Raw genomic sequence first — 56760 nt, forward strand, 5'->3', positions numbered from 1 at the left:
TCAACGTGGTGATGCTGAATTTGGCCTATCTGGTGGTGGGCGTCGTCGTGGTTGAGGTGGTGTTTGTCTATCCCGGCATGGGGCAATATCTGGTCGATCACGTCACCAAGCGCGACCTGCCGGTGGTGCAGGCCTGTGGAATGATCTTTGCCGCCGTTTACATCGGGCTGAACATCCTGGCGGATGTGGTGTCTATTCTGGCCAACCCAAGATTGAGGCACCCGAAATGAGGCGTATTCCACTTTCCGCCCTGCTCGGTCTGATCCTGACCGGGGGCTTCTTCTTCATCGCCATCTTCGCGCAACTGATCGCACCCTATAAGATGGATGAGCTGGTCGGTGGCGTCTGGGACCCGATCTCGGCGGCACATTGGCTGGGCACCGATTCGATTGGCCGTGACCTGCTGACACGGATGATCTACGGCGCGCAGGTGACGATTTTTGTCGCCACGTGTTCGACAATCCTGTCGTTTGTGACCGGATCGGTGTTGGGCTTTCTGGCGGCGACGGCGGGCGGTTGGGTCGATCAAGCTTTGTCGCGGTTCATAGATTTGATCATGGCGATCCCGACGCTGATCCTGTCTTTGGTGATCCTGACGGCAGTCGATGTGACCACGCTGAACCTGATCCTGGTGATGGGCTTCTTGGATGCGACGCGGGTTTTCCGTTTGTCGCGTGCCGTGGCTGTCGATATTACCGTGATGGATTATGTCGAAGCGGCGCGCCTGCGCGGTGAAAAACAGGGCTGGATCATCTTCTCGGAAATTCTGCCCAACGCTCTGTCGCCCTTGGTGGCGGAATTGGGCCTGCGCTTCATCTTCGCGGTGCTGTTCATCTCGACCCTGTCGTTCCTCGGTTTGGGCGTGCAACCGCCTTTGGCCGACTGGGGCGGCTTGGTGAAGGAAAACTCGGCGGGTCTGGTTTATGGCATCCCTGCAGCACTGGCCCCGGCGATTGCGATTGCGGCGCTGGCGATCTCGGTGAACTTGGTGGCGGATTGGGTGCTGTCACGCACCACCAGCTTGAAAGGCGGTCGCGGTGCTTGATCAAGCGAAACCCAACCTTTTGGAAATCAAGAACCTGCGGATCGAAGCGACCTCGTATCCACCCGGCGAGGCACCCCGCAAAGTCGTGCTGGTCGATGATGTATCGGTGTCAGTAGAACAGGGCAAAGTGCTGGGGCTGATCGGCGAATCCGGTGCCGGCAAATCCACCATCGGGCTGTCGGCGATGGCTTTTGCGCGGGGCGGTGCGCGTCTGGCAGGCGGGCAAATTCTGCTGAACGGCCGCGATATTCGCAGTGCTGGCCCGAGTGATCTGCGGTCTTTGCGTGGTCGGGAAGTCACCTATGTTGCTCAGTCGGCTGCGGCGGCGTTCAATCCGGCCAAGCGGCTGATGGAGCAGGTGATTGAAACCTCGCTGCACCACAAGCTGATGACACGGGCCGAGGCAGAGGCCCGCGCGGTCGATCTGTTCCGCAAACTCGGCCTGCCCAACCCCGAGACATTCGGCACTCGCTATCCGCACCAAGTCTCGGGCGGGCAGCTGCAACGCGCGATGACGGCGATGGCTTTGTGCCCGAAGCCTGACCTGGTGGTGTTTGACGAGCCGACCACCGCGCTGGATGTGACGACGCAAATCGACGTGCTGGTGGCGATCAAAGCCGCGATCCGCGATACCGGGGTGGCGGCTTTGTATATCACCCACGATCTCGCGGTGGTGGCACAGGTCGCCGATGATATCCTCGTGCTGCGCGGCGGCAAGAAGGTCGAATACGGTACAACCGATCAGATTATCAACGCGCCCCAGCAGGCCTATACGCAGGCGTTGGTTTCGGTGCGCTCGATTGACCACGTTGAAAAAGCCGACACCGCCCCGGTGCTGTCGGTCGCCAATATCACCGCCCGCTACAGAGGCACCAATTTTGACGTGCTGAAGAATGTCACCGTCGATCTGTCGGCTGGCCAAACCCTCGCCGTGGTGGGGGAAAGCGGTTCGGGCAAATCCACCCTTGCCCGTGTGATCACTGGTCTTTTGCCAACAGCGCAAGGTCGCATCACCTTCGCAGGCCGCATTTTGTCGCCCGATCTGGCCAGCCGCTCAAAGGATGATCTGCGCGAATTGCAGATGATCTACCAAATGGCGGATACCGCAATGAACCCGCGCCAGACCGTTGGCACCATCATCGGGCGACCCCTAGAGTTTTACTTCGGCCTGAAAGGCGACGCCAAGCGCAAGCGCATCCAAGAACTGCTGGAAGAAATCGAAATGGGCGCGGGCTTTATTGATCGCTACCCCGCAGAACTTTCCGGCGGCCAAAAACAGCGCGTCTGCATCGCTCGCGCCTTGGCGGCCAAGCCCAAGTTGATCATTTGCGATGAGGTGACTTCGGCGCTGGACCCGCTGGTCGCCGATGGCATCCTGAAGCTGCTGCTGTCCTTACAAGCCCGCGAAGGCGTCGCCTATCTGTTCATCACCCACGACCTTGCAACGGTGAAAGCCATCGCCGACAAAATTGCGGTGATGTATCGCGGCCAAGTCGTGCGCTATGGCAGCAAAACCGACGTGCTTACGCCGCCGTTCGACGATTACACTGACCTCTTGCTGTCCTCGGTGCCCGAGATGAAACTCGGCTGGCTGGAAGAGGTGCTCGCCTCGCGCAAAATGGAAAGCGGCGGCAACTAAAGCCCGAACCAAGGCTTTCACATTGGCCCAAATATCCCCGCCGGAGGCTTCGACAGCTCCGTCGGGCCGGAGTTATAAATGCGTAAACTGCTGCTGATCATCCTCGACGGCGTCCCCTATCGCAACTGGCGCCGCTTGTTTGGCAATCTTGAGGGCTGGGTCGCGCAAGGCGAGGCGCGGGTGTGGCGGATGCGGTCGGTGCTGCCCTCCACCTCCGGCTCCTGCTATGCCTCGATCCACACTGGCACCCCGCCGCAGGTGCATGGCATCTGGGGCAACGGCTTGCGGCGTCGGTTGGAATTGCCGGATGTGTTCTCGGAAATCTCCAAGGCTGGCGGCAAAACCGGGGCGGTGACGCATAGCTTCTGGTCGGAATTCTTCAACCGCTATCCGTTCGATCTGGTCCGCGACATTGAATATGATGAACCCGATGGCCCGATCAGCCATGGTCGTTTCCACACCATGACCGGAGATACTAGCTACAACCAAATGACCCCTTCCGATGTCGATCTGTTCGCCACTTTGACCCGGCTGTGTCTGGTCAAAGGCATCGACTACGGCATTTTGCACACCTGCACACTCGACAGCCTCGGCCATCGGTTCTTTCACGATTGCGAGGAAATGGACGACGCCTGCTACCGGATGGATGAAATGCTGGCCACATTTCTGCATCAATGGCGCAGCGCGGGCTATGAGGTGATCGTCACCGCCGACCACGGCCAAGACGAACGTGGTCACCACGGCGGCACCGGCGCGTTGCAGCAGGAATTCGCGTTCTACTACTTCGGCGAGTCTGAAATGCCGGGGCCCGATACCGTGCTGGACCAGTTGGCGTTGGCGCCGTCGATCCTGACCCGGATGGGGGCGCCGGTTCCGCCCAGTATGAAGGCGAAACCGTTCTTCACCGCCTAGCCGATTTTCGCGCGAAAATCGTCACGGAATTCGCGCGAATTCCGGCCTTAGCTGGCGTAGCTCGCGCCGTCTTCATCCAGTAATGCCTTAACCTCCCGCAGATGTGCCTCGGCATAGCCGGGGTAGCTGTCCCATTCGCCAGCGGTTTTCTCGGCCACCGCATCAGACAGGATCCGCAACTCGCGCCCGGTTTGCAAAGCGCGAATATACGTCTCAGCCGCGCGCTCAAAATAGGTCAGGCGGTTGAACGCATCGGCGACCGATTGACCGATGATCAGCACGCCGTGGTTGCCCATGATCATCGTGGTGATCTTTGGGTCGGTCAAAAGCTGCACGCAGCGGGCGGCTTCTTCCTCAAACGCCATGCCGCCGTAATCAGCATCCACCACTTGCCGCCCGAAGAACATTGCCGAGTTTTGGTCGATCGGGGGCAGATAACTATCCGCCAAGCTGGCCAGAACGGTGGCATGGATCGAATGCACATGCATCACGCAGCGCGCATGGGGCAAAGCGCGATGGATGCTGCTGTGTAGGCCCCAAGCGGTGGGATCGAGTGCATCCGGGCGGTTCATCGTGGAGGGATCGTTGGCGTCGATTTCCAGCAGGCTCGACGCAGTGATCCGGCCAAAGTGCCGCATGTTTGGGTTCATCAGGAACTTGCTGCCTTCGGGGTTCACCGCCAAACTGAAGTGGTTTGATACCGCCTCATGCAGGTTCAGCTTGACGCTCCAGCGGAAGGCCGCCGCCATATCGACGCGCTCGGCCCAGTGGGTGATATTGGCATGTGCGTTCATTTGATCTCTCCATAGGGCCAGTTGCCTTGCGCCAAGGCGCTGATAGCGTTGCAAATTTCAGTGAAGGATGCCGCTGCCCGAGGCACCGTCACCCGTGCGCGCAGATAGCCATGCACCATCCCCGGCGCGGTAAATGATACGGCGCGCCCGCCAGCGGCCCGGATCGCCGTGGCATAGTCATGTGCATCATCGGCGAGGGGATCACATTCGGCGGCAATCGCGACGGTCGGCGGCAGTCCAGCAAAATCGGTATCCTGTAAGGGGGCGACGGTTGCATCGCCCAATACCTCAACCCCGCCATGTCGGATGCCCGCGTAGAATGCCACATCCGCCAGCGTCAGCATCGGCGCGAAGGCGTGGGTCTGATAGCTGCCCTTGCTGCGATCGCCACCCAACCCCGGATAGATCAACACCTGCCCCAGAATCCGCGCCTCGCGCCGCAGGGCATGGCTGACCGAAGCCGCGAGATTACCGCCTGAGGAATCCCCCACCAGCACCAGCGGCCCCGGCAAGGCTTGCACCACCGCGCGCGCGTCCTCAAACGCCGCCGGATGCAGATGTTCGGGCGACAAGCGGTAATCCACCGCCACCACTTGCAAGCCGGTTGCCGCGCGAATATCGGCGCAGACATCGTCATGGCTGTGCAAGCCGCCCACCACATAGCCGCCGCCATGCAGATAAACCACCGTGGGGGCTGCCCCCGGATAGACCCGACACGGCACGCCTGAGATCGCGCGATCTTGCGCCACCACTCCCGCCGGATAGCCGCGATGAAACTGCGCGCACATCGCATCATAAATCCGCCGTTGATCGGCAATCGTCAGGCTGGCGGTGTCCGGCGGATAGGACGCCTCGCTATCGCGAATAAAGGCCCAAGTGGCGGCGTCGATAAGGCTTTGGTAATCTGGCGCTGGCATGATGAGCGAAATCCCGGTGCATTTGGGCGGATCATGACGGGCAAAGCCTGCGGGTTCAACGCCCAATCTTCGCCACAATTCACCAAAGAACGTCTCATTGCCCGCCCAATTTCGCCGCAACTGTCGCCTAAAGTTAAACAATCAAGACGCAGACCGCCTACCATGTTTAGGGGAACAATCGTGCAAGTCATTCGGTCACTAGAACAGCACAGCGCCTCACCGGTCGGGCTTGGCATCCGGGTGATGTTGGTCAGCCAAGGTCAAGACGGCAACCCACTGCCACACCGCCTTGCCGGTCTTGGGGGCAAGGTGGAAATGACCGATGATCTGTTCGTCGGCCTAGAAGCGGTGATCGAAGATCCGGCAGGCTATGGGCTGTGCGTGATTGACTGTGATGCGTTTGGCGGGCTTGCGGCGGGTCGCCGTGCCCATGCGCTGCTGATCGACGTGGCGCGGCGGGTGCCGGTTATTCTGCTCTCAAAAGACTGCACCGCGCAGGAATTCCCAGAGGAACGCGGTGAGGCTGTGGTATTGCGCGCGCCCACCTCGGGCATCTCGCTGCGGGTGGGTTTTGAACATGCGCTGCGCGACCGGCTCGCCATGCGGCTGATGTGAGTTTTCGATCAAAAGAATTTTGATTGTCGATGGCGATCAGGGTCTGTGCTGCAATACAAAAGGGGCGCATCTGGGATGCGCCCCTTTCAAATCTCAATCAGCCCCTGACTTTAGGGTTAGAGGCTTTCGGTTCAGGCCAGCGCCAGATTGGTCGCCGATTCGCGGCCATCGCGACCCGCTTCGATGTCGAAGGTGACCGGCTGGCCATCTTTCAGCGAGCGCAGACCAGCACGCTCCAGCGCCGAGATGTGCACGAACACGTCCTTCTTGCCGCCTTCCGGGGCGATAAAGCCGAAGCCTTTTGTTTCATTGAACCATTTCACGGTGCCCTTAGCCATCGTGATGTCTCCCTTAGCAGTGCCGCCCGCGAGATTGCGGCGGCTTGGCGCAGTCAGCCTTTGTCGAATGCTGTGGCCGAAATCGGAGACAGAGATCGCAGAGAGTCAACGTCGCACTCTTTGATAGGGGCGACTCTGGCCACAGATCAAGAAAAAATTACGCGCTAGGCGTGTTCCGTCCGGTGCAACTCGACCGCTTTGCGGCGGGGCCACATCGCGCATCCGAGCAGCAAAGCGGCGACAGCGCAGCCAATACCGCTCCACAACCCTAGGGCCGTCATCCAGCTGACGTTCAATGCCACCAAGCTGAACAGAGCCGAGAAAAATCCCAGCATTCCGCCTGCAATCATTGAAACAATGGCCATAGCGCCCTCCGGTTTTCGGTTAACCCAGTTAAGAGCCGGAATATGGCGGGAATACGGCGAAAGCGCGGTATGGTTGTGAAGCAGGCTTAAGCTTGGGCGAGAAACGCCGTTAAAAGCTGCGGCGCGCCCGCAGCGCCGCGCCAATCGTACCATCGTCGAGATAGTTCAACTCGCCACCAATCGGCACGCCCTGCGCCAATGAGGTGATCTGCACGCCCAGCCCGGCCAGCGCATCGGCGATGTAATGCGCCGTCGTCTGGCCATCCACCGTGGCATTCAGCGCCAGAATAACCTCCGTCGCACCCGCCGCACGGTCCACCAAACGAGGGATGCCCAATTCTTCCGGCCCAATCGCATCCAGCGCCGAAAGCGTGCCGCCCAGCACATGATAGCGGCCCTTGAACGCCCCGCCGCGTTCCATCGCCCAAAGGTCCGAGACATCCTCGACCACACAAATCTCACCATTGGCGCGGGTCGCGTCGCTGCAAATCGGGCAGATTTCAGCCGTGCCGATATTGCCGCAAATGGTGCAATCCTTTGCCGTCAGCGCCACCGTCGCCATCGCCTGCGCCAAGGGGGCCATCAACGCTCCCCGCTTTTTCAGCAGCGCCAACACCGCCCGACGCGCCGACCGAGGTCCCAGCCCCGGCAGCCGCGCCATCAGTCCGATCAGCGTTTCAATGTCACGGGATTGCTCCATTCAGGCAGGGTCCTCTCAGATCGGCAGCTTGAAATCCGCAGGCAGGCCAAGCGCTTGCGTCATTTTCTGCATCTCAACCATGTTGCGAGCTTGACCCTTGTTCTGCGCATCTTTGATCGCCGCAAGGATCAGATCTTCGACCACTTCCTTTTCCGAAGCGACCAAAATCGACGGGTCAATATCCAGCCCCGTGACCTCGCCCTTGCAGGTGGCACGTGCCTTGACCAACCCCGCGCCGGCCTCACCGATCACCACGGTGCGCGCCATTTCTTCTTGCAGCTCGGCCATCTTGCCCTGCATTTCCTGCGCAGCTTTCATCATCTTGGCCATATCGCCAATGCCGCCCAAACCTTTTAGCATGTTCGCTCCCTAGTCGTCTTCAAACGGATCAAATTCATCTTCCACTTCCGGCAAAGCCTCGATCGCGGCACTCGCCGCCATCGCCTCTGCCGTCCTGATTTCGGTAATCTGCACCCCCGGAAACGCCAGCATCACCGCCTGTACCAAGGGGTTGCCCATCGCCTCGGCCTTGGCAGCATTAGAGGCCGCATCGCGCTCCTCGGCCAGCGTCGCAGCACCGCCGGTGTTGACCACCGACACACCCCAACGCGCGCCCGTCCAGCCTTGCAACCGCTGGCTAAGTCGTGCCGCGAGATCGGGCTTCGCCCCCGGAGCCGGTTCAAACTCGATCCGCCCCGGCGCGTATTTTGCCAGTTTGACGCCTTCCTCAACCTCAACCAACAACCGCATGTCGCGCTTTTCACGGATCAATTCAATGACTTGCGCGAAGCTGGCATAGACCACCAACTGGCTTTCCGCCACGGCCAAAGCCTGCCCGCCCTGCATGGTCGGCCCCCGCATCGGCGCAGAGGGCGCCATCCGCAGCGCGCCATGCACCATGCCACCGCCGCCACCAGCCGGAGCCCCCCCGGTCGGTCGCGCAGGCGCACTTTGCGACATCAGCTTTTTCACCAAAGTCTCGGGGTCGGGCAAATCCGCCACATGGGTCAGCCGGATCACCGCCATCTCGGCCGCCATCATTGCATTCGGCGCAAGGGTGACTTCCTCCAATGCTTTCAATAGCATCTGCCACATCCGCGTCAGCACCCGCATTGGCAACACGGCGGCCATCGCCAGCCCACGTTCGCGTTCATCCTGCGGCGTGGTCGGATCTTCGGCGGCTTCGGGCGTGATCTTGATCACCGAAACCCAATGGGTGATCTCGGCCAGATCGCGCAGAACCGCCATCGGGTCGGCCCCGTCGGCGTATTGCCCAGACAGTTCCGCCAAAGCTGCGGCAGCCTCACCTTTCATAATCAAATCAAACAGATCAAGCACCCGGCCGCGATCCGCCAGCCCGAGCATCGCCCGCACCTGATCGGCGGTGGTTTCGCCAGCCCCATTCGAAATCGCCTGATCCAGCAGCGAGGTCGCATCCCGCGCCGAGCCTTCCGCCGCCCGCGCAATCAGCGCCAAAGCGCCATCGGTAATCTGCGCGCCCTCCGCCGAAGCGATCTTGCGCATCAAAGCCATCTGCACCTCCGGCTCGATCCGCTTCAGATCAAACCGCTGGCACCGGCTAAGAACCGTCACCGGAACCTTGCGAATTTCCGTGGTGGCAAAGATGAATTTCACATGCGCCGGAGGCTCTTCCAACGTCTTCAACAGCGCGTTGAACGCCGCGTTGGACAGCATATGCACTTCGTCGATGATATAGATTTTATACCGCGCCGAAGCCGCCCGATAATGCACAGAATCAATGACTTCGCGCATGTCATTCACGCCGGTGCGTGAGGCCGCATCCATCTCCATCACATCCACATGACGGCCCTCGGCAATCGCCACGCAAGGCTCACACAGCCCACAAGGCTCAGTCGTAGGCCCGCCTTTGCCGTCTGGGCCGACGCAATTCAGCCCCTTGGCAATGATCCGCGCTGTGGTGGTTTTGCCGGTGCCCCTGATCCCGGTCATCATGAACGCATGCGCAATCCGGTCCGCCGCGAAGGCGTTCTTCAGCGTGCGCACCATCGCCTCTTGACCGACCAGATCGGCAAAGGTCGCGGGGCGGTATTTGCGGGCCAAAACCTGATAGGTTTGCGGCGTGGTTTCGGTCATCATACCTCAGAGAACATGCGGGCGGATTCGGGTCGCGCCAGACTACGGCGCGCGCGGCGAAACGTAAACCAAAGAGGAACAGATGCGGCTGACAATCGCAGAGCTGGCGGTGGGGCAGGGGGTCTTAGGCATCAGCCCATGCCCCGGACGGGCGGGGTTCTACGAGGCCGATTTGATCGCGATCCGGCATTGGCATCCGGCGCTCGTGGTCAGCTTCGTGAGCGCCGAGGAACTTTCGCGCACAGCCCTCGGCCTTGGCGCAAACCTGTCGCACTTCGGCATCCAATGGGCGCATTTGCCCACCGCAGATTATGACACCCCAAGCACAGGCTGGGCCGAAATTTCTGCGCTCGCCCATAGCAAACTGGCAAAAGGCCACAAAGTCCTGCTGCATTGCATGGGCGGCTGCGGCAGATCCGGCACCGCCGCGCTGCGCCTGATGGTCGAGGCCGGAGAAGCCGCCGATCCCGCGCTCAATCGCCTCCGTCAAGTCCGCCCCTGTGCGGTGGAAACGCCCGAGCAATTCCTGTGGGCCAGCCAAGCCGCTATAATTTAACTCAAATTTGCATTCATACTGGCAAAAATACTCCGGGGGCTTGGGGGCTGGCCCCCAATCAAAGCTAACCCCCAGGCCGCCGCTTTGCCGCTGATTTCTTGGTATATTTCCCCGCCGCCCGCACCTTAGACACCTGCATCGCCGAGGAATTAGCCTTCTCCTCCGCCCCCAGTTTACGCCAACTGTCCAACCTTCGCGCATCGACCACACCCGCTTTGATCGCCGCCTGCACCGCACAACCCGGCTCGACCGTATGTTTGCAATCACGGAACCGACAGCCCGCCGCCAGATCAATCAGATCGGAAAACAGCATATCAATACCATCGGCCACATCGGTCAGCTGCAACTCGCGCACCCCCGGTGTGTCGATCAGCCAGCCGCCTGCGGGCAGGGCCAAAAGATAGCGCGAGGTGGTGGTGTGCCGCCCCTTGGCATCGTCTTCCCGTACCGGGCCAACCTCCAAAGCCCCCCCGGTCAAGCTATTGGCGAGCGTGGATTTTCCCACCCCAGACGACCCCAGCAAAACCACCGTCTGTCCCGCCCGACACCATGGGTCCAGCACGCTCAAATCCCCCGATTTGGCATTCAACGCCACCACCGCCATCCCCGCCGACAGCCCTTCCGCCCGCGCGACATAAGGCGCAGCTTCGGCCATATCTGCCTTGGTCAGCACCACCACTGGCGTGATCCCGGCAGAATGCGCCAGCACCAGATAGCGCTCCAACCGCGCCTCGTTGAAATCGGCGTTGCACGAGGTGACCACGAACATCGTATCGACATTGGCGGCGATCAGTTGCGCCACCGTCCCGGTTCCCGCCGCGCGGCGTTGCAACAGGCTAATGCGGTCGAGCACCCGGCCCACCCGAGGGCCATCCGCCAGCACCCAATCCCCCACCGCCATCCCAGCCACCGACAGCGTTGGCGGGCAGAGCAATTCCACCGCTCCCGAAGCCGTCAAAGCCTGCACCCTTGCCCGATGCAGCGAGCTAAGCCGCGCAGGCACAAACCCCGCATCTTCCTCGGTCAGCTGTTCAGAGAAATGGTCAGACCAGCCCAAATCGGGCAGCGTAAAATCAGGCAAACGGCATCCTTTTCGGCCCCAATCGGGCAATCGACAGCTTACGCGCGCAAGGCCCATGCGGCAAGCAGGGGCTTGCACCCGCACCGCCAAACCCGCACCCTGCGGTCAAAAAGGAGCCGCCCCATGTCCGCCAAAGCCGCCGCCCGCATCGCCATCCTCACCGTGTCCGACCGGGCCTCAAAAGGCGAATACCAAGACCGTGGCGGCCCCGCCGCCGAGGATTGGCTGCGCCGCATCATCACCACGCCCGTCGAAATTCTCCGCCGCATCACCCCCGATGGTCGCGCTGAAGTGGCCGGCGAACTGCGCGATCTGGCGGATAACTGGTACGCCGATCTGATCCTCGCCACCGGCGGCACCGGCCCCAGCCCGCGCGATCAGACGCCCGAGGCGCTCGCAGATGTGATCAACATGGAACTTCCCGGCTTTGGTGAGGCGATGCGGGCGGCGAACGGCAAAGTCGTCGCCACCGCCATCCTGTCGCGGCAAACGGCAGGCATCCGCGGCAAAACCCTGATCATCACACTCCCCGGCAGCCCCAACGCCATCGCCACCAGCCTCGAATCCATCTTCGCCGCCGTGCCTTATTGCATGGACCTGATCGGCGCGGGCTGGGTTGAGACCGACCCCGCGATGATCAAAGCCCACCGCCCGAAAACATGATTCGGCTGATCGGCCCACTCAGGCCTCTGCACTGTCAAAGCCATGACAGCGGGCCGCTGGAAAAGCGCATCAGGCCCCCACGCCCTGCTGCGGCAACAGTTGCACGGCGTTGATCTGCCAGCCATCCGGCGTCTCAACCATCATATAATCCAGCAGATAGGTTCGCCCGCCAGCATCGGTGATCATCACCCGCTGCCACAGATTGCCCGCCACCGTGCGCAATTCCAGCATCCGCACCGCGTCATGCCGCCAGACCATCGGATAGACCTTTTCGACCATCTCGCCAAACTGATCCGGTGTGCCGAAAACGCCTTTGATATTGGGCGAGGCATAGGTCCAAGCCTTGCTGATATCGCGGGCATTGAAGGCGTCAAGCTGCTGTTGAATGGTTTGTTGAATAGGCCCTTCCTGCGCCAAAGCAGGCAACGCCAGCCCCGCTAAAGCGGCAACATAAAGGTAAAGTCGCATCGCAACACCTCTTACCACCGTCCCCATTGATAAATGGTAAAGCAGCGCGAGGTTTCGTCAAATAAAAACCCCCGACACACACGCTAGCGTTGAGTCGGGGGCGTATTTTTCAGCAGATCAGGCGATAAGCTCACCATTCAAGCCGCGATCCAGCAGGGCAATCGTTTCGTCCACGCCGTAAAGCGCGATGAAGCCGCCAAAGCGCGGTCCATCCGAGGCGCCCAAAAGCACCTCGTACAGTGCCTTGAACCAATCGCGCAGCGGCTCGAACGCGTGATCCTTGCCGACAGCGAAGACCATGCTTTGCAGCGCTTCGTCGTCCAAGCCACCGTCCCAAGCCACCAACCGCGCCCGCAGATCCAGCATCGCGGCACGTTCCTGATCGGAAGGCAGGCGGAACACCCGCGTCGGCGCAATCCGGTCGGCGAAATAGCGCAGGGCATAGCCCGCCGCCGCATCGAGATCGGGGTTGCCTTCGGGCGAAGCATCCGGCGCATAGCGCTTGATAAAGCCCCACAGTCCCTTGGCATCCTTCGCGCCGGACACCGAGGCAAGGTTCAACAGCATCGAGAACGGCACCACCATTTTCGACAGGGGCGGATTGCCCTTGTGGATGTGCCAGACCGGGTTGTTGACCTGCTGATCGACATCCTGCGTCGGATAGGCCCGCAACTGCTGATGATATTCGTCCATCGCCCGCGGGATCACGTCGAAATGCATCCGCTTCGCCGTCTTCGGCTTTTGATACATGAAATACGACAGGCTCTCCGACGAGGCATAAGACAGCCATTCGTCAATCGTCAGCCCATTGCCCTTCGATTTGGAAATCTTCTGGCCCTGATCGTCGAGGAACAATTCATAAGACATATGGTTCGGCTTGCGCCCGCCCAGCACCTCACAAATCCCGTCATAGATCGGGGTATTGGTGGAGTGATCCTTGCCATACATCTCGAAGTCCACATCCAGCGCCGCCCAGCGCGCGCCGAAATCCGGCTTCCATTGCAGCTTGACGTTGCCGCCGGTGACCGGAAGCGTCCATTCGCGGCCCGTCTCATCATCGAAGGTGATGGTGTGGTTGACGGCGTCGACGTTTTTCATCGGCACATACATCACCCGCCCGGTCTCGGGATGGATTGGCAGGAAGCAGGAATAGGTCTGCTGGCGTTCTTCGCGCAAGCTGGCCAGCATGATCTTCATAATCGCATCATAGCGCTCGGTCGCCAGCTTCAGCGTGTCGTCGAACTTGCCCGATTTATAGAACTCGGTGGCACTGATGAACTCGTATTCAAAGCCAAACGTATCTAGGAACCGCCGCAGCATGGCGTTGTTATGCGCGCCAAAGCTGTCAAACTCGCCATAGGGATCGGGCACCGAAGTCAAAGGCTTCTGCATATGCTCGCGCAGCATATCCTGTTGCGGCACGTTCTCGGGCACCTTGCGCATCCCGTCCACGTCGTCCGAGAAACAGATCAACCGCGTTGGAATATCGGAAATCGCCTCGAACGCGCGGCGGATCATCGTCGTGCGGGCGACCTCGCCAAAGGTGCCGATATGCGGCAGACCTGACGGGCCATAGCCGGTTTCAAACAGCACATAGCCCTTTTCCGGGGCCTTCTTCTCAAAGCGTTTCAGCAGCGCGCGGGCCTCTTCAAAGGGCCAAGCTTTCGATTTCATCCCAGCATCGCGCAAAGCGGACATCGCGGCATACTCCAACGCGTGATGACCCCATGTCATCACAAGCCCTTGTCCTCTATTGCCGCCAAGCCCTCAGGTCAATATTCTGCACTGCAACAATAGGAGAGCAGACGTGCCCGATACCCACCCCTCGCTGTCGCCCCAAGACGCACTGCTTGCCGTGATGATCGCGGTTTCCGCCTCGGATGAGAACATGCGCACCGCCGAATTGGTGGCGATTCAGCGCACCGTCAACCACATGCCGGTGTTCGCCAGCTATGACGCCGACCGCATCCGCGTCGTGGCACAAACCGTTTTTGATCTGTTTGAGGAGGAAGACGGCCTTGAAGCTTTGTTCGGCCTGATCCGCGATGCTTTGCCCGAACGGCTGAACGAAACCGCCTATGCCCTCGCCTGCGACGTCGCCACCGCCGATGGCAGCCTGCGTGAGGTCGAGTTGCGGATGCTGGAGGAGGTACGCGAGGAGTTGAATATCGACCGCCTGCACGCCGCCGCCATCGAATGGGGCGCAAGGGTGCGGCATTTGCGGCCCTGAAGCCGCGCCCCGGTTTTGCCGATGCCTGCGCCGCTTGACCTAACGTCATCGGTAAATCGAATCTAAAATTAAGCGCTGATTGCGATCTGCTTTGTGTCGCTGATTGACCGATAGCCGCGAGTTGACCAAACTCAACCGCAACGGAGGGCCATCATGTTGATATTATCGCGCTTTATAGATCGAAGCACCGAGATGATCGGCAAGGCGGTCGGCTGGTTCATTCTGGCCGCCATCCTGCTCAGTGCCGGCAATGCGGTGGTGCGCAAGCTGTTCAACAGCTCATCCAACGCACTACTGGAAGCGCAATGGTATCTCTATGGCGCGGCGTTTCTGCTGGCGGCGGCCTACACTCTGCGGCAGAACGAACATATCCGCATCGACATTGTCTATGGTGCGCTGTCCCGGCGCGCGCAGCACTGGATTGATCTGCTGGGCCATCTGTTCTTCCTGATGCCGTTCGCAATCCTGATGGATGTATATTTCACCTCTTATGTGCTGCAATCCTATCATTCCGGCGAAACCTCAAACAACGCGGGCGGTCTGACCCTGTGGCCCGCCAAGGCCTTGCTGCTGATCGGGATGCTGCTGCTGACCCTGCAAGGCATCTCGGAAATCATCAAGAAAATCGCGGTGATGCGCGGCATCATCCCCGATCCGACCCCCTTCGTGTCCAGCCACGAAGCCGCAGCCAATGAGGGCGCGGAACTGGCCGAAAAACTCGCCGCCATCCAAGCCGAAGCCGATAAAACCGCCAAAGGGGACCGCACATGATGGAACTGATCGCGCAGAACATGGCGCCGATCATGTTCGTCTCGCTGGTGGTGTTTCTGCTGGCGGGCTACCCGGTGGCGTTCTCGCTCGCCGCCAATGGTCTTTTGTTCTTCGTCTTTGGCGTGTTTCTAGCTCCGATGTCGGAAGGCACCATCACGCTGGATTGGCCGCTGCTTTACGCGCTGCCCGAGCGATTTTGGGGGGTGATGCAGAATGAAACCCTGCTCGCCATCCCGTTCTTTACCTTCATGGGCATCGTGCTGGAACGCTCCGGCATGGCCGAGGATCTCTTGGAAACCATCGGCCAGTTGTTCGGCCCGGTGCGCGGCGGGCTTGCCTATGCGGTGATTATCGTCGGTGCATTGCTGGCCGCAACCACGGGCGTTGTCGCGGCATCCGTCATTGCTATGGGCTTGATTTCGCTGCCGATCATGCTGCGCTATGGCTATGATCGTCGGATGGCCAGTGGCGTGATTGCGGCCTCTGGCACCTTGGCACAGATCATTCCGCCCTCGCTGGTGCTGATCATTCTGGCCGACCAGCTCGGTCGCTCGGTCGGCGATATGTACAAGGGCGCGATGGTGCCGGGTCTGGTGCTGACCGGGCTGTATATGTCCTATGTGTTCCTCGTCAGCATGTTCCGCCCCAACTGGGTTCCGGCGCTGCCGAAAGAGGCCCGCACTTTGGGCAACGGTGTCATCTCACTGGTGGTGTCGCTGCTGATCGCGGGGGTGATGGGCTATCTGATCATCAAAGCCCTGCTGCCACTCTACGGCGAAGGCGCTGATATCATTGGGGCTTCCGTCGCTATCATCGCGATCTATGTCGCGGCCTTGCTGGATCGGGCGCTGAAGCTGAACCTGATGTCCAAACTGTGCTCGCAGGTGATCATCGTGCTGATCCCGCCGCTTGCGCTGATCTTTCTGGTGCTGGGCACGATCTATCTCGGCATCGCCACCCCGACCGAGGGCGGCGCTATGGGCGCGGTTGGCTCATTGTTCCTTGCAGGCATCAAAGGCCGCCTGAACCTGTCTGTCATCCAGCAGGCCCTTGCTTCCACCACCCGGTTGTCGTCTTTCGTGATGTTTATCCTGCTGGGCGCGCGGGTGTTCTCGCTGACCTTCTACGGCGTGCAAGGCCATCTCTGGGTGGAACATCTGCTGACGGCCATGCCCGGCGGCCAGTTGGGCTTCCTGATCGGCGTGTCTATCCTGGTGTTCCTGCTGGCGTTCTTCCTCGATTTCTTCGAGCTGGCCTTCATCCTTGTGCCGCTGCTGGCCCCGGTGGCCGAGAAGTTGGGGATTGATCTGATCTGGTTCGGTGTCATCCTCGGCGTCAACATGCAGACCTCGTTCATGCACCCGCCATTCGGTTTCTCGCTGTTCTACCTGCGATCCGTGGCGCCAAAAGAGCCGTTTATCGACAAAGTGACCGGCAAGTTGACCGCTCCCGTCAAAACCAGCCAGATCTATTGGGGGGCGGTGCCGTTCGTGATCATCCAAGTGGTGATGATCGGGCTGGTGATCAGCTTCCCGCAGATGGTGATGCATTACAAAGGTGCCGTGGTGGACACTTCGCATGTCACCTTCACCGCGCCAAACTCGGGTCTTGGTGGGTTGGGGGGCCTGGGCGGCCTAGATGGCGGCTTAGGCGGTGGTTTGGGTGGCACCGCCACACCACCTGCACCGGCAACGCCCGCGCCAACAACGCCAGCACCTTTGGGCAATGATCTGTTGTCGCAGCCACCCAGCTTCGGCACCACGAAACCCGCGCCCCCCGCGCCGTGATACCCAGTTGAGCGCATGAAAAAGCCCCCGCCGATCACTCGGCGGGGGCTTTCGTTTGGCGTCTGACTTACAGCTTGCCGTCGCGCTGCTGGATCATCATGAAGGTGTCGTAGTTATACTCCGCAACCTGCGTCCACTGATAATAGTCATTGCGGAACGCCTTGATCGACTCCCAGATCTTCTTGAACGGCGCGTTGGTGGCTTCCATCTCGGCATAAACCTCATTCGCAGCGGTGAACGAGGCTTGCAGGATTTCCGGGCTGAACGGCCGCAACTGCACGCCCTGACCGACCAGAGATTTGATCGCCGTCGGGTTCTTGTAGTCGTACTTCTGCAACATATCGGCGTCGGCCGCACGGCAAGCGGTGCGCAGCAGCGATTGATAGGTCGGGGTCAGCGCTTCGTATTGCGCCTTGTTGAAGAAGAAGTGAACCGTCGGCCCACCTTCCCACCAGCCCGGATAGTAATAGAACGGCGCGACCTTGAAGAAGCCAAGCTTTTCGTCGTCATAGGGGCCAACCCATTCCGCCGCATCAATCGTGCCCTTTTCCAGCGCCGGATAAATATCACCGCCCGGAATTTGCTGCGGCACGACGCCGAGCTTGGTCAGCACCTTGCCGGCAAAGCCCCCGACGCGGAATTTCAAGCCCTGAAGATCGGCCAGAGTGTTGATTTCCTTGCGGAACCAACCGCCCATCTGCACCCCAGTATTGCCGCCCGGCAGGCCGAAAATGCCCTTGGTGGCGAGGAATTCGTTATACAGATCAATGCCGCCGCCGTGATAATGCCACGCATTGATCCCGCGTGCCGACAGCGAGAACGGCACCGCCGCCGCCAGCGCAAAGGTCGGGTCCTGCCCGAAATTATAATAGCCAACGGTATGACAAGCCTCGACGGTCCCCGCGCTCACCGCATCCGCCGCAGGCGCGCCACCGGGCACCAGCTCCCCCGCCGCAAACACCTGAATCTGGAAATTGCCATCGGTGGCTTCCGACAGCATCTTTGCGAGAACCTCAGCCCCGCCATAAATCGTGTCCAGCGATTTCGGGAACGACGAGGTCATCCGCCACGTCACCTTCGGGGACGACTGCGCAATCATCGGCGAGGCCAGCATCGCGGCCCCCGCAGCACCGACACCCCCGATAGAAGCTTTTGTCAAAAACGAACGACGATCCATGCAATCCTCCTGTTGATGCAATAGCGAACTCCGGCGCGGCCGTTCTGCCCGTGCCGACACATCGAAAGACTACACGCTCCGGTGGTTCTGTCTATGCGGTTAGAACGTGTTCTGCGCATTCAAGTGGGAAATCTCCGCGTGTTTTCCGCGTGATGCGGCTTAACGTAACGGCAAGTCGCGATCCGGGTCGCTGGCTGTATATGGGCTTTAGGGAAGCCCGCACGCTTGCGCAAAGTCATCGGTCAGTCTGGCCTGCTGCACCCAACTTAAAGATAAACCTGCCCCCAGCGGTTCAACAACTGCCCTTGTAAACGATGCGCCCGCTTGACCCAAGCCTTATCCCCCTCGGGCGATTCGCGGTTCCATACCGGCACCGCCGCGCGACGCGGCAGATCGGCGGTGAAGATCGCAAAGGCCAGCGACCGCCCCCCCGGCGCATCGACATAGCCCGACAGGTTTGAGACGAAATTCATCGTGCCACTTTTCGCCGAAACCCGCGCCAGCTTGCCGGGCTTGCCAGCTTTCGCCGCAGGCTTGCCATCCGCACTAGGCAGATCGGCAGTTTTCAGCAGATCATGCAGCAGCGACAACCGCTTATCCTGCCGCGTCTTGATCATCACCTGCACCATCTCCGCCGGGCTGATCCGGGTTTTGGGCCCCAGCCCGGAGTGATCGCCAAACACCGCTTGCACGCCAAACCGCCGCCGCGCCCAAGCGGTCATAACCGCCGCCGACCCCTCCAGAGTGCCCGCGCCCGAGGCCGCCAGTCCCACCGCCTCTGCCGTCAGATTGGTCGAGAATTTCAGCATCTTGCGCAGCAGATCCGGCAAAGCCTCGGACTCGTGCCGCACTATCTCTGCTGCCGCAGGCAAAGCGTACACCACCTCGGCCTCAGGCAGCTTGATCCCCTGCGCCGCACACAGGGTCTGGAACACCTCAGCCACATAGGTCGCCGCATGGCGCACCGGCAGCCAGCGCGAGCCCTCGCGCCCCAAAGCCCCGCGCGCCACTGACCAGTTGTCGCGCGCCGCCCCCGCTTCATAGGCAAACACCGGGACGTCCCGATCCACGACTTGCACGCTTGCCATCGTAACGGCTGGCACAAACCGCGCGCCCTCCGCGTTCATCGCCAGAGAATACCCGTCATTCACCGCTTTCCAGACGAAATTCACCCGATTGAAATTCAGCATCAGCCCCGAAATCGCTGGATTATAGCCGACGAAATCCGGCTGATCCGGCGCAATCTCGGCCCTTTCCGGCAAAGCTCCCGCGTAGGCCACGAACTTCCCCGTCACCTCGCGCAGCCCCGAGGCCGCCAGCGCCGCCACCAGATCGCCCATCTTGTCGGTGTCAAAGGTCGGATCACCGCCGCCTGCCAAGATCAGATCGCCGTCGAGCCGACCGTTCACCACCGCCCCCACCCGCATCACCCGCGTCACGAAGCGATGCTCGACCCCCAGTTTTTCCAGCGCAAAGGCGGTGGTCACGGTTTTGGTGACACTGGCAGGCGGCATTTCCACCGCCTCACCCGCAGCCTCCAACACCCGACCCGAGGTCATATCAACCACGCAATACCCCACCGCCCCGGTCAGCTTGGCCGCCGCCACCAATGCCGCAGCGCCTTGATCCGCAGGCTTGACCAACGCGCTCGGACTTGGCCGCGCGCGGGGCCGCAGCGACAGGGCAGGCGCTTCCGCCCACGCAGGCAGCGCAGCCCCCGCCAGCAGCCCGCCCAACACCCATCTGCGCCCAACCTGCATCACGATTCCTTTGGTCATCCCGTCGTACAAATATCCCGCGCGCAGGCCGTGATGCAATCGTGAGCAGGGCCAGATAGCCTCCGCCCGCCGCAGATCACGGCAAATTCACCGCTTCCACTCGCCCCGCGCCCGGATCGCACTGGAAGACGCGCCATTCATCGGGATGTTCACAAAACACCATGCCGGAGCCCTGCGCCCGCGCAAATTCTCGCCCCGATCGACCTGATTGACCCGAAACGCCCGCGCGGCAACAGAGGTCCGCGCCGCCACTCCAGACCCCGGCCGCGCCAAAACTCCAACAGGCACGCTGCGCAGAATATCCCGCCAGCGGTTCCAGCGGTGAAATTGCACCAGATTATCCGCTCCCATCAGCCAGACGAAATGCACGCCGGGATAGATCGCCCGCAACTTGCGCAAAGTGTCCGCCGTGGCCCGCGTGCCCAACCGCGCCTCCAGATCGGTAATCACCACGCGCGGATCGGGCATCACCGCCCGCGCCCGCGCCAGCCGTTCCACCATCGGTGCAGGCTGGCGCGCCTTCAGCGGATTGCCGGGGCTGACCAGCCACCACACCCGATCTAAGCTCATCCGCTTGATCGCTTCCCGCGTGATATGCACATGCCCCTCATGCGCCGGATCAAACGATCCGCCCAAAAGGCCGATGACCATGCCTTTGGTCGCAATGGGAAACCCTGTTCTCATGCCGCCATGTTTCTCTGAAGCCTTGCAGCTTTACAATCGCTTCCCGCATGCCAAGCCCAGACTGTGCCCGATCTGCGCCAGCCCCTCTTGACCGCATAAACTACTTGACTAAAGTCAGGCAAAATATCTGACCGGAGCCAAACATGCTCGACGCCATCGCCCGCCTGCGCCGCTTTAACCGCGCCGTCACCCGTGAGGTCGGCGCGCTTGACCATTCCTACCTAGGCCGGGGTCGCCCGCTTGGTGCCGCCCGCGTGCTGCAACTGATCACCCCGCAAGGCACTGACATCGCCGACATTCGCACCAAACTGGCGCTCGACTCCGGTCTGCTCAGCCGCCTGCTGCGCGCGCTCGAAGCCGAAGCCCTGATCCAGCTTGCTACCGATCCCATTGATCGCCGCCGCCGCACTGCGCAACTCACCCCGGCAGGCCAAACCGAAATGGCTGCCTATGAGGCCATCGGTTACGCCCGCGCCGCCGAAACCCTTGCACGCGCAGGCAAGCACCCCCAAGCCCTGATCGACGCGATGGACCTGATCGCCACCACCCTGCTGGGCGACCAGATCGAGATCCGCGACACCGACGCCAGTGATCCTGCTGCCATCGCCTGCCTCGACGCCTATTACCAGCTGCTGACCGAGAAAATCCCCAGCCTCAGCCGCGATATGCTGACCCTGCCGCTGACCGATCCCGAGGCTTACCGCCCACCCCACGGCGGCTTCCTGATCGCATGGAGTGACGATCTGCCGATCGGCACCGTCTCGCTCCGCCCTCTCGACAAAACCACTGCCGAGGTCAAACGCCTCTGGGTCGACCCTTCCGCCCGTGGCCAAGGCCTCGCCCGTCGCCTGATGCACACCGTTGAGTCCCGCGCGAAAACGCTTGGCTACAGCCAGTTGAAGCTCGACACCAACACGGCATTGACAGAGGCCATAGCGCTCTACCGCCGCGACGGCTGGCAAGATATTCCGGCCTATACCAGCTTTCCCGCCACACTCTGGCTGGGCAAAACCCTGTAGGCACCTCAGCGGGACGGCGCGCCCAGTTTGCGTTGCGCCCAGTCTGCGTTGCGCCCAGTCTGCGTTGCGGCCGATGGGTGCACGCCCGATCAGAGCGCCTGCCACAGAACATCACGCTGCGGGTTGGTGAGCAGACCGCCCAACGCGCGCTGCTGCGCCAGAAACCGCGCGACCACCAGCGCCGCACGCAGGTCGGCAGCGCTGTCTTGCGTCAACATGCGCTTGGCCCAAGCCCGCAGGTTTGGCAGTCCGGTCAGAAAATGCGTGTCACACCGCGCATCAAAAACCTGCAACCGCCAGAGCAACACTGCGCCATCGCGATCCCCCAGCGGCAACTCTGCGGTGGGCAGGCGCTCGATCTCTTGCAGCAACCCGCGCAACCGGAACGCCGCCATGTCGTAATGGCTTTGCAAGGTGATCAGCGCCAACCCAGCCAACGCGGCTGCGGCTTGGCGCGCCAGCACGCCCAAATCCGCTTCTGGCGGTGGAGATGGCGCACTGGGCAGGGGGAAGCTGAAAACCGGATAGGTCATTGGGCTCATCTCTGTGAAACAGCCGCTTTTACACGACTCACGCTATCGTGTTTATTCTGCATCTTTGCCGCCCAAAGCGGAATTCCAAACTGAGTAGGTTTGAGAGAACAGCCATCCCGCAATCCGCCCGCAACAGAGAAGATATCCATCGCCGCACAGCAATCGGGTCAAATTAACCACAGGGCAGGGGCATACGCCCACCAAGCATAAACGCTGGTCCACCATGCCGGGCCGCGTCACCATCGGTCGCGAAGACGTCCGCGCCCATGCCGAGATCGCGCAAGCCAAGCCCAACACGAGGCCAATCTGGCCCATTGAAGCAGGTGTAGGGTCGCAAATGCTCTTGGCTTTGATAAAATCACGCTTTTTTCGCAGGGCAAGCATCGCCGAATAAGTCGCAGATGTCACTTATGACACCTTGTGCGCCCAAGCCTTGCCCTGTTTCATCCCACAACCGCTTGCCTCCCCGTTAGCTGTTGGAGTGAAGATGAAACTGTTCCCAGAAGATCCCGTGTTTGAGATTGGCGAGGTTGGCTTTGACGACACAGACGCGCAGGGCAGAAAGTTTGATTTTCTTGACAGAAAGCCACTGGGGCAAAAACTCACGAATCTTGTGGACCGGATCAACCAACCTTTAGTGATCGCCTTGGATGGCGGCTGGGGCAGCGGCAAATCACATTTTCTAAAACTGTGGACAGGCGCACATTCCAAGGAACTCGAGGGCAAAGCCGAAGTCATCTACTTCGATGCCTTCGAGCATGATTTTTTAGACGACCCTTTGGTCAGTCTCGTCAGTCGCTTAACTTCGGACAATGCCGAGAAAACTTGGGGGGCAAAGGCTGTTGGCGCGGTCAAGAAAGCAGCCTTCCCATTGGCGAAACTAGCCTCTCGCGTGGCACTGGCCGCCGTCACTTATGGCGCTACAGAAGCTGCGAGTGCGATTGGCGACGCTATGATTTCAAAGGTTGGTGACGCTGGCGATGGCGCCATTGAGCGGTTCTGGAAGGCAGAAGCTGGGCGCATAGATGCGATGCAGGGCTTTAGAGATGCGCTTACTGCTCTGACCGAACGCGCAAAGGAAGGCGACAACCCGCGAAAGATCGTCTTCATCGTCGATGAGTTAGACCGCTGCCGCCCCGACTATGCCCTGTCACTTCTGGAGATCATCAAACACTTCTTCGCGGTACCGAACGTGCATTTTGTACTTGGGGTCAACCTTGAAGCTTTGGAAAACTCGGTGAAGGCCCGCTACGTGGTGGGTATCAATGCCGCCGTGTATTTGCAAAAATTCATCCGTGTTCGCCTATCCCTGCCACGGGCGATAGGAACCAACATTGCCGCCCGAAATGAGCTGGTTTGCTTTGACTTCTACGCGCATGACATGGGTTTGGCGCAAGATTTCCAACAGACTTTCAAGTCTGTGTTATGGCCGATCAGTCTTTCAAGAAATGTCAGCATTCGCGATGTTCAGCAAATGCTGACACATCTTGCTTTGCTCGCGTCCAGTTTTGGTGGCATTTACGCTCCCGTTCAGACCGTGATTTATACAAGTCTGATCTGTAAAGTTCTCGCACCAGACTTCTATCCCCACCTGCGTGATGGCACGGCAACCTTTGACCAGTTTTGTCGGTTTTTTCACCTCGCAACGCCACTTTTGGGAAATCAGGCGCGCGAACAGAGCAACGTGCGACAGGCTTGGGAGTACTTATTGGGCGCACCTCCATCAATAAGTGCCGATAAATTTGGTGAAGATTGGTTCGGCCCCCTTAACATTCGTGACCGACGCGACTGGCTGTGCAGTACGATCCGCGATCATCTGGAAACCTTTTCTGTGCCAGCAATAGGTCCCTCATAACCCCCACGTTGCTCTTGCCCCCAACAATCGCTACATACCGCGCCAACAGCGCAGAGCGACTTTGTCCAGGAGCACCCCAATGGCCTCGTATCAATATGTCTACCACATGGAAGGCGTCTCCAAGACCTATCCCGGTGGCAAGAAGTGCTTTGAGAATATCCACCTGAACTTCCTGCCCGGCGTGAAAATCGGTGTGGTTGGCGTCAACGGCTCGGGTAAATCGACCCTATTGAAGATCATGGCCGGCATGGACACCGACTTTAAGGGTGAGGCTTGGGCCGCCAAGGGCGCAAAAGTCGGCTATCTGGCGCAGGAACCCTATCTCGATCCGTCCTTGGACGTGAAAGGCAACGTCATGCTCGGCGTGGCGAAACAAACCGCCATTCTGGAACGTTACAACGAACTGGCGATGAACTACTCGGACGAGACCGCCGACGAGATGGCCGCCCTGCAAGACGAGATCGACGCGGGCAACCTGTGGGAGCTGGAAGCGTCCGTCGGTGTCGCGATGGACGCCCTGCGCTGCCCGCCCGATGACGCCGATGTGGAATCGCTGTCTGGCGGGGAACGCCGCCGCGTGGCTCTGTGCAAACTGCTGCTTGAAGCCCCCGACATGCTTCTGCTCGACGAGCCGACCAACCACTTGGACGCTGAATCCATCGCGTGGCTGCAAAAACACCTGATCGCCTACCGCGGCACCATCTTGATCGTCACCCATGACCGTTACTTCCTCGACGACATCACCTCTTGGATCCTCGAACTCGATCGTGGCCGCGGCATCCCCTACGAGGGCAACTACTCGGCTTGGCTCGATCAAAAAGCCAAACGGATGAGCCAAGAGGCGCGCGAGGATAAATCCAAGCAGAAAGCCTTGGAAAAAGAACTCGAATGGATCCGCTCGGGTGCCAAAGCCCGTCAATCCAAAGGCAAAGCCCGTTTGGCCCGCTATAACGAGATGGCAGGCCAAACCGTGCTGGAACGCGCGTCGTCGGCGCAGATCATCATCCCGAACGGCGAACGTCTGGGCAGCAAGGTGATCGAAGTCACCGGCCTGAAGAAACACATGGGCGACAAGCTGCTGATCGAGGATCTGACCTTCACCGTGCCACCGGGTGCCATCGTCGGCGTGATCGGCCCGAACGGTGCCGGTAAATCGACGCTGTTCCGCATGCTGTCGGGCCAAGAACAGCCCGATGAAGGCAGCATCGTTCTGGGTAACACCGTGCAACTCAGCTACGTCGACCAATCCCGCGACGCGTTGGACCCCAACAAAAACGTCTGGGAAGAAATCTCCGGCGGCTCGGAGGTCATCCAACTCGGCGATATGTCGATGAATTCCCGCGTCTACACCGGCGCTTTCAACTTCAAAGGCACCGACCAGCAGAAGAAGGTTGGCCTGCTGTCGGGCGGTGAGCGGAACCGCGTCCACATGGCGAAACTCTTGCGCTCGGGCGGTAACGTGCTGCTGCTCGACGAGCCGACCAACGATTTGGACGTCGAAACCCTGCAAGCCCTTGAATCCGCGATTGAAGACTTCGCCGGCTGCGCCATCATCATCAGCCACGACCGCTTCTTTCTCGACCGCCTCTGCACCCATATGCTGGCGTTTGAGGGCGACGCCCATGTCGAATGGTTCGAGGGCAACTTCCAAGCCTACGAAGAAGACAAAGTGCGGCGTCTGGGGCCAGATGCGCTGGAGCCGAAACGCGCGAAGTACAAGCGGTTCAGCCGTTAATCGGTAGGGTGGGTGGTTCCGCGCCGCTTTGTGCGGGTTCACCCACCGTACCCCGACGGTCATAAGGGTGAGTGAACCCAAAGATTTGGCGCGCCAAATCCATGGAATCACCCACCCTACGCCGTCCTCTACATCCGCCCGGTCAGAACCAAGATCAGCACGATAATTGCCACCACGCCAATCACGCCGACGCCGCCGTGGCCATAGCCATAGCCGTAACCGCCGAAACGGCCGCTAAAGCCGCCGAGCAGGAAGATCACCAGAATGATCAGCAGAATGGTTCCAAGCGACATCGGATAACTCCATGATAAAGGGCCAGATCGGGCACAATCGCCAGATCGGGTGCGGGTCAGCCGGAACGGCAAACCCGCGAAATTCTTTGGCTTACTTGCCCTTGATCACATCGCGCACGGTGTCTTTGGCGCTGCCGACGGCGTTCTGCACCCGGCCTTCCACTTGATCGGCCTTACCTTCGGCCTGCATCTTGGCATCGCCGATCACCGAGCCAACCGCCGCTTTCGCCTTGCCCTTAACCACTTTGGCCGAGCCTACAATCCGGTCTTTGTCCATGATAATCTCCATTTACGCTTTGGGTTTGCACAAACGTCACCTTAGCCTGACCATCAGATCTCCCCTGATAAATCAAAGACTTCGGCACCGCTGTCCTGTGCAAGCTCAACGCGTGAAACCGCAAACGGTTCCCAAGGCCGCGCTCGCCGCAGCAAACCGCCCAATTCTGCAAACTTATCTCAAAGCCGCGCGACGACGGGAACCAAACCGCGCCCTCCGGGTTTCCCCAGCAGGTTCGACACCAAATATAAGGAGAACACCATGAAAGGCATCGTCGCTTATTTCCTCGGGATCCCGATTGTGATCATCATTCTGCTGTATCTGACGGGTGTTTTCTGATCGCCCCAAAGCGCAGAAACCGCTGCTCAAACAAGCGCGTTAAATCAAAGAGGCGAGGGATTTCCCTCGCCTCTTTGTCATTCAGAGCAAGGCTCAGATCATTCCTTGATCACATGCCATTTGCCGCCCATGCCGTCGCCCTTGGCATCGCCTTTGGCTTTATCCTCCACGAAATAATACACGGGCTTGCCGTCATAGGCCCATTGCTTGGTGCCATCGGTACGATCCACCAGCGTCCAGCCCTCGGTCATTTTGTCGGTCGCCGCACCCAGATAGGGCGGCCATTTCACAGCGCAATCGTCGTAGCAGGCTGAAACCCCGCCCGCATCCTTGTCGAAAGTATACAGAGTCATGCCCTTGGCATCGGCCAGCATCCCCGCCGCTTGTGCGGCAAGGCTGGAAGCCAAAATGAAAGCCGCACTCAACGCGGTCAGGTGTTTGCTATATTGCATCACAGATCTCCTTGCGGTCGGACGTTCCGCAGCAACGTCGCAGGATCAACCAAAGCCGCAGCGGCCCGGTCCTGCGAGACTGCAGGGGTGGCGCACCACGACCCTGCAGGGCCACCATAGCACAAGGCAGGTGCCGCATGATCAGCCTTTGGTCTGATGATCGGCCCTGCTCGCGCAAGCGTGAAGGCTGGGCTATTCTGCCGGAAGCACCCGTGGCTTGCCGTCCTCATCAATGGCGACAAAGGTGAACAGCCCATGCGTGACCTTCTCACGCCGCTCTTGCCGGTTGCGCAGCACCCAAGCCTCAATCTGCAAGCCCATCGAGGTCCGCCCGACCCGCGCAATGCTGACATAGATGCAGAGCACGTCGCCGACCTTCACCGGACGGATGAACTGCATCGCATCAATCGCCACCGTCGCCACCCGGCCCTGTGCGCGGGCCGAAGCCACAATCCCTGCCGCCATATCCATCTGTGACAGCACCCAGCCGCCGAAAATATCGCCGTTGTTGTTGACATCGCGCGGCATGGTCAGCGTGCGCAGGGTCAACGCTCCGGTGGGTTGCTCGGGGTCTGGCGATTGCGGCATGTCCTATCCTGTGTGGGAGGTGAAGGATTAAAAAACGGTTAACGCAGCAGGGTCAACATATTGTTTTTAAAGGGTTCTAAAAGGTCCCGGGTTGGGACCTCAGTTCAACATCCCACCATCGGAATCGTCTCCTGTTTCTTCCAGCAAACGATCCAGATTGGGCACGACCACATGCCGTTTCCCCTCCAGCACGATCACCCCCTCGCGTTTCAAGGTCGAGATCTGGCGGCTGACCGTCTCCAATGTCAGCCCTAGATAATCCGCCATCTCCTCACGGGTCAGCGGCAAATCAAACCGCACGCCACCCTTCGTCGCCTGCTTCAAAGACGCATTCCGTCGCGCAATGATCGTGAGCAGCGAGGCAATCTTCTCCCGCGCCGTCTTGCGGCCCAACAGCAGCATCCATTCCCGGGCTGCATCCAACTCATCCAGCGTCATTTCCAGCAACCGCTGCGCGATATGTGGGGTCGAGCCCATCAATTCCTCAAACGGCTTCTTGCGAAAACAACACATCACCAGATCGGTGGTCGCGGTCACATCATAAGCCGCCGTCGCCCGACCGGGCCGCCCGACGAAATCCGACGGCAGCAACAAGCCCACCATCTGCCGCCGCCCATCCTCCATCGTCTGGGTGAGGGTGGCGATGCCCGTGACCACAGAGGCCACAAACTCCATCCGATCCCCCGACCAGATCACCGGTTGCCCAGCCTGAAAGCTGCGATAATATTTGATCGCTTCCAACTGATGCAGTTCATCCGTCTCACAGCGCGCGCAAACCGCCCGGTGTCGGATCGGACAGTCGCCGCAATTCAGATCGGCGATTTTTGGGTCGTGATGCGACATATCCGGCCTTTCGGTTGATGGGTTCGGGTCGATTGATCTGGGTCAAGGCATCCGAGCGCCCTCGCTGCCAAACTACCCGCATGACAGTCCATTCGCAACTGATGCAGCTCGGTCTCTTTGACGCGCGCGTGCCCCGCTATACCAGCTACCCGACAGCACCGCAGTTTAGCGGCGCGGTAGGAACTGCCGATTTTGCAGCATGGATTCGCGCCATCCCAGACCATACAGAGATTTCGCTGTATGTACACGTGCCATTCTGCCGTCGGTTGTGCTGGTTCTGCGCCTGCCGCACCCAAGGCACGGTGTCGGATGATCCCGTGCGCGCCTACGCCAAAGTGCTGAAAGCCGAGATTGAGCTGCTGCGCAGCCATCTCGCCCCCGGCATCCGGCTGGCGAAACTACACTGGGGCGGCGGCACCCCCACCATGCTGGCCCCCGATCTGATCCACGAGCTCGCCGCGCAGATTTTCGACGTGGTGCCAATGGCCGAGGGCGGCACCTTCTCGGTTGAGATTGATCCGACAGAGATCGACGCCCCGCGTCTTGACGCTCTGGTTGCCGCAGGCATGAACCGCGCCTCGATCGGGGTGCAAGATTTTGATCCGCAAATCCAAACCGCGATTGGTCGCATGCAGCCCTATGAGACAACGCTCGCTGTCGCCGAGATGATCCGCACCCGTGGCGTGACCAGCCTCAACGCCGATATCCTCTACGGCCTGCCGCATCAAACCCCGGCCCGCATCGCCGATTCCGTGCAAAAACTGCTGGCTTTGTCGCCCGACCGTGTGGCGCTATACGGCTACGCGCATGTGCCGTGGGTGAGCCGCCGCCAGCAGATGATTCCCACTGATGCTCTGCCGACCCCCGAAGAACGGCTGGAGCTGTTTGAAACCGCGCGGCGGTTGTTTCTGGCGGATGGTTACGCCGAAATCGGCATCGACCATTTCGCCAAACCCAGCGACAGCATGGCGCAGGCGGCCAAAGCGGGAAAACTGCGGCGGAATTTCCAAGGCTATACCGATGATACCTCGCCGATCCTGATCGGGCTTGGGGCCTCGTCAATTTCCCGCTTCCCGCAAGGCTACGCGCAAAACGCCCCCGCCACCGCCGCCCATACCAAAGCCATCCGCGCAGGGCAGTTCTCAACCGAGCGCGGCCATGCTTTTGCCGGAGAAGACATCCTGCGCGGGCGGCTGATTGAGGCGCTGATGTGCGATTTCCACATCAACCGCGCCGAGATTCTGCGCGATTTTTCAGTGACGCCTGAGCGGTTGGACACGCTGCTGACCAATGCCGCGCAGGCCTTCCCGCAGATGCTGGAGTTGGATGCAACCGGCCTTTCGATCCCAGAGCCCAGCCGCCCTTTGACCCGCATGGTGGCGCGGATGTTCGACGCTTACGACCAAAGCAAGGCGAAGCACTCGGCGGCGGTGTGAGTTGTCCCATTCACCACGCCGCCCCGGCCTTGAGCCGGGGCCTCGGAGTTTGATCAAGAGGCGTCGGCTCAAGGCCGGGGCGGCGTGGGATAGAGGGAGCGCGTCATCACCGTTAACCCTTCGGCGCAAAACTCTCGACAAACGCTACCATACGCGGCAGGCAATTCCCGCGCAGATCATAGCGCTCCAGCGCCACTTTGCGCACCGCCGCCCGCATCTCGGTAAAGCGCTCCGGGTGCGCCAGCCCTTCAATCATCGCCGCCGACCAACCCGGCACATCGAAGAAATCCACCAAGGTTCCAGTCTTGCCATGCTCCAAAGCCTCCATCACCGGACGGGTGGCCGAGCCGATGATATGGCAGCCCGCCGCCATCGCCTCGATCATCGACCAAGACAAAACGAACGGATAGGTCAGATAGGCATGGGCGCGGCTGACCTTCATTAGGGCCACGAAATCGGGGTAGGGCACTTTGCCCATGAAATGCACACGGGACATATCCAAGCGGTCGCGCACTTCGGATAGGAAGCGTTCTTTCCAGCCCTTCTCGCCCTTTGGCGCGGCACCATAAGACACCTCGTCGCCGCCGACGATCACCACTTGCGCCTGCGGTCGTGCCGTCATGACCGCAGGCAGCGCGCGCATGAAGGTGTGATAGCCGCGATAGGGCTCTAGGTTGCGGTTCACAAAGGTCAAAACCTCATCCCCCGGCGTCACCACCCGGCCATTTGGCAAGCTAAACCGCGCCTGCGGATCGGGGGCCATACCAGAGGTATCGACGCCGTCATGGATCACGGTGATCATCTTGCGCAACGGATCGGGGTAGGTCGAGGCCTGCCATTCCGTCGGCGACAGCCCCGCATCGGCATGCGCCAATGCCTGCCCCAGATAGGTGGCGCGGCCTTGCGCGATCATCACCTGATCGAAATTCGCCTCGCCAAACTCGGGGTCAAAGCCGACATCCGCGCCGCGCCCGCGATAGTAGAACTCGGCATAGACGATCAGCTTGGCTTCGGGCCAGACCTCTTTCAGAAACAACGTCTCGCCCCAGCCGGAGTGGCCGAAGATCACATCCGGCACATAACCCTTGGCCCGCATCGCCTGCGCCGCCCGCGCCACCGTCACGCCGCGATCACTCATCGTAGTGTAGTTGCGCCCCAGACGAGTCGCGGCAGGGTCAACTGGCTCTGGAGTGTGCTTATACTTTGCCAGCGGGATCGGTGAGGCGCGGTTGTTCGCGGCATCGGTCAGCGCCATGCAAATATGGCCGCGCGCCGCGAGCTCGGGGGCCAGATGCAGAAACTGGCCGGGGAAATTCTGATGCACAAACAAGATCTTCATGGCCGCAGATTGTCTCCGAAAGCCGCTGCCATCAGCGCGCGGGTATAGTCGGTTTTCGGGTTGGCGAACAGATCAGCGCCGGTGCCCGCCTCCACCACATCGCCGTCTTTCATCACCATCACCTTATGCGCAAGCGCGCGGATCACCCGCAGATCATGGCTGATGAAGATATAGGCCAGCCCCCATTTGCGCTGCAAATCGCGCAGAAGATCGACAATCTGTACCTGCACCGTCATATCCAACGCGCTCGTCGGCTCGTCCAGCACCACCAGTTTCGGCCGCAAAATCATTGCCCGCGCAATCGCAATGCGCTGCCGCTGCCCACCGGAAAACTCATGCGGATAGCGCGCGGCCATGCTTGGGTTCAGCCCGACCTCGGCCATGATTTCCGCCACCGTCTCGGCGCGATTGCGTCCCGGCTCGAGCCCATGCACGCCCAGACCTTCGGCGATGATCTCTGCCGCCGTCATGCGCGGGGAAAGGCTTCCGAAAGGGTCTTGAAACACGATCTGCATGTCGCGGCGGTGTTCCCGCATCGCCCGGGTTTGCAGGCCCTGAATATCCCGCCCCAGCACGGTGATCCGCCCCGTGCTGTCAATCAGCCGTAAAATCGCCAGCGCCATCGTGGTTTTGCCCGAGCCGCTTTCGCCCACAATCCCCAACGTCTCCCCCGCGCGCACCGATAGACTGGCCTCATTCACCGCCTTTACATGGCCCACGACCTTGCGCATAAACCCCTGTTGGATCGGAAACCACACCCGCAGCTTGTCGACCTCGACCACCACAGGCGCATCCACCGCCACCGGATCAGGCCGCCCCTGCGGTTCCGCCGCCAGCAGCTTTTGCGTATAGGGGTGCTGCGGATTGGCAAAGATTTCCGCCGTCAGCCCCTGTTCAACAATCTCGCCTCCCTGCATCACACACACCCGGTCGGCGATGCGCCGCACGATGCCGAGATCATGCGTGATGAACAGTAAAGAAAGTCCTTCGGTCTGCTTCAGATCCGCCAACAGCGCCAAAATCTGCGCCTGGATCGTCACGTCCAGCGCCGTGGTCGGCTCATCCGCTACCAGCAATTCCGGCCCATTCGCCAAAGCCATCGCGATCATCACCCGCTGCCTTTGCCCGCCGGAAAGCTGATGCGGATAGGCGGTCAGGCGGCTTTCGGCGTCACGGATGCCCACCTTATCCAGCAATTCCAAACTGCGCGCCCGTGCAGCTGCCCCGGTAAGCCCTTGATGCAGACCCAGACTTTCCGCCAACTGCCGCTCAATCGTGTGCAAGGGGTTCAGCGAGGTCATCGGTTCTTGGAAAATAAAGCTGATGTCATTGCCGCGCACCCGCCGCAACTGCGCTTGGCTGGCCCCGACCATCTCCTGCCCAAGATACTTCACCGAACCTGTCACCTTGGCGCTATCTGGCAGCAACCCCACGGTCGACAACGCCGTCACCGACTTGCCCGAGCCAGACTCGCCGACCAAAGCCACCGTCTCGCCCTTATTCACGGTGAAATTGACGCCCCGCACGGCGGAAAAATCACGACCATCCTGCCGGAAACCGATATTCAGGTTCGAGACCTCCAACACAGCGCTCATTGGAAGGTCTTTCTGGGGTCAAACGCATCGCGCACGCCTTCAAAGATGAAGACCAGCAGCGACAGCATGATGGCAAAGGTGAAAAACGCGGTGAAGGCCAGCGAGGGCATCTGCAAATTCTGCTGCGCTTGCCGCGAAAGCTGGCCCAGCGACGGCAAAGATGCAGGCAGACCAAAGCCCAGATAATCCAGTGCCGCCAGCGATCCTATCGCGCCCGAAACCACAAACGGCAGCATGGTCAGCGTCGCCACCATCGCATTCGGCAACACATGCCGCAAGATGATCACCAAATCCGACACGCCTAACGCTTTGGCCGCACGCACATATTCAAAGTTCCGCGCCCGCAGGAATTCGGCCCGCACGATGCCGATCAACCGGGTCCAGCCAAAGGCGATCATCAGGAAAATCAGGATCCAGAAGCTGCGCTGCCAGACCGAGAACACGATGATGATGACATACAAATCCGGCGTGCCGCCCCAAATCTCCAGCAGGCGCTGGAAAATCAGATCAACCTTACCGCCGAAATACCCCTGCACCGCCCCCGCGGCGATGCCCAACACCGAGGTCAAAACCGTCACGATCAGCGCAAAGGCCACCGACAGCCGGAAGCCATAAATCACTCGCGCCAGCACATCGCGACTGGTGTCATCGGTGCCCAGCCAATGCGTCGCATCGGGGACGGAGGGTGCTGCTTTGCCGCCCAAATCATTGATTGTGTTGTATGAAAATGGAATCAGGGGCCAGACAATGCGGCCTTTCTCAAACCCCTCCGCCTTATAGGAACCCGCGTTCACCGCTGCCATAATATCCTCGGGCGTATCAAAGCAATCGACCACACCGCCGGTGACGATCAGACATTGCACCTCGGGCGCTTTGTAATTCGCCTCGGTTTTAAAATCGCCGCCATAATCAGTCTCAGTATAAAACTTCAGAAACGGCGTCCGCCATTCGCCGCGATATTCCACCAACAAAGGTCGATCATTCGCCAAAACCTCGGCAAACAAAGAAATTCCGAACAGCGCCGCGAACAGAATCAAAGACCAATAAGCCCGCTTGTTGGCCTTGAAATTCCGCCACCGCCGTTGGTTCAAAGGGGACAATGCCATCAGCCCCTCCGCTCAAAATCAATCCGGGGATCGACCCAGACATACATCAGATCCGAGATAATCCCGACGATCAGCCCCATCAGGCCAAAGGCAAACAAGGTGCCAAAGATCACCGGATAATCCCGCTCGACCGCCGACTTAAAGCCCAACTGCCCCAGACCGTCCAACGAAAAGATGTTCTCGATGATCAGACTGCCGCCGAAAAACACCCCGATGAACAAAGCCGGAAATCCCGCGATCACGATCAGCATCGCATTGCGGAACACATGGCCATAAAGCACCCGCCGCTCTGACAACCCCTTGGCCCGCGCCGTCATCACATATTGCTTTTTGATCTCATCCAGAAAGCTGTTCTTGGTCAGCAAGGTCAGCGTCGCAAACGACGAAATCGTGCTGGCCACCACCGGCAAAGTGATGTGCCACAGATAATCGCCCGCTTTCCCCAGCAACGACAACTGATCAAAATTCTCAGAGGTCAGGCCCCGCAGCGGGAAAATCTTCCAATACGACCCGCCCGCGAACAGCACCAGCAGCATCACCGCCACCAATAGGCCGGGAATGGCATAGGCAGCGATGATCACGCCAGAGGTCCAACTGTCAAAGCGCGAGCCATCCGTCACCGCCTTGCGGATGCCCAATGGGATTGAAATCAGATAGGCCAGCAGCGTTGACCACAGCCCCAAAGTGATCGAAACTGGCAGCTTTTCCGCCACCAACCCCATCACGCTTTCAGAACGGAAATAGCTTTGGCCAAAGTCAAAGCGGATGAATTTTCCCATCATAATGAAGAACCGCTCATAAGCCGGGATCATTTCCTTCTGGCAATCCTTGGCCTGTTGCAGCAGTGTGCCTTCATAGCCTGCCGGGCAAATGAAGCGGGCAAAGCCAAACTCGACCTCTAACTTGGCGCGAAATTCGGGCGGCAAACCGCGCGCGCCGACATAGCCCTTGCCGCCTTCAGCATCGGTGCCCGCATCTGCACCCGCAGCCCCGCTGACCGCGCCGATGGAATCACCCGAGCCCTGCATCCGCGCCTCAATCTGATCGAACGGTCCACCGGGCACGAATTGTGTCAGGGCAAAGTTGATCACCATGATGCCGAGCAGCGTCGGGATCACCAAAATCAGCCGCCGAAGGATATAGGCCAGCATCTATTTCAACACGCCCGCAGCTTTAAGCTTGTCGGCCTTGGCCTGATCAAACCACCAGAACGAAAGCTCGCCCAAGGCATAGGGCGGCAGCGTGGCGGGGTGGTCGTATTGGTCATAATAAGCGACGAAGTAGTTGTCGTTGAACCAACCCGGAATCCAGAACCGTTGTGCGCGCAGCACCCGGTCCAAGGCGCTGACCACGGTGTCCAATTCTTCACGGGTTTTCGCGCCTTCCACCAAATCCAGCAGCTTATCCACCGCCGGATTGGCAAAGCCCGCCCGGTTGCGGGTTGAATTGTTCGCCGTCACCGAGGAATAGGCCTGCTTCAACTCACCCCCCGGCTCGTATCCGCCATTCACCGCATTGCCCGAGATGATGTCGAAATCGAAGTTCGGCGGATCGGTGCGCTGGCTCATCTGCGCGGGGTCGATCATGTTCAGCGACGCATCTATGCCCACAGCCCGCAGGTTTTCAACATAGGGGCTGATCACGCGTTCAAAGGCAGGGGTATCTTCCAGAAAATCGACCTTCAGCGTCTCCCCCTTGGCATTGCGGCGGATACCGTCGGCGCCGACTTCCCAGCCAGCCTCATCCAGAAGCTTAGACGCCTTACGCAAATTCCCCCGGTCCATGCCCTTTTCCGAGGTCGACACCGACCCCATCACCGCATCATCGGTCAAGATCGACGCGGGCAGCAGGCCTTCATCGACCAAGGGTTGCAACAGCGCCACCTCAGCGGGGCTGGGCGCGCCCTTGGCGGCCATTTGCGTATTCTCCCAGATCGAATTGATCCGGCTGTACAGCCCATAGAACAGCGTCTGGTTCGACCATTCAAAGTTGAACATCAAGCCAATCGCCTCGCGCACCTTCGGATCTTGGAACTTTTCCCGCCGCAGGTTCAGCAGAAACCCCTGACCCGAGGCGATATTGCCGTTCGGCAGTTCGGTCTTGATCACCGATCCGTTGCTGAGATTGCTGAACTGATACCCCGTCGCCCATTGCTTGGATGAATTCTCTTGCCGGAACGTGTAAATCCCGGTCTTGAACGCCTCAAACGCGGCGGTGTCGTCGCCGAAATATTCATAGCGGATGCGGTCAAAGTTGTTCTGGCCCACCGAAAGCGGATGGTTCGCCCCCCAATACTCCGGGTTACGCTTGTAAATAATCTGCTGACCGGGCTTCAGGCTGTCCAGCACATAGGGGCTGGTGCCCAGAAACGGCTTTAACGTGCTGTCTTCCAGATCGCGCTTGTTGGCCTCGTAATCTGCCTTTGACATGATGGTCAGGCTGCCCGCAATCGCCGGCATATCGCGGAACGGCGTGCCGGGAGTGAAGACAAACTTCACCGTATAATCGTCCAGTGCCTCAACCGACTGGAACTTCTGGTTAAACACCGAGCGGTATTCCGCAATGCCCTTGTCGCGGAACATCTCATAGCTGAATACCACATCGGCGGCGGTCATCGGGCTGCCATCCGAGAATTTCACATCATGGCGCAGATGGAAAATCACCCAAGAGCGGTCATCGGGGTATTCCATCGTCTCGCACATCAAACAATAGGCCGCCCCAATCTCATCAGCGGGGCTGACAAGGATGCTTTCGTAAAAGATTGACGAGGCAACCGCCGCGACACCTTTCACCGAATAGGGGTTCACGCTGTCAAAGGTGCCGGGATACCATTCCGAAATCTCGCCACCCTTCGGGGCATCAGGGTTCACATAATCCAGATGCTTGAAGTCGGCAGGGTATTTCAGCGTGCCAAAGGTCGAGATGCCATGCGCGGTGATCACCTTGGCTTCATCGGCAAACGCGGACCCTGCGCCAAAAACCAGCACCGCCACCAAGCCCGCTCTGATCTGCCGCATCCCCGACCTCCTGCCATCCGCCGCTATGCTGCGGCCATTGCTGCACATGCTAAATCGGAACCCGCGCACGCCACAAGGCGCGAATGTGTGATCGCAGCCGCGTCCCGGCTCCCAACCCCGTGAAAATGGAAAAGCCGCCCGAAAGAGCGGCCTTTCCCGGCAATCTGCCGTATATTTACTTCAGCGTCGCCAGATAGGCGATCACATTGGCGCGGTCTTCGATTTTCGGCAGACCGGCAAAACCCATCTTGGTGCCTTTGACATCGGCCTTCGGGTTCAGCAGGAACACTTCGATCAGCTCTGGCGTCCACGGCTCATGCACCGAGGCCATGCCGTCGGAATAGGCAAAGCCCTCAACCGAGCCGCGTGCCCGGCCAACCACACCGTTCAGATGCGGACCGGTGCCGTTGCTGCCATCCACCTTGTGGCAAGCCGCACATTTCTTGAACACTTTCTCGCCAGCTGCCGGATCAGCCGCCGCGAACACTTCCGCCCAAGGCGGGCCTTCGGCGGCTGCACCATCGGCAGGGGCGGCATCATCGACCGCAATCGAATAGGCCTGCGCCACTTCTTCGCCGCCATGGCTTTCAGCGCCACCGCCGTAAACCGCTTCACCGGCCCAGGAAATGAACAGATACACCAGCAGCGAGCCACAGACCGCACCGGTCACCTTGGTCAAAGTCATCGTGTCGAACATGTCGCGCCTTCCTTCGGGTCGTGTTTGGGTGGGCTGCAAAGCCGGAACCTGATTTGGGGTTATCTACCCGCTTCCCCCGCCTTCTTTCAAGGTGTAGTAGCGCGACCAATAGCCCCAATGCGGGGCTTTTTACGGCGGAGTGTTCGAAATGTCAGGGCGTATCGCGTTTCAGGGTGAATTGGGGGCCTATTCGCATCAGGCGTGCCAGCAGGCACGGCCCGATATGGAAGCATTTCCCTGCACCACTTTTGAAGATGTGGTCGAACTGACTCGCTCGGGCGAGGTCGAGTTGGGCATGTTGGCGGTCGAAAACTCCACCTATGGCCGGGTTGCCGATGTCCATTCGCTTTTGCCGCGCGCAGGCCTGCATATCGTCGATGAAGCCTTCGTGCGGGTGCATGTGAACCTGCTCGGCGTACCGGGGGCGAAACTGGCCGATGTGAAAGAAGCCCATGGCCATGTGGTGATCCTGCCGCAATGCGCAGGGTTTCTGAAAGCCCACGGCATCAAGGGCAAGGTCAGTTCCGACAACGCCCGCGCCGCGCGCGAAGTGGCTGAAGGCCGTGATGTGACCAAAGCCGCCTTGGCCAGCGAACTCGCAGCTTCAATCTATGGCCTTGATGTGCTGGCTCCGCATATCGAGGATCACGCCAACAACACGACCCGCTTTCTGGTGATGAGCCGCACCCCGGATGACACCCGCCGCGCCAAGGAGATGATCACCACCTTCACCTTCCGGGTGCGCAACATCCCGGCGGCTTTGTACAAGGCCATGGGCGGCTTTGCCACCAACGGCATCAACATGACCAAGCTGGAAAGCTATATGGTCGGAGGCTCCTTCACCGCGACCGAGTTTTACGCTGACATCGAAGGCCATCCCGAAGACGCCCCGGTCAAACGCGCGCTGGAAGAACTGCGCTACTTCTCAACACAGGTCGATATCTTGGGCGTCTACCCCGCCGATCGTCGTAGGGACTGACCTCCCCTGCGCCTGCCAAGCACACCAGCCTAGCCCGGAATCAAGGCGCTTTTGCGCCGCCGGGCAGCGCCTGACCGCCCCCTCGGGCGGGCGCTATTGCAGTGTCTCGCCTAGAACATCTGGGGGATTGCTGAGACATAAACCGCCTAGAACCAACGTGGCTCGCTCACCCGGCGGTCAGGCGCAGCCCTGTGCCAGCATTGGGAAAACGCTTCGCCCTCGGGCGCCCCGCCTCAATACTTCTTCACCGCCCGATACCGTGCCTCAACCTCAGCCGCCAACTGTGCCGCCCGCTGATCAAACTTGCGATCAATCCGCGCCCGCGCCAGCCGCAAAGATTGCAGGAACAACCGCGCGGTCAGGCTGCGCGGTGAGATTTCTAAGACCACATGCATCCGGGTGCGTTTGCCACCCAGCTCCATCAGATCAATCGAGGCAACCCCCTCAATCGCCTGCGAAATCCCGGCAAAGCGCAATAATGTTGAGGGTTCAATCTGGGTCAGCTCCAGCTCCATATTGCGCGGCTTGCTGCGATAGGAAAACCGCGCCGCCCAACGCATCCCCGCTGCCACCGCCCGCAGCTTGTCGATACGCGATACTTCCGCGCCGCGCCGCATCGCCGCCCGCTCCCAAGCCTCGAAATCCGAGATGATCCGAAACACATCTGCGATCGGCGCTTCAATATCCTGCTTTGTCGCAAACCGCATCGCCTGTCCCCCAGCCTTGCTTGTTCTTGTTTTTATCTGCCAACAGGCGCAGCCAAATCGTTAACGCGCTAGGAATAACGATCAATCCAGCCGTTCTGCAAGGAAATTACCCATCAAAAACTGCGCAATCGCACCTTTGCGCCCCGGATTAATCTTTGGATGCTGCCCCGCCATCACCTCAACCAATTCCTCGCGGTTCACCCACAGCGCATCTTCCAACTCGGCAGGGTCCAGCGTGATCTCATCCGAGGTCGCCTCCGCAATGCAGCCGAACATCAACGAGGCCGGAAACGGCCAAGGCTGTGAGGCCAAATACCGCACCGCCCCAGTGGTGATCCCGGTCTCCTCAAACACCTCACGCCGCACCGCCGCCTCCAGCGTCTCGCCGGGCTCGACAAACCCCGCCAACAGCGAATACATCCCTTCCGGCCAAGGCGCAGACCGCCCGAGCAACAGCTTATTGCCACGCGTGACCAGCATGATCACCACCGGATCGGTGCGCGGAAAATGCTGGGCATGGCAAGCGGGGCAAGACCGCTGCCAACCGGCATGGCTCATCACCGATGCCACACCACAGCTAGAGCAAAACCGATGCGTGCTGTGCCATTGCAGCACCGCCTTCGCCGTTGCCGCCAATTCCGCCTCACGCGGGGTCAACAGCGCCATCACGCCGCGCAAATCCTCAAACGCGTGATCTTCCGGCAGGGCAGGGTGGCCTTGCCGATTGGCATCGACAAATCCGGCAGGTTGACTGGCCTCCAGCACCTCCGGCTCCCAGCCCGAAATATCCTGCGCAAACCGCGCCACGCCATCGTCCAGCCCCAGAAACACCGGCGCGCCCGTGCCCAAAACCACGCTATCCGCCGCCACCCACCCCAAGCCATTCTGCGCCACAATCAACGGCTTACCGCGCCAAATCGGCAACACCCGCCCGTCCGCCAACAGCTCTGCCATCCGCACCGGATCGCTGCGCAAAGCCGCCGCCCGATCCAGACCCGAGCCGCCAAATGTCACCGTTTCCGCCAATCGCATCGCCGCACTCCCGCTTTGCGCCGTTCATCGCATGGAACACCGGATAGGGCAATTCGCCGCACCCCGTGTCAAATCCAACCCAGCCGATCAAATATGCAACTTGAAGGTGAAACTTTTCGGCTAGCCGCGAATTTCACCTTCCTTTCGGCAGTTTAGGATGAGACGCTAAACCAAGGGGAGAAAATCCTGACACAGATCAGGCCTCTCGCTGCGTCGGGGAATGGGATTTACGGTGCAATACAGCTTTGCGAACGATCGTGGTGCGGTATCGGGCACCATTGGCGGCCCGGTGATTGATCTGCGCATCCTTGCGACCTCGGATCTGCATGCCAATCTGCTGGCGTGGGATTATCACACCAGCCGTCCCTGCCCGCAGCGCGGCCTTGCCCGCATCGCGACACTGATCCACAAAGCCCGCTTTGAGCGCCCGCAGAGCCTGCTGTTTGACAATGGCGACTTTCTGCACGGCACCGTGCTGGGCGATTTCATTGCCGAAACCACGCCGCTGCTACGCTCGGGCCGCCCGCTGCATGCGCATCCGATGATCGCGGCGATGAATGCGCTGGATTACGATGCGGTGGCGCTGGGCAATCACGAATTCGGCCATGGTTTGGGCTTTTTGCGCCGCTCGCTGGCCGCCACCCGCTTTCCCATCGTCTGCTCGAACCTCTACTTCAAACCCACCCGAGGTGCGCCGCTGGCCGCGCCCTATCTGCTGCTGCACCGTGATCTGCGCGACCGCCACGGCAAGCTGCACCGCCTCAAAATCGCCATACTGGGCTTCATTCCACCGCAAACCACGGTCTGGGAAAAGCGCTACCTGAAAAGCCGTGCCTCGGTGGATGACATCACAGCTTCCGCTCGCCATCTGGTGCCCGAGCTGCGCGCGCGTGGCGCCGATCTGATCATAGCGCTGTCACATTCCGGCATCGGCGAAGCAGAGGCCGAGCCGGGGGCCGAGAACGCGAGCTCAGCTTTGGCCGAAATTGACGGCATCGACGTGGTGATTGCGGGCCACACCCATCTGACCTTTCCCACCGCCAGCCGTCCCGATCTGGCCGGGAAACCCGCCGTGATGCCGGGGTTTTTCGGCTCGCATCTGGGGGTGATTGATCTCACCCTGCGCCACAGCAGCAAAGGCTGGCGGATTGCTGGCTTCGGGGCCGAAATCCGGCCGGTCTCAAGGCGCGATCCGGTGACCGGGCAGGTCGAAGCGCTGGTCAGCGACGACGCCGCGATTGTCGAAATCGCCCGTCCGGCGCATGAGGCCCTGCTGGCACGTACCGATATCGAAATCGGCCACAGCCCAATCGCACTGAACAGCCATTTCGCCCTGCTGACGCAAAGTCCGCCGCTGGCGCTGGTGGCGGCGGCGCAGGCGGATCATCTGAGGCGGGTGCTGGTGGGCACAGCGCTGGCCAACTTGCCGCTCCTCTCCGCTGTCGCTCCGTTCAAGGCGGGCGGGCGCGGTGGGCCTGAAAACTACACCGACATCCCGGCAGGCCCGCTGCTGACTCGCCATGTCAGTGATCTCTACATCCATCCCAACAGCCTGTCCTGCCTGCGGGTCAGCGGCCAAGACCTCTACGATTGGCTGGAACGCTCGGTCAGCCTGTATCATCAGATCGCGCCCGGTGCCGTTGACGCCGCGCTGATCGACGAAGATTTCCCCAGCTTCAATTTCGACACCATCCACGGTCTCAGCTATCAGATCGACCTGACCGAGCCGCCGCGCTTCAATACCTTTGGCCGGGTGATTGCCCCCGAGGCCCGCCGCATCCGCGATCTGCGCTATCAGGGCCAACCCGTGCGCCCCGCGCAGGTTTTCGCTTTGGCGACCAACAACTACCGCGCTGCGGGCGGCGTGGGCTTTCCCGGCACAGGCACCGCGCAAGTGGTCTATGAAGGTGCCGAGAGCAACCGCGAGATGCTTGCAAACTATCTGCGCAGCGGGGCCATTCCCGCGCCCGCCTCCGCCGATTGGCGCTTTGTACCAATGCCCGGCAGTTCGGTTACCGTCGATCTTAACCCCAGTGCCGCCGCTCATCTGGCCGAGGTGCCGCATTTGCGGCTGGAACCGCTCATGCAGCTTGCCACCGGCTTTCGCCGCTTTCGCCTGCATCTGTGATCGGCTATGAGGGCGGCAGATACGCGGTCGGCAGATACCAAAGGCCGAAAACCGGGGCTTGCGATGTTTGACGCGATTTTCTTCGATCTTGACGGCACGTTGATTGATACCGAAAGCCTTGCCATGGCCTCCGGCCTCGCCGCCTTTGCCGAATTGGGCCATCCGGTGACCGAGGCGTTTTTGCACCAACTCGTCGGCGTCGATCTGCCGACAGGCGGCAAAATCATCAGCGCCGCGATGCCGCGGGTTGATCCCGAGGCGCTGCATCCGCTGTGGCAAGGCGGCTTTCGTGCCGCGATGGATCTTAACGGCCTTAACCTCAAAGCCGGTGCTATGGATCTGCTGCAAGCCCGCCTGCTGCCGATGGCGCTTGTCACCTCCTCTGGCCGCCAAGAAGCGCATCATAAGCTGGAAATCGCGGGCATCGCCGAGATGTTCGATCTGATCATCACCGTCGATGACGTGACCGCCCCCAAACCCAACCCCGCGCCTTACCTTCTGGCCGCCGAAAAACTCGGTGTTTCGCCTGCGCGCTGCCTGGTGTTTGAAGACAGTGAAACCGGCGCAGAAGCCGGCCACCGCGCCGGCTGTTTCGTGGTGCAAGTCCCCGACGTGGTCCCCAGCCAAGGCCGCTGGGCGCATCATCTCGCCGACAACCTGCTGGCAGGCGCAAGGCACGCGGGCCTGCTGATCTAAGCCTGCCAAACCCCCTAAAACTTATCTAAAATTGTCATCCTCTGCGCGCAAATATCCCCGCCGGAGGCTTCTGAGGCCTGCGCACGGAGCCTCCGGCGGGAGTATTTCAAAAAGAGCAAATCCTGCGCGGAAATCCTTAACAAATCGTTGATGCCCACTTGTAACTCATTGAAATCATATCAGAGCAACCTCTGTCCACGCGCGGACACACGCCCAAACGAAAACGGCGCACCTTTCAGCGCGCCGCCTTGATCCGTGAAATCCGTTCAGTTCGTCATCAAATAATAGCTGTTCCGCGACGCGCCATTATTCTGCACCGTCACATAAAAATACCCGTTCCAGCTGGGCACGAAGTCGCAGTAAATCTTGTCCGACCAGCTCACATCATAGCAAATCGTGTTGCCATTCTCATCGGTGACCAGCACGTCGAGGTTGGAATCGCCATCCCCCACCACCGCGAGCTCGGCATAGCTGTCACCATAAAACGGCACCTCCCAGGTATCGGTCTGCCCGGCAGGCAGCCGCGACGGGGTCGATGACGCCCCGCCAACCCGGCCGCGCCCAGCCTCCACCATCGCATCCTCAACCAGCCCCGCCAGCACCTCATCCTCGCCCGCGAGTTCCTTCGCCGAGGCCATCATCACCGCCGCATCCACCGGCAAATCCTTGCCCTCGGCCTCACCCGCAAGCTCGGTCCCCTTGGTCTCTTTTTTGCGCTCGACCTCTTTCACCTCCACCGATCCTGCCAGCTTCGCCGCCGTCAAAACCGTTAACGCATCCTTGTTGGCCATGCCCAAGGTGTACAAATCCTGCGCCATCGCGAAGGTCGCCACCGCCCCCTTGCTGCCCGTCGCCGAGGATTTCACATTCGGCCCCTTCGCCGCAGCCGGGGCTTCCGTCGTGGTGGTCTGCGCGAAGGCAGGCAGGCTCAAAGCCACCAAAGCACTGGTCGCAAGGGCGGGGAAAAACGCTTTCAATGTCATGTTCTGTCCAATCGGTTGTGACCCTCGCGGGCGATATGCACTGAATTTGGCAGGAAGACCGCCGTTTGGGAAGTGGGTTCCGCGTGACAAATCGTGTCACATCCGTCGTTCCCAGCCTTCCCCCTCTCGCGGCTTCGCGCTAGCTTGCGCGCAACAAAAGGAGACTCTGATGCGCGCGATTTTGGAACGGTTGCTGAGTTTTGACACGGTCAGCTCCAAGCCCAACATCGCTTTGATGGGTTATGTGCAAGACCTGCTGGCCGAGGCTGGTATAGACTCCACGCTGATCCCCGACCCATCCGGCGGCAAAGCCAATCTCTACGCCACAGTCGGGCCGCAGGGTGTGCCGGGGATGATGCTGTCGGGTCACACTGATGTGGTCCCGGTCGAAGGTCAGGCTTGGACTGTGTCGCCTTTCGCGCTGACCGAAAAAGACGCGCGCTATTATGGTCGGGGCGCTGCCGATATGAAGGGCTTCGCCGCCTGCGCGATTGAGGCGGTGTTGGCCGCCGCCAAACGCCCGCTGAAAGTGCCGCTGCATCTGGCGTTGTCCTATGACGAGGAAATCGGCTGCATGGGGGTACGCAGTTTGATTGACATGCTGGAGGCTGCCTCGATCCGACCCCGGATGTGTATTGTGGGGGAACCCACGGCGATGCAGGTCGCCACCGGCCACAAGGGTAAGATCGCGCTGCGGGCAACTTGCGTGGGCAGGGAAGGTCATTCGGCGCTGGCTCCGCTCGCCCTCAATGCGCTGCATTTGGCGGCGGATTTTGTCGGGGTGGTGCGGGGGTTGCAGGCGCGGGTGGCGGCGACCGGGTTGCGGGATGGCGATTATGATGTGCCCTATTCGACGCTGCATGTGGGGAAGTTGAACGGGGGGGTGCAGGTGAATATCGTGCCGAACTCTGCCGTGATCGACTTTGAAATTCGCAGTTTGGCGGGCGAGGATACCGAGGCATTGATCGCGGATTTGCGGGCGGGGGCGGAGGCGATTGTGGCGCCGCTCCGGGCAGAGTTTCCTGAGGCGGAGATCAGGATTGAACGGCTGTGGGATTATCCGGGGTTGGGCACGCCTTCGGATGCGGGGGTGGTGAACTTTGTGAAATCGCTGACCGGGGCGAATGGCACGATCAAGGTGGCGTTTGGCACCGAGGGCGGGTTGTTTGATGCCCGGCTGGGCATCCCTACGGTGATCTGCGGGCCGGGGTCGATGGCGCAGGGGCACAAGCCGGATGAGTTCGTTTCGGTCGAACAGATTGAACGGTGCCGCACGATGCTGGCGGAATTGGTGGATCGCTGCGTAGCGGGATTTTAAGGGTGGTCCCAACTCGGGACCTTTTTTAGATGATTTAGAATCAATGAGTTAACATACCCGTTTTAAGGGTCTGTTAACTTCTCATCCGCAGTCCCGCGCCCGAACAGGCCCGCCAAGGCGCGGCTGGTGGTGGCACTCGTCCCCGGTCGCGGCAATGCCACGAAGGGCATCGGGCGCGACAATTCCATCGCGGCAAGGCCGACGCGGGCGGTCAAAGCGCCGTTGACCACGCCTTCGCCAAAGCGCCGGGAAATCTTGGCAAGTAGTCCCCCCGATGCCACTGAGCCTACCAGATCATCGGCCAAGGCGATCGCGCCCGCGCCCAGCAGCGCCGAAAACACCCGGCGCATCAGGCGGAAACTGCCCATGCTGCCGGACCGCCCGCCATAAATCTCGGACAGGCGGCGGATCAGTTTCAAATTGGCATAAAGTGCTGTCGCCACATCCGCCAAAGCCAGCGGCACAAAAGCGGTGATGGTGGCGACGAGGCGGGCGGCGGCTTCAACCTCGGCCAGTGCGGCACGGTCCAAGGGGGCGATCAGTTCGACCTCTGCCAGCGACAACAAAGCGTCGGCATCGAATACATCGGCCTCACGCTCGGCCAGACGGGCACGGCCCCAAGCCGTATCGGCGCGGTCGGAATACAGACTGACAAGGCTCGCCACCGCGGCGCGGGCGGCTTTCAGATCGCCAGCGAGGCGGGCTTCGGCGGCGGCGGCGCGCAGCTTATCCAGCCGCGCCATGCGGGAGAACGCCATCAGTTCGCGGCCCGCCAGCACCAGCACCACAAACAACGCCAGCACGAACAGCACAAAGGCCAGCCAGCCCAATACGCTGTTTTCACCAAACAATCCGATAACGAAATTCCATGCCGACACCGACAGCACCAGCGTGAACAGGCTGCCGAACACCCAAAGCGCAAAGCGGGCAAAGCCGGACCCCCGGCGCTGGGCGAGAAAAGCGGCGGTGTGCAGTGCGCGCGCGGCCCCCGCATCTGGCACCGCTTCAGCCATACCGGGATCGGCGGCATCGCCATCATACTCTTGCATCAACGGGCCGTGCAGGCGGGCCCGTTCGTTTTGAGACGGGTCATTCAGATGCAGGCTCACAAGCGATCTCCGATCAGGAATTCGGCGGCGCGGTCGAGGCGGATATGCGGCGGGCCTTCGCCGGGGCGCAAGGTGACGCGGGCCGGGGCGAAGGCCATCAGCGCATAATCGGCGTCGAGCCATTGCTCGGCGCCTTCGCGGGCGGGCGAGAGCAGGCGGCTGGGGTCGGCGGGCAACTGGCCCGGATACATCACGGCCTGTTTGCCATTGGTCAGCAAGCGACCGCGCACGGCATCAAGGCTAACACCTTCGCGTGACACGGTTTCTTCCACGGTGCAGCGCAGGCTTGCCATTGAAATGGCTGCGGTCTGTGCGCCCGCGAAATCGGCGCGGCTGACGGCTTCGCGCAGCATCGCCCGCATGATCCCGGTTAAGGCGGGGTGCTGGTGGTGGTGGAGATGGTCGGCCTTGGTGGCGGCGAACAGGATTTTCTCCACCCGTTTGCCGCCCAGGATACCCGTCAGCCAGCCGTTGCGACCGGGGCGGAAGGCCGCCAGCACATCGGCCATGGTGCGGCGCAGGTCTTCCACGGCTTGCGGGCCTTGGTGCAGGGCGGAAAGGACATCGACCAGCACGATCTGGCGGTCAATCTTGGCGAAATGCTCGCGGAAGAACGGCTGGATGACGCGGGATTTATAGACGTCATAGCGGCGCTGCATCTCGCGCCAAAGACTGTTGCGCGGGGTTTGCGCAGGCGCAGGCAGTGGGGCGAAGGTCAGCACCGGAGAGCCTGCCAGATCACCGGGCAGCAGGAAGCGACCGGGGGTGCAATCAGACCAACCTGCGGCGCGGGCGGCTTTCAGGTAGTCGGTGAAGTGTTGGCTGAGGGCTTGGGCTTTGGGTTCTTCCAAGCGAAGCGAGCCGTCCTCGGCCCGGGCATGGGCCATGAAATCGGCAGCTTCGGGGCGTTTGGCGATGCGGTGCAGGGTGTCTTCTGACCATTCGGTGTAGGATTTATCCAGCAAGGACAGGTCCAGCAGCCATTCGCCGGGGTAATCGACGATATCGACATGCAGGGTGCGCGGGCCGGCAAAGCTGTTGATGAAACCGCTGGGCCGGGTGCGGAACGACAGACGCAGCTCGGAAATCGCGCGGGTCGATTGCGGCCAACGCGGATCGTCGCCTGTCATCGCGGCGAGGTGATCCTCGAAGGCAAAGCGTGGCAGGGTGTCGTCGGGTTGCGGCTGCAAATAGACCGCCTCGATGCGGTTCTGCGCCTGGGCGGTCAGTTGCGGCATCCGGGCGCGGTCGAGCAGGTTGGCGACCAGACTGGTGATGAACACGGTTTTGCCCGCGCGCGACAGCCCGGTGACGCCGATGCGCAACACCGGTTCATAGCCGGTCAGGGCCGAAGCCGCGGCCTCTATTTGCCGGGCAATGCCGTGGGTTAGGCTGGAAAACACGCGCGATCATCCTGTTGCTTGGCGTCAACATAGGGGTGAGGCGGGCGTTTTGGAAGGCATGGACAGGAAGGTGCGTATTGGGTAAGCGCGGGAGATGCCCAGATATGCCATGCTCATCGACTATGACGGAGGTCCGTTCAACGGCTGGCAGCGCCAGGCGGGCGGGCAGTTGACGGTGCAGGGTGCGATTGAGGCGGCATTGGCGCGGTTGGAGCCGGGGCCGCATACAATTGCCGCCGCAGGGCGGACGGATTCCGGGGTGCATGCCACGGGGCAGGTGGCGCATTGCGATCTGGCGAAGGATTGGGACTGTTTTCGGCTGGCCTCGGCGCTGAACGCGCATCTGCGCCCCGCTCCGGTGTCGGTGCTGGCGGTGGTGAGGGTGGCGGACGATTTCCACGCGCGGTTTTCGGCGCGGGAGCGGCGCTATCTGTTCCGGCTGGTGGCCCGGCGCGCGCCAGCAACGCATGACCGGGGGCGGGTGTGGCGGGTGCATTCTCCCTTGGATATTGAAGCGATGCGGGCGGGGGCGGCGTATCTGATTGGCAAGCATGATTTCACCACGTTCCGCTCGACCTATTGTCAGGCGGCTAGCCCGGTGAAGACGCTGGACGAGGTGTCGATTGTCACGGTGCCCTATGCGGCGGGGGTGGAATACCGCTTTACCCTGCGGGCGCGGAGTTTCCTGCACAACCAAGTGCGCTCGATTGTTGGCACGCTGGAGCGGGTCGGGGCGGGGGCTTGGGCACCCAGTCAGGTGAAAGCGGCGCTAGAGGCGGCGGATCGCGCGGCTTGCGGGCCAGTCTCGCCGCCGGATGGGCTGTATATGACCGGGGTGGGCTATCCGGTAGACCCGTTCGGTTCGCTTTGACGCCAAGCCGGGGGCTCGCCCCCGGACCCCGAGGATATTTAAGCGCAGAGGATGATCAGAGCGGTCAAGCACCCCGACGGGAGAACGGATCTTGCCGCGGGGTGCCATCCACTGCGTCGGTCATCGGCGTCCCCGCCTGTACCGCTCTTTGAGTTTGAGCGATTCGGATTAAAGCCTTCTTAACGGACATCCTCTGCGCTCAAATATCCCGGGGGTCCGGGGGCTGGCCCCCGGCTTGGCCAATGCAGCGCGCAGCGGCTGCTAGACCTACCCCGCCCCATCGCTTATCAAGGTCAAAAGCATTGGAGCCTGCATGACCCTTCCCGATCTGCTGTTGTCACAACTGTCCGATCCGTTTCGCATCGGTCTGTTGATCGCGTTGTTCCTCACCATGCTGCGCACGCGGGCGGCTTCTGGAACCATCATCCCGCTCGCCATCGGGGCGGTGTTTGTGGCGGTGTTGTTGCCGCTGACGGCGCAGGCGCAACTGGCGGTGCCGATGGCTGTGGCCATCGGAGTGGGAATTCTGGCCAATGTGATTTGGCTGGCGGTTATTCTGGGGGTTTGGACGTTGTATCAGCGCCTGCGCGCCCGCTGACCCCCGCAAGGTCAAGTACCCGGTGCCTCAGCAAACGGGCGGCATAGCAAAAGGGCCGGGAGTTTCCTCCCGGCCCTTTGCCCGTTTCAGACGTCAAACGCTTATTGGTTGTTCGCGTCCGAGAAGATGTCTTTCTTATGCGTACCACCCGGCACCAGCAGCGTACCGATCACCACCGTCGCCAGAGCCACCACGATGGCATACCAGAGCCCCGAGTAGATGTTGCCGGATTGTGCCGAGATCGCCAGCGCGGTTGCCGGAAGCAAGCCACCGAACCAGCCGTTGCCGATGTGGTAGGGCAGCGACATGCCGGAGTAGCGGATCCGGGTCGGGAACAGTTCGACCAGCATCGCAGCAATCGGGCCGTAGACCATCGTCACCAGAATGATCAGATAGGTCAGGATCGCGACCACGCTGATGTTTTGCTTGGTGAAGATGTCAAAGAAGCCACCGACTTTCGCCACCGTGGTATTGTCGGCGGCCACCAGCGGATAGCCCGCTGCGGTCAGAGCATCGTTGATCGACTTCTCAAAGCCGGCTTTCACTCCATTGGCTGCGTCCAGTGCGGCTTGCGCTGCATCCGTTGCGGCTTGGTCGGTGCCGGCTTTGGCGGTTTCAAGCGCTGCCTTGGCATCGGCAATCGCTTTGCCGTTCACGCTGCCGTCATAGGCAGGGATCACAGTTTCGCCGATTTTCACCGAAGCAATCGTGCCAGCCGCCGCATCGACGGTCGTCGAGTTGACCGAGCCTTTCAGCAGCAGGGCTTTGGCAATGTCGCAAGATTTGGTGAACTTGGCGGTGCCGACCGGGTTGAACTGGAACGAGCAATCCGCCGGGTTCGCCGTGACCACTACCGGGGTGGTTTGTGCTGCGTGGAGGGCCGGGTTGGCGGTTGCGGTCAGCGCGTTGAACACTGGGAAATAGGTCAGTGCCGCAATCAGACAGCCTGCCAGAATGATCGGCTTGCGGCCGATACGGTCAGACAGCGAGCCGAAGAACAGGAAACCACCGGTGCCGAGGATCAGCGACCATGCCACAAAGACGTTGGCCGAATAGCTGTCGACCTTCACCACGTTTTGCAAGAAGAACAACGCGTAGAACTGGCCGGAATACCACACCACGGCTTGGCCAGCGGTCAGGCCGAACAAAGCGATCAGTGCGATTTTGGCGTTTTTCCACTGACCAAAAGCTTCGCGCAGCGGGGCTTTCGAGGCAGCGCCTTCTTCCTTCATTTTCTTGAAGGCCGGGCTTTCATGCATGGTCAGGCGGATATACAGCGACACCGCCAACAGGAGGAGCGATCCGATGAAGGGCAAGCGCCAGCCCCAAGCCTTCCAAGGCTCCAGCATGACTTGCACGCCTTTGGCGTCCAAAAGCGGCGCACCGTCCAGGCCGACTTGCGCCACTGTCGGATAATGGCCGTTGACGTAGCCCGTCAGCACCAAGATCACCACCAGGGACAACAGCAAGCCAAGCGTCGCCGTGGTCTGGATGAATGAGGTGTAATAGCCACGACGGTGTTGTGGCGCGTGTTCGGCGACATAAACCGCAGCGCCGCCGTATTCACCGCCCAAGGCCAGCCCTTGCAGCATCCGCAGGCCGATCAGGGTGATTGGGGCCGCGATCCCCCAGCTTTGATATCCCGGCAGGATGCCGACGAAGAAGGTCGACAGACCCATGATCAGGATCGTCATCAGGAAGGTGTATTTCCGCCCGATCAAGTCACCCATGCTGCCGAATACCAATGCACCAAACGGGCGCACGATGAAGCCTGCAGCGAAGGCCAGCAGCGCGAAGATGTTGCGGGTGGCTTCGGGGTATGGTGTGAAAAACTGCGCGCCGATGATCGCGGCAAGCGAGCCGTAGAGGTAGAAGTCATACCACTCAAAAATCGTGCCGGCGGACGAGGCCAGAATAACCTTGCGCTCCTCCGCCGTCATTGGCCGTGAGCGTACACTCACATCTGCTAAGCTAGCCATGTTTGGCCTCCCTTGTTGTCCGGCGCTGGTCGCCGGTTCCCTATCCCAATCCAGAGCCGGGCAAACCTTCTGCGATCCCTGCCAAGGCAAGGTTCAGCCGAGGGCTGCTGGTTCTGGTTCTTGTATCCCCCGCAGCCGCTCCTCAACGGCGGCGGGGTATGCTTTAAGCCGCGATGCCGGCTATGATCTGGCCAAGGCTGTGGCGAATCTCGGCGATGGGACCCATCGCGTCGATGCGTTCCAAAACGCCTTTGGCCTCGTAATAGGCAATCAACGGTGCCGTCTGGGCGTGATAAGCGGTCAGCCTGTCGCGTACCGTTTCGGCATTGTCGTCGGCGCGGCGTTTGAATTCCAAGCCTCCGCATTTGTCACAAACGCCCGCTGTGTGGGGGCGTTTGAACGTGTCATGGTAGCCTTCGCCGCAACTGCCGCAGGTGTGGCGGCCCGAGACCCGGCCCACCATCGCGGCATCATCGACCTCAAGGCTGATCGCGGCGGTAATCTTTTGCCCGCTCTCGGCGAGTAGTTTGTCAAGCGCAGCGGCTTGCCCAGAGGTGCGCGGGAAGCCATCCAGAATGATGCCCTTGGCCACGTCGGGTTGCGCCATGCGGTCTTTCAGGATCGCCAGCACGATCTCATCCGACACCAAAGCGCCTGCTGCCATCACGGCTTTGGCCGCTAAGCCCGCCGGGGTGCCCGCGCTGACAGCCGCGCGCAAAAGGTCGCCGGTGGACAGCTGGATCAGACCGAAGTCCTCCTCCAGCATCCGGGCTTGTGTGCCTTTGCCAGCGCCGGGGGGACCGAGAAGGATCAGAACCGGGGCCATCCGCTCAAGCCTTGTTCATGCGGTTGGTGATCAGCTCTTCCACCACAGCCGGATCGGCGAGGGTGGAAATATCGCCCAACGCGCCAAAATCATTCTCGGCGATCTTGCGCAAAATGCGGCGCATGATCTTGCCCGAGCGGGTTTTCGGCAGGCCGGGAGCCCATTGGATCAGATCGGGCTTGGCAATCGGCCCGATCTCGGTGCGGACCCAAGCTTCGAGTTCCTTGCGCAAAGCGTCCGAGGGTTCCTCGCCGCGCATCAGGGTGACATAGGCGTAGATGCCTTGGCCTTTGATGTCATGCGGATAGCCGACGACAGCGGCTTCGGCGACTTTCGGATGGGCGACAAGCGCGCTTTCCACCTCAGCCGTGCCCATACGGTGACCCGAGACGTTGATCACGTCATCGACGCGGCCAGTGATCCAGTAATAGCCATCCAGATCGCGGCGGCAGCCGTCGCCGGTGAAGTAATAGCCGGGGTATTGGCTGAAATAGGCTTCCTCAAACCGCGCATGATCGCCCCACAGCGTGCGCATCATGCCCGGCCAGCTGTCGGAGATGCAGAGCACGCCATCGGTTTCGGTATCGGTTTGCACCTTAGCCGTGGCGGGATCGAGCACGATAGGTTTGACGCCAAAGAACGGCAAGGTGGCTGAACCGGGTTTTTGCGGAATAGCCCCCGGCAACGGCGTGATCAGATGGCCGCCGGTTTCGGTCTGCCAGAACGTGTCTACGATGGGGCAGCGGCCCTTGCCGACATGCTGGTTGTACCAGTGCCACGCCTCGGGGTTGATTGGCTCGCCGACCGAACCCAAAAGCTTGAGGCTGGAGAGATCGTGCTTAGCGGGCCATTCCGGCCCCATGCCCATCAGCGAACGGATCGCCGTCGGCGCGGTGTAGAATTGGCTGACCTTATGCTTGGCGCAAACCTCCCAGAACCGTCCGGCATCGGGATAATTCGGCACGCCTTCAAACATCACCGTGGTCGCGCCATTCGCCAGTGGGCCGTAGATGATATAGCTATGGCCGGTGACCCAACCCACATCGGCGGTACACCAGAACACATCGCCATCATGGTAATCGAAGGTGATCTGCTGCGTCATCGCCGCGTAAACCAGATAGCCGCCCGAGCTGTGCACAACCCCCTTCGGCTTACCCGTCGAGCCCGAGGTATACAGGATGAACAGCGGGTCTTCCGCCCCCATCTCGACATAGGCGCAATAGGGTTTGGCGGCGGCCATCTCGGCCTTGACGTCAATATCGCGGCCATCGACCCACGAGGTCTGATCGCCGGTGTGTTTGACGACCAAGCATTTCACATGGTCGTTGCAGTGCAAAAGCGCCGCGTCGGTATTGTTCTTCAGCCCGGTTTTCTTGCCGCCGCGTGGCGCGAAATCAGCTGTGATCACCACCTTGGCATCCGAGTCATTGATCCGGTTCGCCAAAGCATCCGGCGAGAACCCGGCAAAAACGATCGAGTGAATAGCCCCGATCCGCGCACAAGCCAGCATCGCATAGGCGGCTTCCGGGATCATCGGCAGGTAAATCACCACCCGGTCACCACGCGAAACCCCGTGAGATTTCAGCACATTCGCCATGCGTGAGGTGTTTTCCAGCAGTTGCGCATAGGTGATGTGCAGGGAAGGGGTTTTCGGATCATCCGGCTCCCAGATTATCGCCGTCTGGTTGGCGCGGGAGACCATATGGCGGTCGATGCAGTTGGCCGAGACGTTCAGCGTGCCGTCTTCAAACCATTTGATCGAAACTTCGCCAAGCTTGAAATTGGTGTCTTTGACGCGGGTGAAATCCTTGATCCAGTCAATGCGCTGGCCTTCCTTGGCCCAAAACGCGCTCGGATCGGCGACAGATGCCGCATACATCGCCTCATACTGTGTGGCGTTCACATGCGCATGGGCGACAAATTCTTCTGAAGCCGCATATTTCTGCGCAGCAGCGTGATCCGACATAACTTTCTCCCCAGTTCCCAGTCAGGCCTTGCGACCCGTCCCAACGGCCTGCCGCATAGGGCAGGGCTCCCCCGTTTGTAACCTGATCATAGCGTATTTGTAAAATAGTTGGTAACTCTTTTTATTCATGTAGTTTTTCTGTAAATAAATTGACAAATCGGACGGTGAATTTTGTCAATTATTAGAAAATTGGCAATGAAATGACGGCACGTCACATTGGCAGCTTAGAGTTGAATGGCAGCGGGGGGAAGCTTAGGCACGGGCGGCAGACAATTTGGCGGGCGGTGGGCGCGCTTGGGATCGTCGGAGGGCTGCGCGGATTGCCCCGTTCACAATGGGGTGATTCGGATGCTAAACGCAGGGCAACCCCCAGCAGGCAAGTCTTGCCATCGAAGGCCTGCTCCGCGGTTTTAAAGGCCCGATATGACCCAAAAACGCCCCGACCCCGTCGCCGCCGCCGATGCAGACGCCCGCGCCTTGGCGCTGTCCTTGATGCAGACGCATCATGCCGCGCTGGCTTGGAGCGATGCTGAAACCCAGACTCCGGGCATCAGCCGGATCGCCTTTGGGCTAAACCCGGAGGGCGTACCGATCGCTTTGATCTCGGGCCTTGCCCCGCACACGGCGGCTTTGCGCGCCAACCCTGCTTGTGCGCTGATGCTGGGTGAGCCGGGCGAAAAGGGCGATCCGCTGACCCATCCCCGGCTGATGATCCGGGCTTTGGCGGAATTTGTCGCCGCCGATGATCCCAACCGCCCCACCCTGCGCGCGCATTGGCTAGAGGGCCACCCGAAGGCGACCCTTTACATTGACCTGCCCGATTTTGCCTTCGTGCGCCTTGTGCCGCAATCGGCGCTGTTGAACGGTGGCTTCGGCAAAGCCTTCCGGTTCAGCGCGGAAGACTTGCTGCCAGATTAAACTGGCCCAACCTTACACCGGATTATCCACCCGCAGCGTCACCTGCACCCGGCCCTTCACGGCGCTGGGCCATTTCAGATTGGCAAACTGCCCGCCCGCGCCCTGTTCGACTTGCGCATAGGGCGTGACAAACTGCGCCGCCCCCGCAGCATTGGTGATCGCGCCTTCGGCCACCACCGCCGTGACATTGCGCGCCCGCCCGCCAAACGGCAGCAGGTTGTTGCTGTTCACCGCCCAAGTATCCGACACGGTATTTTGCGTATGCTCAATCAGCATCGGGCTGACCGCGCGCTGCGTCACGCCGTTGAAGGTATTCTGATCAAAGCTGATGTTGCGGAACGAATTGAACTCCAGCGTCGCATAGCTGGTGTCAATCGACTCCACCCGGTCAATATCGCCAGAACGCGCGTAAAACACATTGCCCGTGACCGAAAGCCCCGAAATGAAATGCCCCGGTCCGCGTGGTGTCAGCACGATCCAACTGAACCAGGGGGCCACGTTTTGCGCGGTGAACACGTTGCCCGTCACGCTGAGGCCGCCAAAAGAGTATTCGTTGGCATATTGCGGCTCTGCATCATGTTCGTTTGACAGCTCGATAAAGCTGTTGTCGATATAGTTGCCGGTGATGAAGGTTTTGGCATTGGTTTGTGTCAGCACCAGTCCTGCGCGCCGCACCCCGTTCAGGCTGTCATCGCCGCCGAAAAAGTGGTTGCCCAAAAACACTCCACCCGAACCTGCCACAACGCCAAAATGCCCAAACCGCGACGCCCGGTTGTTGCGGATTTTGATGTCATTCGAATTGGTGTTGAACGCGATCGACGTGCGGTTCTGCGCCAACTCGTTCTGATCGTTTGAGTAGAACTGACAATTCTCGATGTGCAGATCCTGACAGCCTTCACCGGTCGAGGTGATGGCGCGGTCTTTCACCAGATGGAAGCCGCAGTCGAACACCTCAAACGTAGCGCCTGACAGGGCGAGATTGATCGCGCTGGCATTGCCGCCGCAGGTAAATTCAACCTCCGAGATCTGAAAGCGCTTCAACTCGGTAAATCCAGAGAAGTCAAGCATGTAGGCATAACGGGTGAAGGTGAAGGTGCGGGTCCCTGCGGCGGCCCACAGGGCTCTGCTCAGGGTGATCGTGCTGGTGCCGACATTTTTCGAGGTAACATAAACCTCGCGCCCAACCCCGGTGCCGCTAACCCGCGCGCCCACGGGAATGGAAGCGATATTGGCCACGCCTGTCAGCGTGAACGGATTGGCCACCGCATAGGTGGCAACTGCACTCACCACCTGTGTATTCCAGCCTGCACCCGCCACCGCGACCAGATTGCCGTTCACCAAACTGCGCCGCGTGCCAAAGATGGTTAGGCCGCTGAGCGCCTGCACGTTGATCGGGGCTGTCAACTCCACCCGCCGCCCGTTCAGATCCAGCGTCACATGGTCGGTGAAATAGAACAGCGCCTGCAACGCCTTCTTGAATCCGCTGAG

Annotated in this window: 54 protein-coding genes and 1 pseudogene (2 of these 55 cut by a window edge); 21 read left to right on the top strand and 34 right to left on the bottom strand. The window is 60.5% G+C overall.

The genetic code is table 11. The annotated features are described in order from the left end of the window. The 4 genes from ACS5RD_RS06190 to ACS5RD_RS06205 form a co-directional block, all read left to right on the top strand. Positions 1 to 230, top strand: the end of a protein-coding gene (locus ACS5RD_RS06190) for an ABC transporter permease (protein WP_054005244.1). 727 nt of this gene lie to the left of the window's left edge; only the last 230 of its 957 coding nucleotides appear in the window; the start codon falls outside the window, past its left edge; the stop codon is at positions 228 to 230. Further along, positions 227 to 1045, top strand: a complete 819-nt coding sequence (locus ACS5RD_RS06195; RefSeq protein WP_489930457.1) for an ABC transporter permease — start codon at positions 227 to 229, stop codon at positions 1043 to 1045. The genes ACS5RD_RS06190 and ACS5RD_RS06195 overlap by 4 nt, the downstream gene beginning before the upstream one ends. Continuing rightward, a complete protein-coding gene (locus ACS5RD_RS06200) occupies positions 1038 to 2684 on the top strand; it encodes an ABC transporter ATP-binding protein (protein ID WP_489930458.1) in 1647 nt (548 codons plus the stop codon). The genes ACS5RD_RS06195 and ACS5RD_RS06200 overlap by 8 nt, the downstream gene beginning before the upstream one ends. Positions 2685 to 2762: 78 nt before the next feature. Continuing rightward, the gene (locus tag ACS5RD_RS06205; protein ID WP_489930459.1) at positions 2763 to 3596 is read left to right on the top strand and encodes an alkaline phosphatase family protein; all 834 of its coding nucleotides are present in this window, start codon (positions 2763 to 2765) and stop codon (positions 3594 to 3596) included. A gap of 47 nt (positions 3597 to 3643) precedes the next feature. On the opposite strand, the gene ACS5RD_RS06210 is transcribed toward ACS5RD_RS06205, so the two are convergent. After that, a complete protein-coding gene (locus ACS5RD_RS06210; RefSeq protein WP_489930460.1) occupies positions 3644 to 4390 on the bottom strand; it encodes a class II aldolase and adducin N-terminal domain-containing protein in 747 nt (248 codons plus the stop codon). Beyond that, a complete protein-coding gene (locus ACS5RD_RS06215) occupies positions 4387 to 5307 on the bottom strand; it encodes an alpha/beta hydrolase (protein WP_489931341.1) in 921 nt (306 codons plus the stop codon). The genes ACS5RD_RS06210 and ACS5RD_RS06215 overlap by 4 nt, the downstream gene beginning before the upstream one ends. 180 nt (positions 5308 to 5487) lie before the next feature. Between ACS5RD_RS06215 and ACS5RD_RS06220 the strand changes: the two genes are divergently transcribed. Further along, positions 5488 to 5922: a hypothetical protein gene (locus ACS5RD_RS06220; protein ID WP_054005238.1), complete on the top strand. Its 435-nt coding sequence runs from the start codon at positions 5488 to 5490 to the stop codon at positions 5920 to 5922. Positions 5923 to 6053: 131 nt separating this feature from the next. Here the strand turns inward: ACS5RD_RS06220 and ACS5RD_RS06225 are convergent, their stop codons facing one another. The 5 genes from ACS5RD_RS06225 to ACS5RD_RS06245 form a co-directional block, all read right to left on the bottom strand. Further along, entirely contained in the window at positions 6054 to 6260 is a 207-nt protein-coding gene (locus ACS5RD_RS06225) for a cold-shock protein (protein ID WP_054005237.1), read from the bottom strand. A gap of 164 nt (positions 6261 to 6424) precedes the next feature. Further along, entirely contained in the window at positions 6425 to 6625 is a 201-nt protein-coding gene (locus ACS5RD_RS06230; RefSeq protein ID WP_054005236.1) for a hypothetical protein, read from the bottom strand. A 109-nt stretch (positions 6626 to 6734) separates the two neighbouring features. Then, on the bottom strand, positions 6735 to 7325 hold the full coding sequence (recR, locus tag ACS5RD_RS06235; protein WP_489930461.1) for a recombination mediator RecR: 591 nt from the start codon (positions 7323 to 7325) through the stop codon (positions 6735 to 6737). A 15-nt stretch (positions 7326 to 7340) separates the two neighbouring features. Continuing rightward, positions 7341 to 7685: a YbaB/EbfC family nucleoid-associated protein gene (locus ACS5RD_RS06240; RefSeq protein WP_054005234.1), complete on the bottom strand. Its 345-nt coding sequence runs from the start codon at positions 7683 to 7685 to the stop codon at positions 7341 to 7343. Positions 7686 to 7694: 9 nt separating this feature from the next. Beyond that, a complete protein-coding gene (locus ACS5RD_RS06245; RefSeq protein ID WP_489930462.1) occupies positions 7695 to 9440 on the bottom strand; it encodes a DNA polymerase III subunit gamma/tau in 1746 nt (581 codons plus the stop codon). An 82-nt stretch (positions 9441 to 9522) separates the two neighbouring features. Here ACS5RD_RS06245 and ACS5RD_RS06250 point away from each other — a divergent pair, with 82 nt between their 5' ends. After that, positions 9523 to 9996: a phosphatase domain-containing protein gene (locus ACS5RD_RS06250; RefSeq protein WP_489930463.1), complete on the top strand. Its 474-nt coding sequence runs from the start codon at positions 9523 to 9525 to the stop codon at positions 9994 to 9996. A 64-nt stretch (positions 9997 to 10060) separates the two neighbouring features. Here the strand turns inward: ACS5RD_RS06250 and rsgA are convergent, their stop codons facing one another. Beyond that, complete coding sequence (gene rsgA, locus ACS5RD_RS06255) at positions 10061 to 11077, bottom strand: ribosome small subunit-dependent GTPase A (protein ID WP_489930464.1); 1017 nt, start codon at positions 11075 to 11077, stop codon at positions 10061 to 10063. 198 nt (positions 11078 to 11275) lie between these two features. Between rsgA and mog the strand changes: the two are divergent. After that, positions 11276 to 11740 (top strand): annotated as a pseudogene (mog, locus tag ACS5RD_RS06260) (molybdopterin adenylyltransferase); the annotation flags it as partial. Between the two features lie 69 nt (positions 11741 to 11809). Here the strand turns inward: mog and ACS5RD_RS06265 are convergent. Beyond that, positions 11810 to 12208 carry a DUF4864 domain-containing protein gene (locus ACS5RD_RS06265; RefSeq protein WP_489930465.1) on the bottom strand — a complete coding sequence of 133 codons (399 nt, stop codon included), beginning with the start codon at positions 12206 to 12208 and terminating at the stop codon, positions 11810 to 11812. Between the two features lie 117 nt (positions 12209 to 12325). Then, on the bottom strand, positions 12326 to 13906 hold the full coding sequence (locus ACS5RD_RS06270) for a lysine--tRNA ligase (RefSeq protein WP_489931342.1): 1581 nt from the start codon (positions 13904 to 13906) through the stop codon (positions 12326 to 12328). Positions 13907 to 14015: 109 nt separating this feature from the next. Here ACS5RD_RS06270 and ACS5RD_RS06275 point away from each other — a divergent pair, with 109 nt between their 5' ends. From ACS5RD_RS06275 to ACS5RD_RS06285, 3 genes are all read left to right on the top strand, one after another. Further along, positions 14016 to 14438, top strand: coding sequence for a tellurite resistance TerB family protein (locus tag ACS5RD_RS06275; RefSeq protein WP_054005230.1), 423 nt, complete (start codon positions 14016 to 14018; stop codon positions 14436 to 14438). 153 nt (positions 14439 to 14591) lie between these two features. Beyond that, entirely contained in the window at positions 14592 to 15209 is a 618-nt protein-coding gene (locus ACS5RD_RS06280) for a TRAP transporter small permease subunit (RefSeq protein WP_489930466.1), read from the top strand. Next, positions 15206 to 16996 (top strand): TRAP transporter large permease, encoded by a 1791-nt coding sequence (locus tag ACS5RD_RS06285; protein WP_489930467.1) that lies wholly within the window; start codon positions 15206 to 15208, stop codon positions 16994 to 16996. The genes ACS5RD_RS06280 and ACS5RD_RS06285 overlap by 4 nt, the downstream gene beginning before the upstream one ends. A gap of 67 nt (positions 16997 to 17063) precedes the next feature. On the opposite strand, the gene ACS5RD_RS06290 is transcribed toward ACS5RD_RS06285, so the two are convergent. From ACS5RD_RS06290 to ACS5RD_RS06300, 3 genes are all read right to left on the bottom strand, one after another. Continuing rightward, positions 17064 to 18194, bottom strand: a complete 1131-nt coding sequence (locus tag ACS5RD_RS06290; protein ID WP_268871775.1) for a TRAP transporter substrate-binding protein — start codon at positions 18192 to 18194, stop codon at positions 17064 to 17066. 245 nt (positions 18195 to 18439) lie between these two features. After that, entirely contained in the window at positions 18440 to 19951 is a 1512-nt protein-coding gene (gene dacB, locus ACS5RD_RS06295) for a D-alanyl-D-alanine carboxypeptidase/D-alanyl-D-alanine endopeptidase (protein ID WP_489930468.1), read from the bottom strand. 87 nt (positions 19952 to 20038) lie between these two features. Then, positions 20039 to 20635 carry a nicotinate-nucleotide adenylyltransferase gene (locus ACS5RD_RS06300; protein WP_489930469.1) on the bottom strand — a complete coding sequence of 199 codons (597 nt, stop codon included), beginning with the start codon at positions 20633 to 20635 and terminating at the stop codon, positions 20039 to 20041. A 143-nt stretch (positions 20636 to 20778) separates the two neighbouring features. Here ACS5RD_RS06300 and ACS5RD_RS06305 point away from each other — a divergent pair, with 143 nt between their 5' ends. Beyond that, on the top strand, positions 20779 to 21654 hold the full coding sequence (locus ACS5RD_RS06305; RefSeq protein ID WP_489930470.1) for a bifunctional helix-turn-helix transcriptional regulator/GNAT family N-acetyltransferase: 876 nt from the start codon (positions 20779 to 20781) through the stop codon (positions 21652 to 21654). 89 nt (positions 21655 to 21743) lie between these two features. Here ACS5RD_RS06305 and ACS5RD_RS06310 read toward each other — a convergent pair whose 3' ends face one another. Next, on the bottom strand, positions 21744 to 22187 hold the full coding sequence (locus ACS5RD_RS06310; RefSeq protein ID WP_489930471.1) for a hypothetical protein: 444 nt from the start codon (positions 22185 to 22187) through the stop codon (positions 21744 to 21746). A gap of 487 nt (positions 22188 to 22674) precedes the next feature. Here ACS5RD_RS06310 and ACS5RD_RS06315 point away from each other — a divergent pair, with 487 nt between their 5' ends. Then, positions 22675 to 24042, top strand: coding sequence for a KAP family P-loop NTPase fold protein (locus tag ACS5RD_RS06315; RefSeq protein ID WP_489930472.1), 1368 nt, complete (start codon positions 22675 to 22677; stop codon positions 24040 to 24042). Positions 24043 to 24121: 79 nt separating this feature from the next. Further along, complete coding sequence (ettA, locus tag ACS5RD_RS06320) at positions 24122 to 25777, top strand: energy-dependent translational throttle protein EttA (protein WP_054005223.1); 1656 nt, start codon at positions 24122 to 24124, stop codon at positions 25775 to 25777. Positions 25778 to 25905: 128 nt separating this feature from the next. Here ettA and ACS5RD_RS06325 read toward each other — a convergent pair whose 3' ends face one another. The 5 genes from ACS5RD_RS06325 to fnrL all read right to left on the bottom strand — a co-directional run bounded on the left by ACS5RD_RS06325 (position 25906) and on the right by fnrL (position 28569). Further along, complete coding sequence (locus ACS5RD_RS06325; RefSeq protein ID WP_489930473.1) at positions 25906 to 26070, bottom strand: DUF3309 family protein; 165 nt, start codon at positions 26068 to 26070, stop codon at positions 25906 to 25908. 91 nt (positions 26071 to 26161) lie between these two features. Continuing rightward, the gene (locus tag ACS5RD_RS06330) at positions 26162 to 26347 is read right to left on the bottom strand and encodes a CsbD family protein (RefSeq protein ID WP_054005266.1); all 186 of its coding nucleotides are present in this window, start codon (positions 26345 to 26347) and stop codon (positions 26162 to 26164) included. Positions 26348 to 26784: 437 nt separating this feature from the next. Beyond that, positions 26785 to 27138, bottom strand: a complete 354-nt coding sequence (locus tag ACS5RD_RS06335; RefSeq protein WP_054005222.1) for a COG4315 family predicted lipoprotein — start codon at positions 27136 to 27138, stop codon at positions 26785 to 26787. Between the two features lie 192 nt (positions 27139 to 27330). After that, complete coding sequence (locus ACS5RD_RS06340; RefSeq protein ID WP_054005221.1) at positions 27331 to 27726, bottom strand: acyl-CoA thioesterase; 396 nt, start codon at positions 27724 to 27726, stop codon at positions 27331 to 27333. A 99-nt stretch (positions 27727 to 27825) separates the two neighbouring features. Continuing rightward, complete coding sequence (gene fnrL / locus ACS5RD_RS06345; RefSeq protein WP_489930474.1) at positions 27826 to 28569, bottom strand: transcriptional regulator FnrL; 744 nt, start codon at positions 28567 to 28569, stop codon at positions 27826 to 27828. 80 nt (positions 28570 to 28649) lie between these two features. Between fnrL and hemN the strand changes: the two genes are divergently transcribed. Next, on the top strand, positions 28650 to 30005 hold the full coding sequence (gene hemN, locus ACS5RD_RS06350) for an oxygen-independent coproporphyrinogen III oxidase (protein ID WP_489930475.1): 1356 nt from the start codon (positions 28650 to 28652) through the stop codon (positions 30003 to 30005). 112 nt (positions 30006 to 30117) lie between these two features. Here the strand turns inward: hemN and ACS5RD_RS06355 are convergent, their stop codons facing one another. The 6 genes from ACS5RD_RS06355 to ACS5RD_RS06380 form a co-directional block, all read right to left on the bottom strand. Next, positions 30118 to 31344 (bottom strand): glycosyltransferase, encoded by a 1227-nt coding sequence (locus ACS5RD_RS06355; protein WP_054005213.1) that lies wholly within the window; start codon positions 31342 to 31344, stop codon positions 30118 to 30120. Continuing rightward, positions 31341 to 32939, bottom strand: coding sequence for an ABC transporter ATP-binding protein (locus ACS5RD_RS06360; protein ID WP_489930476.1), 1599 nt, complete (start codon positions 32937 to 32939; stop codon positions 31341 to 31343). Before ACS5RD_RS06360 ends, ACS5RD_RS06355 begins: the two co-directional genes overlap by 4 nt. After that, positions 32936 to 34045, bottom strand: coding sequence for an ABC transporter permease (locus ACS5RD_RS06365; RefSeq protein WP_489930477.1), 1110 nt, complete (start codon positions 34043 to 34045; stop codon positions 32936 to 32938). The genes ACS5RD_RS06360 and ACS5RD_RS06365 overlap by 4 nt, the downstream gene beginning before the upstream one ends. Next, positions 34045 to 35196, bottom strand: a complete 1152-nt coding sequence (locus tag ACS5RD_RS06370; protein ID WP_489930478.1) for a microcin C ABC transporter permease YejB — start codon at positions 35194 to 35196, stop codon at positions 34045 to 34047. The genes ACS5RD_RS06365 and ACS5RD_RS06370 overlap by 1 nt, the downstream gene beginning before the upstream one ends. Then, complete coding sequence (locus ACS5RD_RS06375; protein ID WP_489930479.1) at positions 35197 to 37062, bottom strand: extracellular solute-binding protein; 1866 nt, start codon at positions 37060 to 37062, stop codon at positions 35197 to 35199. It lies immediately after the preceding gene. 175 nt (positions 37063 to 37237) lie between these two features. Next, positions 37238 to 37759, bottom strand: coding sequence for a c-type cytochrome (locus tag ACS5RD_RS06380; RefSeq protein ID WP_054005208.1), 522 nt, complete (start codon positions 37757 to 37759; stop codon positions 37238 to 37240). A gap of 148 nt (positions 37760 to 37907) precedes the next feature. Between ACS5RD_RS06380 and ACS5RD_RS06385 the strand changes: the two genes are divergently transcribed. After that, complete coding sequence (locus tag ACS5RD_RS06385; protein WP_489930480.1) at positions 37908 to 38738, top strand: prephenate dehydratase; 831 nt, start codon at positions 37908 to 37910, stop codon at positions 38736 to 38738. A 233-nt stretch (positions 38739 to 38971) separates the two neighbouring features. Here the strand turns inward: ACS5RD_RS06385 and ACS5RD_RS06390 are convergent, their stop codons facing one another. Continuing rightward, positions 38972 to 39445, bottom strand: coding sequence for an SRPBCC family protein (locus ACS5RD_RS06390; RefSeq protein ID WP_489930481.1), 474 nt, complete (start codon positions 39443 to 39445; stop codon positions 38972 to 38974). 81 nt (positions 39446 to 39526) lie between these two features. Beyond that, the gene (nudC, locus tag ACS5RD_RS06395; protein WP_489930482.1) at positions 39527 to 40477 is read right to left on the bottom strand and encodes an NAD(+) diphosphatase; all 951 of its coding nucleotides are present in this window, start codon (positions 40475 to 40477) and stop codon (positions 39527 to 39529) included. Positions 40478 to 40709: 232 nt separating this feature from the next. Here nudC and ACS5RD_RS06400 point away from each other — a divergent pair, with 232 nt between their 5' ends. Further along, positions 40710 to 42605 (top strand): bifunctional 2',3'-cyclic-nucleotide 2'-phosphodiesterase/3'-nucleotidase, encoded by a 1896-nt coding sequence (locus ACS5RD_RS06400; RefSeq protein ID WP_489930483.1) that lies wholly within the window; start codon positions 40710 to 40712, stop codon positions 42603 to 42605. 63 nt (positions 42606 to 42668) lie between these two features. Continuing rightward, positions 42669 to 43301 (top strand): HAD family hydrolase, encoded by a 633-nt coding sequence (locus ACS5RD_RS06405; RefSeq protein ID WP_489930484.1) that lies wholly within the window; start codon positions 42669 to 42671, stop codon positions 43299 to 43301. 266 nt (positions 43302 to 43567) lie between these two features. Here the strand turns inward: ACS5RD_RS06405 and ACS5RD_RS06410 are convergent, their stop codons facing one another. Next, the gene (locus tag ACS5RD_RS06410; RefSeq protein WP_489930485.1) at positions 43568 to 44284 is read right to left on the bottom strand and encodes a hypothetical protein; all 717 of its coding nucleotides are present in this window, start codon (positions 44282 to 44284) and stop codon (positions 43568 to 43570) included. Between ACS5RD_RS06410 and argE the strand changes: the two genes are divergently transcribed. Further along, the gene (gene argE / locus ACS5RD_RS06415; protein ID WP_489930486.1) at positions 44283 to 45602 is read left to right on the top strand and encodes an acetylornithine deacetylase; all 1320 of its coding nucleotides are present in this window, start codon (positions 44283 to 44285) and stop codon (positions 45600 to 45602) included. The genes ACS5RD_RS06410 and argE overlap by 2 nt on opposite strands. A 62-nt stretch (positions 45603 to 45664) precedes the next feature. Here the strand turns inward: argE and ACS5RD_RS06420 are convergent, their stop codons facing one another. Together ACS5RD_RS06420 and ACS5RD_RS06425 are read right to left on the bottom strand one after the other, a co-directional pair. Continuing rightward, a complete protein-coding gene (locus ACS5RD_RS06420; protein WP_489930487.1) occupies positions 45665 to 46711 on the bottom strand; it encodes a YcjF family protein in 1047 nt (348 codons plus the stop codon). After that, entirely contained in the window at positions 46708 to 48114 is a 1407-nt protein-coding gene (locus tag ACS5RD_RS06425) for a YcjX family GTP-binding protein (RefSeq protein ID WP_489930488.1), read from the bottom strand. The genes ACS5RD_RS06420 and ACS5RD_RS06425 overlap by 4 nt, the downstream gene beginning before the upstream one ends. Positions 48115 to 48208: 94 nt before the next feature. Here ACS5RD_RS06425 and truA point away from each other — a divergent pair, with 94 nt between their 5' ends. Continuing rightward, the gene (truA, locus tag ACS5RD_RS06430; RefSeq protein ID WP_489930489.1) at positions 48209 to 48985 is read left to right on the top strand and encodes a tRNA pseudouridine(38-40) synthase TruA; all 777 of its coding nucleotides are present in this window, start codon (positions 48209 to 48211) and stop codon (positions 48983 to 48985) included. A gap of 313 nt (positions 48986 to 49298) precedes the next feature. Then, positions 49299 to 49583: a hypothetical protein gene (locus tag ACS5RD_RS06435; RefSeq protein WP_054005198.1), complete on the top strand. Its 285-nt coding sequence runs from the start codon at positions 49299 to 49301 to the stop codon at positions 49581 to 49583. Between the two features lie 101 nt (positions 49584 to 49684). Here the strand turns inward: ACS5RD_RS06435 and ACS5RD_RS06440 are convergent, their stop codons facing one another. The 3 genes from ACS5RD_RS06440 to acs form a co-directional block, all read right to left on the bottom strand. Further along, positions 49685 to 51562 (bottom strand): MFS transporter, encoded by a 1878-nt coding sequence (locus ACS5RD_RS06440; RefSeq protein WP_489930490.1) that lies wholly within the window; start codon positions 51560 to 51562, stop codon positions 49685 to 49687. A 163-nt stretch (positions 51563 to 51725) separates the two neighbouring features. After that, positions 51726 to 52388: an adenylate kinase gene (locus ACS5RD_RS06445; RefSeq protein ID WP_054005196.1), complete on the bottom strand. Its 663-nt coding sequence runs from the start codon at positions 52386 to 52388 to the stop codon at positions 51726 to 51728. A 4-nt stretch (positions 52389 to 52392) separates the two neighbouring features. Beyond that, positions 52393 to 54354: an acetate--CoA ligase gene (gene acs, locus ACS5RD_RS06450; protein WP_489930491.1), complete on the bottom strand. Its 1962-nt coding sequence runs from the start codon at positions 54352 to 54354 to the stop codon at positions 52393 to 52395. Positions 54355 to 54777: 423 nt separating this feature from the next. Between acs and ACS5RD_RS06455 the strand changes: the two genes are divergently transcribed. Then, the gene (locus tag ACS5RD_RS06455) at positions 54778 to 55272 is read left to right on the top strand and encodes a HugZ family pyridoxamine 5'-phosphate oxidase (protein ID WP_489930492.1); all 495 of its coding nucleotides are present in this window, start codon (positions 54778 to 54780) and stop codon (positions 55270 to 55272) included. 12 nt (positions 55273 to 55284) lie between these two features. Here the strand turns inward: ACS5RD_RS06455 and ACS5RD_RS06460 are convergent, their stop codons facing one another. Beyond that, positions 55285 to 56760, bottom strand: the 3' portion of a protein-coding gene (locus ACS5RD_RS06460) for a right-handed parallel beta-helix repeat-containing protein (RefSeq protein ID WP_489930493.1). Its footprint extends 813 nt past the window's final position; the window shows 1476 of its 2289 coding nt (coding positions 814-2289); its start codon lies beyond the right edge, outside the window; the stop codon is at positions 55285 to 55287.

Source organism: Cypionkella sp. PAMC25878 (assembly GCF_058135695.1).

Bases quoted from the DNA above. Each gene is read 5' to 3' on its own strand.
- ACS5RD_RS06195 (WP_489930457.1), top strand. From the start codon at position 227: ATGAGGCGTATTCCACTTTCCGCCCTGCTCGGTCTGATCCTGACCGGG.
- ACS5RD_RS06205 (WP_489930459.1), top strand. From the start codon at position 2,763: ATGCGTAAACTGCTGCTGATCATCCTCGACGGCGTCCCCTATCGCAAC.
- ACS5RD_RS06210 (WP_489930460.1), bottom strand. From the start codon at position 4,390: ATGAACGCACATGCCAATATCACCCACTGGGCCGAGCGCGTCGATATG.
- ACS5RD_RS06215 (WP_489931341.1), bottom strand. From the start codon at position 5,307: ATGCCAGCGCCAGATTACCAAAGCCTTATCGACGCCGCCACTTGGGCC.
- ACS5RD_RS06225 (WP_054005237.1), bottom strand. From the start codon at position 6,260: ATGGCTAAGGGCACCGTGAAATGGTTCAATGAAACAAAAGGCTTCGGC.
- ACS5RD_RS06230 (WP_054005236.1), bottom strand. From the start codon at position 6,625: ATGGCCATTGTTTCAATGATTGCAGGCGGAATGCTGGGATTTTTCTCG.
- recR (WP_489930461.1), bottom strand. From the start codon at position 7,325: ATGGAGCAATCCCGTGACATTGAAACGCTGATCGGACTGATGGCGCGG.
- ACS5RD_RS06240 (WP_054005234.1), bottom strand. From the start codon at position 7,685: ATGCTAAAAGGTTTGGGCGGCATTGGCGATATGGCCAAGATGATGAAA.
- ACS5RD_RS06245 (WP_489930462.1), bottom strand. From the start codon at position 9,440: ATGACCGAAACCACGCCGCAAACCTATCAGGTTTTGGCCCGCAAATAC.
- ACS5RD_RS06250 (WP_489930463.1), top strand. From the start codon at position 9,523: ATGCGGCTGACAATCGCAGAGCTGGCGGTGGGGCAGGGGGTCTTAGGC.
- ACS5RD_RS06265 (WP_489930465.1), bottom strand. From the start codon at position 12,208: ATGCGACTTTACCTTTATGTTGCCGCTTTAGCGGGGCTGGCGTTGCCT.
- ACS5RD_RS06270 (WP_489931342.1), bottom strand. From the start codon at position 13,906: ATGTCCGCTTTGCGCGATGCTGGGATGAAATCGAAAGCTTGGCCCTTT.
- ACS5RD_RS06280 (WP_489930466.1), top strand. From the start codon at position 14,592: ATGTTGATATTATCGCGCTTTATAGATCGAAGCACCGAGATGATCGGC.
- ACS5RD_RS06285 (WP_489930467.1), top strand. From the start codon at position 15,206: ATGATGGAACTGATCGCGCAGAACATGGCGCCGATCATGTTCGTCTCG.
- dacB (WP_489930468.1), bottom strand. From the start codon at position 19,951: ATGACCAAAGGAATCGTGATGCAGGTTGGGCGCAGATGGGTGTTGGGC.
- ACS5RD_RS06300 (WP_489930469.1), bottom strand. From the start codon at position 20,635: ATGAGAACAGGGTTTCCCATTGCGACCAAAGGCATGGTCATCGGCCTT.
- ACS5RD_RS06305 (WP_489930470.1), top strand. From the start codon at position 20,779: ATGCTCGACGCCATCGCCCGCCTGCGCCGCTTTAACCGCGCCGTCACC.
- ACS5RD_RS06310 (WP_489930471.1), bottom strand. From the start codon at position 22,187: ATGACCTATCCGGTTTTCAGCTTCCCCCTGCCCAGTGCGCCATCTCCA.
- ACS5RD_RS06315 (WP_489930472.1), top strand. From the start codon at position 22,675: ATGAAACTGTTCCCAGAAGATCCCGTGTTTGAGATTGGCGAGGTTGGC.
- ettA (WP_054005223.1), top strand. From the start codon at position 24,122: ATGGCCTCGTATCAATATGTCTACCACATGGAAGGCGTCTCCAAGACC.
- ACS5RD_RS06325 (WP_489930473.1), bottom strand. From the start codon at position 26,070: ATGTCGCTTGGAACCATTCTGCTGATCATTCTGGTGATCTTCCTGCTC.
- ACS5RD_RS06330 (WP_054005266.1), bottom strand. From the start codon at position 26,347: ATGGACAAAGACCGGATTGTAGGCTCGGCCAAAGTGGTTAAGGGCAAG.
- ACS5RD_RS06335 (WP_054005222.1), bottom strand. From the start codon at position 27,138: ATGCAATATAGCAAACACCTGACCGCGTTGAGTGCGGCTTTCATTTTG.
- ACS5RD_RS06340 (WP_054005221.1), bottom strand. From the start codon at position 27,726: ATGCCGCAATCGCCAGACCCCGAGCAACCCACCGGAGCGTTGACCCTG.
- fnrL (WP_489930474.1), bottom strand. From the start codon at position 28,569: ATGTCGCATCACGACCCAAAAATCGCCGATCTGAATTGCGGCGACTGT.
- hemN (WP_489930475.1), top strand. From the start codon at position 28,650: ATGACAGTCCATTCGCAACTGATGCAGCTCGGTCTCTTTGACGCGCGC.
- ACS5RD_RS06355 (WP_054005213.1), bottom strand. From the start codon at position 31,344: ATGAAGATCTTGTTTGTGCATCAGAATTTCCCCGGCCAGTTTCTGCAT.
- ACS5RD_RS06360 (WP_489930476.1), bottom strand. From the start codon at position 32,939: ATGAGCGCTGTGTTGGAGGTCTCGAACCTGAATATCGGTTTCCGGCAG.
- ACS5RD_RS06365 (WP_489930477.1), bottom strand. From the start codon at position 34,045: ATGGCATTGTCCCCTTTGAACCAACGGCGGTGGCGGAATTTCAAGGCC.
- ACS5RD_RS06370 (WP_489930478.1), bottom strand. From the start codon at position 35,196: ATGCTGGCCTATATCCTTCGGCGGCTGATTTTGGTGATCCCGACGCTG.
- ACS5RD_RS06375 (WP_489930479.1), bottom strand. From the start codon at position 37,062: ATGCGGCAGATCAGAGCGGGCTTGGTGGCGGTGCTGGTTTTTGGCGCA.
- ACS5RD_RS06380 (WP_054005208.1), bottom strand. From the start codon at position 37,759: ATGTTCGACACGATGACTTTGACCAAGGTGACCGGTGCGGTCTGTGGC.
- ACS5RD_RS06385 (WP_489930480.1), top strand. From the start codon at position 37,908: ATGTCAGGGCGTATCGCGTTTCAGGGTGAATTGGGGGCCTATTCGCAT.
- ACS5RD_RS06390 (WP_489930481.1), bottom strand. From the start codon at position 39,445: ATGCGGTTTGCGACAAAGCAGGATATTGAAGCGCCGATCGCAGATGTG.
- nudC (WP_489930482.1), bottom strand. From the start codon at position 40,477: ATGCGATTGGCGGAAACGGTGACATTTGGCGGCTCGGGTCTGGATCGG.
- ACS5RD_RS06405 (WP_489930484.1), top strand. From the start codon at position 42,669: ATGTTTGACGCGATTTTCTTCGATCTTGACGGCACGTTGATTGATACC.
- argE (WP_489930486.1), top strand. From the start codon at position 44,283: ATGTTCTGTCCAATCGGTTGTGACCCTCGCGGGCGATATGCACTGAAT.
- ACS5RD_RS06410 (WP_489930485.1), bottom strand. From the start codon at position 44,284: ATGACATTGAAAGCGTTTTTCCCCGCCCTTGCGACCAGTGCTTTGGTG.
- truA (WP_489930489.1), top strand. From the start codon at position 48,209: ATGCCCAGATATGCCATGCTCATCGACTATGACGGAGGTCCGTTCAAC.
- ACS5RD_RS06435 (WP_054005198.1), top strand. From the start codon at position 49,299: ATGACCCTTCCCGATCTGCTGTTGTCACAACTGTCCGATCCGTTTCGC.
- ACS5RD_RS06440 (WP_489930490.1), bottom strand. From the start codon at position 51,562: ATGGCTAGCTTAGCAGATGTGAGTGTACGCTCACGGCCAATGACGGCG.
- ACS5RD_RS06445 (WP_054005196.1), bottom strand. From the start codon at position 52,388: ATGGCCCCGGTTCTGATCCTTCTCGGTCCCCCCGGCGCTGGCAAAGGC.
- acs (WP_489930491.1), bottom strand. From the start codon at position 54,354: ATGTCGGATCACGCTGCTGCGCAGAAATATGCGGCTTCAGAAGAATTT.
- ACS5RD_RS06455 (WP_489930492.1), top strand. From the start codon at position 54,778: ATGACCCAAAAACGCCCCGACCCCGTCGCCGCCGCCGATGCAGACGCC.